Origin of the sequence: Achromobacter sp. PD1 (assembly GCF_048541815.1) — a bacterium.
GTDB classification, from domain to species: Bacteria; Pseudomonadota; Gammaproteobacteria; order Burkholderiales; family Burkholderiaceae_B; genus Achromobacter; species Achromobacter bronchisepticus_A.
Genome location: NZ_CP183349.1, coordinates 6,505,762 through 6,560,930 on the forward strand (window position 1 = coordinate 6,505,762; position 55,169 = coordinate 6,560,930).

Consider the following 55,169-nt stretch of genomic DNA (forward strand, 5'->3'; position numbering starts at 1 on the left):
CCAGAAGCCGCGGGTTCGATACGCCTGCCCGCGGAATGCGGCAGCCAGGCGCAACGGTAAGGGAGAGGCCGGATGTCGATCATGAAGAAAGTCCTGTCCGCCCTGTTGCTGCTCGCGATCGTAGCCATGGGCGGCCTCTACTGGTTCGGTACGCGCGACGATGCCAGCACCGGTCCCGCCGCGGCCGCGGCGGATGCCGCGACGCTGGTGGAGCGCGGCCGCTACCTTGCGCTCGCTGGCAATTGCATGGCCTGCCACACCAGCCGGGGCGGCAAGACGCTGGCGGGCGGCACGCCGATCCCTACGCCGTTCGGCACGGTGTACGGCCCGAACCTCACGCCCGACGACAAAACCGGCATAGGCGCCTGGACCGCGGACGATTTCTGGCAGGCGCTGCACAACGGCAAGTCGCGCGACGGCACGCTGCTGTATCCCGCTTTCCCTTATACGGAATACACGCGCGTGACCCGCGCCGATTCCGACGCGTTGTACGCCTATCTGCGCACCGTGGCGCCCGTGGACCAGCCCAACCGGCCGCCCGAGATGGAATTCCCCTACGACCAGCGGGCGCTGCTGGCCGCCTGGCGCGCGCTGTACTTCAAACCGGGCGTGCAGGAGGCGGACGCAGGGCAATCGGTGCAGTGGAATCGCGGCCGATATCTGGTCGAAGGCCTGGGGCATTGCGCCGCCTGCCATACGCCGCGCAACACCCTGGGGGGGCTGCGTTCGGCCGACCCATTGGCCGGCGGCGTGATCCCGGTGCTGGATTGGTACGCGCCGCCGCTCACCAACGATATGGAAACCGGCATGGGCAGATGGTCCGCCGAAGACATTGCAGCCTTGCTCAAGACTGGCATTTCGAAGCATTCCAGCGCCAGCGGGCCCATGGCCGAGGTGGTGCTGGGCAGTACGCAGCATCTGACCGATGCGGACGCACTGGCCATCGGCGTCTATATCAAATCCCTGCCCGCCACGGCGGCTTCGACTGAGCGTACGCGGACCGCTGTCGCGCCAGCCGCCATGGAACTGGGCGGCAAGATCTACCGCCAGCAATGCGTGCAATGCCACCAGTCAGCGGGCGAGGGCAGCGGCACGGCCTGGCCCGCGCTGGCGGGCAATCCGACCGTGACGGCGCCGTCGCCTGTCAACGCGATCCGCATGGTGCTGGACGGCGGCTATGCCCCGGCCACGGCGGCGAACCCGCGGCCTCACGGCATGCCGCCCTTCGGGCAGCTGCTCAACGACGGCGACATCGCGATGCTGGTGACGTATATCCGCAATAGCTGGGGCAACGAGGCGGGCGGCGTGACCCCGCTGGAAGTCAAGCGCGCGCGCGCCGCATCGACGTTGAACTGACGCGGAATCAGCGCGCTCGCGCGGCCTGCGCGCAGGCCGCGCGAGCCAACTCGCCGAGTACGCGGATGGCAGCCTGCGAGGCCGCGTCCCAAGGGTGCCCGTAGTTCAGGCGCAGCGCGCTGCCGAACTGGCCGCTGGCCGAAAAGATCGGCCCCGGCGCCACGCTGATGCCGCGCGCGAGCGCCTGGCGATGCAGCGTCAGCGCATCCACGGCGGCCGGCAGTTCCAGCCACAGGAAGAACCCTCCTTGCGGACGCGTCACGCGCGTGCCGGCCGGGAATTCCTGGGCGATTGCCTCGGCCATGCGCTGCTGCTGTGTCTGCAGCGTTTCGCGCAAGCGGCGCAGGTGGCGGTCGTAGCCGCCTTGCTCCAGATATTCGGCGATGGCGCCCTGGGCGGGGCCGGAAGCCGATAGCGTCGACGACAGTTTCAGGCGCTGCACGCGTTGCGCGTAGCGTCCGGCCGAGGTCCAGCCGATGCGGTAGCCCGGCGCCAGGCACTTGGAAAAAGACGAGCAATGCAGCACCAGCCCCTGGGTGTCATAGGCCTTGGCGGGTACCGGCCGCACCGATCCGAAATACAGCTCGCCGTACACATCGTCTTCGATCAGCGGAATATCGTGGCGCGCAAGCAGCTGGACCAGCTGGCGCTTTTTTTCATCGGGCATCAGGCTGCCCAGCGGGTTCTGGAACTGCGTCATCAGCCAGCAGGCGCGGGGCGCATGGCGCTCGATGGCGGCCTGCATTGCGTCCAGGTCGATGCCGGTGCGCGGATGCGTCGGTATTTCCAGTGCCTTCAGCCCGTGGCGCTCGAGCGCCTGCAAGGCGCCATAGAACGTGGGAGCCTCGACCATGACCGTGTCGCCAGGCTGCGTGACTGCTTGCAGGCAGAGGTTCAGCGCTTCCAGCGCGCCGTTGGTGACGACGATGTCGCCGGCTGGCACGTTGATGCCGCCGATCAGGTAACGCAGCGCGATCTGGCGGCGCAGGCCCGGATTGCCAGGCGCCAGGTCTTCCACCGTGTCCAGCGGATCCTGGCGCTTGAGGTGCACGGCCATGGCCTGGGCCAGCCGCGGCAGCGGGAACAGCAACGGGGAAGGGAAGGCGGAGCCCAGCGGCGTCACCTCGCGGTTGCGCACTGAGCCGAGAATGTCGAAGATGCGCTCGCTGATCGCGAGCTCCGTTGAGTCGCCATCCGGAGTGGACGCGCCGGGTTCCGGTGGCAGGGATGCGGCAGGGGCGTTGACGTAGTAACCGGAGCGCGGCTGCGCCCGGATCAGGCCTTGCGCTTCCAGCAGGTAGTAGGCCTGGAACACCGTCGACGGGCTGAGGCCGCGCGCCGCGCACGCGTCCCGCACGGAGGGCAGCTTGTCGCCCGCGCGCAGCACGCCGTCGCGGATCGACTTGGCGATCTCGGCGGCCAGGTTTTCATACAGGTTCAAGCTGCCGCCGGACGACGCGCGCCTACTTGCTGCTTTGCAGGATCGCCATGGCCTGGCGTTCCATGAATTCGCCCAGCGTATCGATGCCGCGCAGCTTCAGGATGGTATTGCGCACGGCGGCCTCGACCAGCACCGCCAGATTGCGGCCCGCAGCCACTTGCAGCATGACCTTGCGCACCGGCAGGCCCAGCATGTCCTGCGTGATGTCTTGCAGCGGCAGGCGCTCGAACTTGTCTTGCGCGGTGGCGCGCACCAGGTGCACGATGAGCTTGAGGCGCATCTTGCGGCGTACGGAGGTCTCGCCGAAGATGGTGCGGATATCGAGCAGGCCCAGGCCGCGCACTTCCAGCAGGTTCTGCAGCAGCTGCGGACAGTGGCCTTCGATCATGTTGGGGGCGGTGCGCGAGAACTCCACGGCGTCGTCGGCCACCAGGCCGTGTCCGCGCGAAATCAGTTCCAGCGCCAGTTCGCTCTTGCCCAGGCCGGATTCACCGGTGATCAGCACGCCCAGTCCCAGCACGTCCAGGAACACGCCATGCACGGTGGTGGTGGGCGCCAGTTTCTTGCCCAGGTAGATGCGCAGCAGGTCGATCAGTTGCGCCGCCGCCACCGGCGTGGACAAGAGCGGCACCTGATGCTGGTCGCACTGGTCGATGAGGTCTTGCGGCGGGGTCAGGCCGTCGGCCAGCAGGATCGCGGGTACGCCGCCGATCAGCAGCTCGTCCATGTGGTGCATGCGGCGGCGCAGGTCGAAGCGGGTGTAGTACGCCAACTCTTCCTGTCCGAACACCTGGATGCGGGACGGGTGGATCAGGTTCAAGTGGCCGACGAGGTCCGCGGCCGACATGCCGTCGTCGGGAATCGCGCGGTCCGCGGCGCCCTGGCCGGAAATCCAGTTAAAGGGGATTTTGTCGGCGTTGTCGTCGACGAGTTCCTGCACCGTGAGCATGGCTGCGCTTCCGCGTGGAGTTCAGAGTTGGCCGGTCGTGAGCATCTTATGGACGACAGCGGGATCGGGCTCTGTGGCCAGGGCCTCGCGCAAGGCCTTGTTCGACATGAGCTGCGCCAGTTCGGCCAGGATGTCCAAGTGCTGCTGCGTGGCCGTTTCCGGCACCAGCAGGCAAAGCAGCATCGACACGGGCTGCCCGTCGGGCGCATCGAAAGTGATGGGCTGGGCCAGGCGGATGAAGGCCGCCAGGGCCTGTTCCAGGCCCTTCACACGGCCATGCGGCACCGCCACGCCCTGTCCGAGCGCGGTGGAGCCCAGGCGCTCCCGGGCGAACAGGCTGTCGAAGACGAGCGCGCGCGCCAGGCCATGGTTGTTTTCAAAGAGAAGGCCGGCCTGTTCGAACGCACGTTTCTTGCTCGTTGCGAGCATATCGAGCACGACGTTGCCGGCGGGTAGGATGCGCGACAAATGATTCATCGGATCATTATATGGTTATATGACGCACTGCAATAATCGGCCTCTGAGATGCGTACTCGGCTCGGTCGCATCATGGGGCGGCAAGAGCGACAGCATAGACCGATAGCGGCGGATTGTGGGCATTCTTGCGCCCGGCGGCGAGGGTGACCCTGGGGAAAGCGTCGGAAACGTGGAAAAACGGAATCGCCGGCGAGGCCGGGAATGGGGGACAAGGAAGGGGGATACTGCGGGAGGCACTACAAGGAGGGAAGTTTGCCGATGCCCCAGCCGGACGTTGCGTCTAGCGGGACACCGGGACTCAGGCAGGATTACTAGAATCGCTGTTTAGCTAGTCTCGCAGTGCGAGTGCTCATGAAGCGCGTTACTGCTGGGGTGGCGTTAGATTCGCCGCTTGCCGCTTCACGGACTCCGCCGTGTGACTTCGTACCTTGTCCTTGTGCTTGATGACCTGACGGTCGACTTTGTCAGCAAGAAGGTCTATGGCTGCATAGAGATTTTCATCGGTTGCTTCACAATGAATGTCCTTACCGCTTAGACGCATGGTGATTTCGGCTCTATGCCGCAGGGGCTCTACCGAGAGCATGACCTGGGTATCGATGACGTGATCGAAATGCCGCAGCACTCGCGCCAGTTTGTTCATGACATATTCCCGGATGGCCGGGGTGACGTCGAGGTGACGACCGCAGATGCTCAGGTTCATAGTGTGCTCTCCTTCTAAAAGAGGAAAAAAAGGTGCGCAAAAAGCGCGGCTGATTCGTTAGGCGTTCTCCTTGATTGAGCGGGTTCGTTTAGTACTAGTGTATAGACTCGGGCCGATAAAACAAGCTGACCTAGCGCAAGTTCATGGCATTTTTATGGCTGAGGCCCCAGGGTGCATGCGCCTTTGCGCAGGCGGCGCCTAGGGGTCTTCCCCAGGGCCGCATTACATGCGGAAATGCTCTCCCAGATACACCCGGCGCACGGCGGGATCGCCCACGATTTCGTCGGGGTGGCCGTCGGTCAGGACCTTGCCTTCGCTGATGATGTAGGCGCGGTCGCAGATGCCCAGGGTTTCGCGCACGTTGTGGTCGGTGATCAGCACGCCGATGCCGCGGCCCTTCAGGAAACGCACGATGCGCTGGATCTCGATCACCGCGATGGGATCCACGCCGGCGAAGGGTTCGTCCAGCAGGATGAAGCGCGGGCTGGTCGCCAGCGCGCGCGCGATTTCCACGCGGCGGCGTTCGCCGCCCGACAGGGAGATGGCGGCGTTGCTGCGGATGTGGCCGATCTGCAGTTCTTCCAGCAGCGATTCCATCTGCTCGTTGATCTTGGGCGTGGACAGCGGACGTCCATCCAGCCCCAATTGCAGTTCCAGCACGGCGCGGATGTTCTGTTCCACCGTCAGGCGGCGGAACACGGAGGCGTCCTGGGGCAGGTACGACAGACCCATGTGCGCGCGCTTGTGGATCGGCATCGAGGTGATGACGGAGCCGTCGATCTCGATGCGGCCCGCATCCGCGGGCACCAGGCCCACGATCATGTAGAAGCTGGTGGTCTTGCCGGCGCCGTTGGGGCCGAGCAGGCCGACCACTTCGCCGCTGACCACGGACAGGGACACGTCCTGCACCACGGTCCGGCCGTTATAGGTCTTGCGCAAGCCGGTTGCGCGCAGGCTGCCCTGCTTGACGCCCGAAGGCGCGGAGGTTACCGGAGTCGGCACTGAAGGTTGGTTCATCGTGGCTGCGAGTGGTGTTGCATGGGAGGCGTTCAACGCCCCTTCTTGGCTGCCTGCTGCTTGCGGCATTCGGCGATGGCCGCATCCGACTTGGCGCGCGGTTCAGCCACCGAACGGACCCGGCCGCCGGCCGCGGCGGAGTTGGGGCCGCCATGGGCTTCGTAGGTGCCGGTCTTCTCGTTGTAGCGTACCCGCTCGCCGCGAATGGTATCGAACGGTTTCCCACAGACGTAGCGGATCACGACCGCCTGGCCGATCAGGTCGAAGGTGCTCTTGGAGCCGTCGTATTCGGCGCGCAGGCCCGTGCCTTCGATGAGTTCGAAGGTTTCCGGGCGTTCCTGGCGGATGGTCACAATCTTGCCCTTGTTGGCGGTGGCCGTGCCGAACTGGTTGCCTTGCGCGTCTTCGTTCATTTCCAGCAGGTCGGACGTCAGGGTCATGAGGCCGCGCGTCATGTTGACGTTGCCCGTGAAGACGCTCTTCTTCTTCACGTCGTCGTAGTGCAGGGTGTCCGACAGGATCAGCGTGCTGGGCTCTTCAGCCGGCGTCGCTGCCTTGGGCGCCGGATCCGCGGCATGGGCCGGGGCCAGCGCCGAGGCCGTCAGCAGGATGGCGCCGAGCAAGCGGGTCGTCGGGGCAAGGAGAATCCGGAGGTCGGTCATGGTTTTTTCTGGTCAGTGTTGTTGGCGGGAATTTCGGTCCGGCGTTGCTGCCTGCCTTCGGAACCGGCAATTTCCACATCGGTCGATGCCGAAACCTGCAGTTGGCGCGTTTTGTTGTTGTAGTGCATGCCCGTGCCGTTCATGCGCGAACGGCCCTTGATGACTTCCGCCGGCAGGTCGGTGTAGACCACGTCGTCGTCGGGCAAGATGATCAGCTGCTGGCTGCGCACGTCCAGCAGGTCGTTATTGGCGTCCGGCTGGCGGCGCACGTGGGCGTCGCCGTTCATGACGATGCGCTTGCCGCCTTGCTCCATCACCGCGGTCTTGGAGACAGCCACGGTGATGGGGTTGTCCTCGCGCTGGCCCACGGCGCGCGGCGAGGTCACGTGATAGGAATCGTCATCCGGAAAATGTTCAGCGTAGTCGCCTTCCAGCCGGTTGATGGGCTTGCCGTTCGGATCCGTGCGCAGCATGATGAAGTCGCGCGACCAGGCGTCCATTTCGTGGGTGACGCGGCGTGGCGGATCCGTCTGGATGGCCCGCTGCGCGTAATCCGCCGCCCACCACGAGCTGGCGACCAGCACCAGCAGCAGGAACAGCGCGATCAGGGATGGAAAACGTTCTTTCATCGGGTCTGCCGCAAGGGCGTATGAGTTGTCCTGGCGATCATTGGATGGCGCCCGGGCCGAGCAGGCCTGGCGCCGCCAGGAAGGCGCCAAGGCGTCCCTGGGCCGCCAGCAGCAGGTCGCAGCATTCGCGCACGGCGCCGTTGCCGCCGGCGTGCGTGGAGACCCAGTGGGCGGCCTGGCTGACGTAGCCCGGCGCGTTCGGCACGCTGGCGGCGAAGCCGGCGCGCTGCAGGGCCGGCAGGTCGATGACATCATCGCCCATGTAGCCGGTCTGGTTCAGTTGGACACCGGAGCGCTGCGCAAGTTCGGCCAGGGCGCCACCCTTGTCCCGCACGCCCTGGATGACCTCGGCGATACCCAGCTCGGCCGCGCGGCGCGCCACGATGGGGCCGGAGCGTCCGGTCATCAGCGCAACCTTCAGGCCGCCTTCCATCAGCAGGCGCAGTCCGTGGCCGTCCAGCACGTTGAAGCGCTTTTGCAGTTCGCCGTTGTCGCCGTAATAGAGGCTGCCGTCGGTCAGCACGCCGTCCACGTCGAACACCATCAGGCGCACCGCGGCGGCGCGTTCGCGCACGCCGGCGGGGATGCGGGCCAGGACCAGCGCTTCGGCCGGATGCGTCACGGGTACAGAAAGAGTCATAGTCATACCACTTTGGCGGCCATCAGATCATGCATGTGCAGGGCGCCGAGCAGAACGCCGTCGCTGTCCAGCACGAGCATGTGGTTGAGCCGTTGTTTGTCCATTTGCTGGGCCGCCTCGACGGCCAGCGCGTCGGGAGTGATGCTGCGCGGCGAGCGCGTCATGCCGGATTCGACGGTCAGGCTGCGGATGTCGCCCTGGCGGGCAATCAGTCGGCGCAGGTCGCCGTCGGTGAAGATGCCTAGGGGGCGGCGCTGCGCGTCGGTCACGACGGTCATGCCCATGCCTTTGGCGGACATGACCTCGAGCGCCTGCGATACCGGGGTGCCGGCCATGACGATGGGCAGGGCGTCGCCCTGGCGCATGACGTCGCGCACGTGGGTCAGCAGGCGGCGGCCGAGCGCGCCGCCCGGGTGCGAGCGCGCGAAATCCTGCGGGCCGAAGCCGCGGGCCTCCAGGCAGGCGACGGCCAGGGCATCGCCCAGGGCCAGCGCGGCAGTGGTGCTGGCGGTGGGCGCCAGATTCAGCGGGCAGGCTTCCTGGGCCACGCTGGCGTCCAGGTGGACGTCGGCCAGCCGGGCCAGTTCGGACTGCGGGTTGCCGGTAATGGCGATCAGCTTGGCGCCCATGCGGCGGGCGACGGGCAGGATCGTCAGCAGTTCCTGGCCGGAGCCGGAATAGGAAATCGCGATGAGGACGTCGTCCTGGGTGATCATGCCCAGATCGCCGTGGACGGCCTCGGCGGCGTGCACGAAAAAGGCCGGCGTGCCGGTGGAGGCCAGGGTCGCCGCGATCTTGCGGGCCACGTGGCCGGTCTTGCCGATGCCGCTGACGACCACCCGGCCGCGGCAGGCCAGCAGCATCGCGACGGTCTGCGTGAAGCTGTCGTCCAGCCGGGCCGACAGGTCCATCAGGCCCTGGCATTCGATCTGCAGCGTTCTGCGCGCAGATGCCAGCGCGGTCTCGGACGATGTTGTGGGATGGTCAGTCATACGTGGATTTTAATATCAGTATGCGGGTTTGCCCCCGGAAAGGGCGTATGGCATGCTGGCGGGTCATTTCAACGGCTTTCCAACTTTTTTCCAGGCCCGCTCCATGTCCAGCATTTCCAGCCCCGTTCTTGGCACGCCCCTGTCCCCCTTGGCCACCCGCGTCATGCTGCTCGGGTCCGGCGAATTGGGCAAAGAGGTCATCATTGCCCTGCAGCGGCTGGGCGTGGAAGTCATTGCCGTGGATCGGTACGCCGACGCTCCGGGCCACCAGGTGGCGCACCGGGCGCATGTGGTCTCGATGACGGACCCGCAGGCCCTGCGCAAGGTCATCGAACAGGAACGGCCCCACGTTATTGTCCCCGAAATCGAAGCCATTGCCACCAATTTGCTGGTGGAGCTGGAAGCGGCGGGCGTGGCCCGGGTGACGCCGACCGCCCGCGCGGCCCAGTTGACCATGAACCGCGAGGGCATCCGCCGGCTTGCGGCCGAGACCCTGGGACTGCCGACCTCGCCCTACCGTTTTGTCGACACCGAAGAAGAATTGCGCGCGGCCATCGACGGCGGCATCGGCTATCCCTGCGTCATCAAGCCCGTCATGTCCTCCTCGGGCAAGGGCCAGTCCGTGATCAAGAGCGCCGACGACGTCGAGTCCGCCTGGCGCTATGCCCAGGAGGGCGGCCGGGTGGGCGGCGGGCGCGCCATCGTCGAGGGCTTCATCCGCTTCGACTACGAAATCACCCTGCTGACCGTGCGCGCCCGCGGCGCGGACGGCCAGGTCGAAACCCGCTACTGCGAACCCATTGGCCACAAGCAGGTCGACGGCGACTACGTGGAAAGCTGGCAGCCGCACCCGATGTCTCCCGCCGCGCTGCAGCGTTCGCGCGACATCGCGCTGGCGGTCACTTCCAACCTGGGCGGCCTGGGCATCTTCGGCGTGGAGCTGTTCGTGGCCGGCGACCAGGTCTGGTTCTCGGAAGTCAGCCCGCGTCCGCACGACACCGGCATGGTCACCATGATCACCCAGGTCCAGAACGAATTCGAACTCCACGCCCGGGCGCTGCTGGGGCTGCCGGTGGACACCAGTCTGCGCCAGCCCGGCGCCAGCAGCGTCATCTACGGCGGCGTCGAGGCCGCCGCGGTCTCGTTCCACAACGTGGCCGAAGCGCTGGCCGAACCCGGCACCGACATCCGCCTCTTCGGCAAGCCCGAATCCTTCGTCAAGCGCCGCATGGGCGTGGGCCTGGCCGTGGCCGAGGACGTGGCGGCGGCTCGCGCCAAGGCCAAGCGGGTGTCGGCGGCGGTGTCCGTCAAGGCCGGCTAAAGCCTTTTTCCGTTTTCCCTAGCGGCCACCAGCTCACCGGCTGGTGGCCGCTTGCGTTTGTCGGCGGCTTTAGGCAAAGGCCGGAGAAGGCCGTCTGTCACTGCCGCGACATCATGTCTTGAGATCATCCCCCTGCCGCCAGTGTGGTTTGCGCTTTCGCATGGATTGTTTGATAATTTCGGAAATTCCAGAATTTTCTGAAATCGGTGTAACGGTTCTTATCGGCCAGGACCACGCGTCCTGGCCTTGTCGGCGTAGCGCGATCCATGGCCCTGTCCCCTCAAAACGAACGATTCGTCCTGCATTTCGGCGAAATGGGCAGCCGGTGGGGCGTGAACCGCACGGTCGGCCAGATCTACGCCCTCCTGTTCCTGTCGCCCAAGCCGCTGAACGCCGATGACATCGCCGAAACCCTCGGCTTCTCGCGCTCCAACGTCAGCCTGGGGCTGAAGGAGCTGCAGTCCTGGCGGCTGGTCAAGCTCATGCATCAAGTCGGCGACCGCCGCGACTACTTCGAAACTCCCAAGGACGTCTGGGAGATCTTCCGCATCCTGATGGAAGAAAAGCGCAAGCGCGAAATCGATCCCACGCTGACCCTGCTGCGGGACACCCTGTTGGAACCCCCGTCGGGTCCGGATGAGGCGTACGCGCAACAGCGCATGAACGACATGCTGGAGCTCATCGAACTGTCTACCGGATGGTTCGATGAGGTTCAACGACTGCCGCCAGAAACCCTGCAGAACCTGATGAAGCTCGGTTCGAAAGTGCAGAAGGTGCTGGGTTTCGCCGGCAAATTGCGGGGCAAGGGCTGAGCCTGATCCGCCCCGATTTTTCAGGAAACCTCTATGAAGTTGTATGCAACGCTCGTAACATGGCGCGAGAGACGGCCTGGGAACCATGCCGGTTGCCGCGGCACCTCAACTGCTTGGGAGCGACCCAATGATTGATCTCGACGTCGTAAATCTGTCGCGATTCCAGTTCGCCGCGACCGCGCTCTACCACTTCCTCTTCGTCCCGCTCACGCTAGGCCTGTCGTTCATTCTGGCCATCATGGAAAGCGTGTACGTCATGACTGGCCGCGCCATCTGGAAGCGGATGACGATGTTCTGGGGCACCCTCTTCGGCATCAACTTCGCATTGGGCGTTGCCACAGGCGTCGTGATGGAGTTCCAGTTCGGCATGAACTGGTCCTATTACAGCCATTACGTAGGCGACATCTTCGGCGCGCCGCTGGCGCTCGAAGGGCTGATGGCCTTCTTCCTGGAAGCGACCTTCGTCGGCCTGTTCTTCTTCGGCTGGAACCGCATGTCCAAGGTCAGCCACTTGATCGTGACCTGGCTGGTGGCGTTCGGCACCAACTTCTCGGCGCTGTGGATCCTGATCGCCAACGGCTGGATGCAGAATCCGGTCGGTTCGATCTTCAATCCCGACACCATGCGCATGGAGATGACCGACTTCGCCGCGGTGATCTTCAACCCGGTGGCGCAGGCCAAGTTCGTGCACACGGTCAGCGCAGGCTACGTCGCGGGCGCGATGTTCGTCATGTCGATCAGCGCCTGGTACCTGCTGAAGGGCCGCCACATCGACCTGGCCAAGCGCTCGATGGCGGTCGCCGCCAGCTTCGGCCTGGCCTCGGCGTTGTCGGTCGTGGTGCTGGGGGACGAAAGCGGCTATCTCACCACCGAACACCAGAAGATGAAGATCGCGGCCATCGAGTCCATGTGGCACACCGAGCCGGCCCCTGCGTCCTTCAACCTGATCGCCATCCCCAACCAGGCCGAGCGCAAGAACGACTTCGCCATCGAGATCCCCTACGTCATGGGCATCATCGGCACGCGTTCGCTCACCACGCCGCTGCTGGGCATCGACGACCTGATACGTCGCGCCGAGAATCGCATTCGCGACGGCATGGTGGCGTATGAAGCCTTGCAGAAGATCCGCGCCAATCCCAAGGACGTGGATGCGCGCATGGTCTTTGACAAGACCTGGCCCGACCTGGGCTATGCGCTGCTGGTCAAGCGCTATCAACCCGACATGAGCAAGGTCACCGAAGACGACATCAAGAAGGCCGCCGTCGATACCGTGCCTAACGTGGCGCCGCTGTTCTGGGCGTTCCGCATCATGGTCGCGGTGGGCATGTATCTGATCCTGTTCTTCGGCGTGGCCTTCTGGCTGGCCTCGCGCGGGCGGCTGGACAGCCGGCGCGGCCTGCTCAAGGTGGCGTTGTGGAGCTTGCCGTTGCCCTGGGTGGCCATCGAAAGCGGCTGGTTCGTGGCCGAATACGGCCGCCAGCCCTGGGTGATCGAAGGCGTGCTGCCGACCTACTACGCGGCTTCCGGCCTGACCATCGTCGACCTGGCCATCAGCCTGACGATATTCCTGGTGCTGTACACGGTGTTGCTGATCATCGGCGTGAAGGTGATGCTGCACGCCGTGAGGAAGGGACCGAAATCCGATGGGCCGGCGCCCGGAGCTGCCGCCGCCGATCCTGTGCACGCTGCCGTGCGGGCCTGAAGGAGAGACAGCGATGGATACTCTTATTCCTTTCGACTACGGCACGCTGCGCGTGGTCTGGTGGGTGCTGCTGGGCGCATTGCTCATCGGCTTTGCCGTCATGGACGGCTTTGACCTGGGCGTGGCTGCGCTGCTGCCGGTGGTTGCCAAGACCGACGCCGAGCGCCGGGTGGTGATCAACGTGGTGGGACCGGTCTGGGAAGGCAACCAGGTCTGGCTCATCACCGCGGGCGGCGCCATTTTCGCGGCATGGCCCTTGCTGTACGCCGCGTCGTTCTCCGGGTTCTACCTGGCGATGATGCTGGTGCTGATCGCGCTGATCCTGCGGCCGGTCGGCTTCAAGTACCGCAGCAAGATGGAAGGCACCAGCTGGCGCAACCGCTGGGACGGCGTGCTCTGTTTCTCGGGCGTGGTGGCCTCGCTGGTGTTCGGCGTGGCCATGGGCAACATCATCCTGGGCGTGCCGTTCACGTTCGATCCGGTGACCCTGCGTCCGATCTACGAAGGCCACTTCTACCAGTTGTTCATGCCGTTCGCGCTGTTGGCCGGCGTGCTCAGCGTGGTGATGCTGGCCATGCATGGCGCCGTACTGCTGGCCTGGCGCACCGAAGATCCGATTTCGTCGCGTGCCCGCAACTGGGGCAGGCTGTGCGCCTTGCTGACCGCGGCGTTGTTCGCGGCGGGCGGATTCTGGGTGGCGGGCGGGTTGCCTGGCCATGTGATCACCAGCGCGGTGGACATGGCCGGCCCGTCGGATCCGATGCTCAAGACCGTGGCGGTGCAGAACGGCGCCTGGATGGCCAACTACGCGAAATGGCCGCTGATGTGGATCGCGCCTGCGCTGGGCGTGGGCGGCGCCGTCCTGGTGGCGCTGCTGCTGAGCGTGCGCGCCAACGTGCTGGCGTTTCTGGCCTCGTCGGTGTCGATCGCCGGCGTGATTCTGACGGTGGGCTTTTCGCTCTTCCCGTTCATCATGCCCTCGTCGACCAAGCCGCAGGCCGGCCTGACCATTTGGGACGGCTCGTCCAGCCACTTGACGCTGTGGATCATGGTGATCGCGGTCGCCATCTTCCTGCCCATCGTGACCGTCTACACCGCCTGGGTCTACCGCGTCATGCGCGGCAAGGTCACCCATGAATCGGTCGGCGACACGCCCAACTCATACTGATAAAGGAGCCTCCACCATGTGGTATTTCTCGTGGATACTCGGTCTGGGCCTGGCGTGCGCCTTCGCCATCCTCAATGCAATGTGGTTCGAGCTGCGCGAGGGTCATACCCATGATCCGCGCGCCAGCCGCGACGACGAGTGAGCGGCGGCGCTAGCAGCCTCGAGCACGATCCCTCGGCAACCCTGAACAAACCGCCGCGCGAACAGTCGCGGTGGTTGATGGCGCTCGCCAAGACGGCAAGGCTGCCGCTGATGCTGGCGGGCGCCGCGCCCCTGGTCAGCGGCGCCCTGCTGGTGGTGCAGGCCTGGCTGCTGGCCAGCGTGCTCGATGCGGCCATCGTCAGGCAGGCGCCCCGGCAGGAGCTGCTGGGCGACATCCTGGCCATCGCGGGACTCATGCTGGTGCGCGCCTGCATCACCTGGGCGGGCGAGCGCGCAGGCGCGGACGCGGCCGAGCGTATCAAGCGCCATGTGCGACTGTCGCTTTTCCGGCGTTTGGTGCAGAAGGGGCCGTACTGGAGCCGAGGGCAGGCGTCGGGAGAACTGGCGAGTGCGGTGGTGGATCAGGTCGAGGCCCTGGACGGGTTTTTCGCCAAGTACCTGCCCGCCATGGCGGCGGCCGCCATGCTGCCGGTTGCTTTCTCGGTGGTGCTGCTGCCGATGGACGTGATTGCCGGGCTGGTCCTGCTGATCACGGCGCCGCTGATTCCCTTGTTCATGGCCCTGGTGGGCTGGGGCGCCCAAGGCGCAAGCCGCCGCCACCTGCGCGCCTTTGCGCGCTTGTCGGGCTTCTTTGCCGATCGGCTGCGCGGTCTGTCCACCCTGAAACTCTATGGCCGCGCGGAGGCCGAAGCCGAGTCCGTCGTGGCGGCCAGCGACGCGTTGCGCCAACGCACGATGTCGGTGCTGCGCATCGCCTTTCTTTCATCGGCGGTGCTGGAGTTCTTTGCGGCGCTGGGCGTGGCCGGGGTGGCGGTCTATATCGGATTGACCTACCTGGGATTCCTGGACCTGCGCTGGTCGCCGCTGACCCTGCAGGCAGGGCTGTTCTGTTTGCTGATGGCGCCAGAGGTCTATGCGCCGTTGCGCCAGTTCGCGGCGCACTATCACGACCGTGCGGCGGCGCTCGCGGCAGTTTCGCAGATCTCCCTGCTGTTCGATGGCTTGCCGCAGGCCGGCGATGCTGCAACCGGTGGCGTGCCTGGCGCAGGCAAGGCCGCCGCAGATCCCGGACACGTTCGCGAACGCCGTGCTGCGGGCGCGGCCCTTGTCATTGCGGGCTTGAATCTGGACGCGCCCGGCCGCAGCCAGGCGGTGCTGACGGATGCCAGTCTGGCGCTGGCGCCGGGCGAGCATGCCGCGCTGATGGGCCCCAGCGGCATCGGCAAGTCCTCCCTGATCGAGGCGGTCGCACGCCTGCGTCCGTTCCAGGGCGCCATCAGCGTCGACGGCGTGCCCTTGCCCGATTGGGGCGAGGCGGCGCTGCGCCAGCGCGTGGCGTTGATCGGGCAGAAGCCGCAGTTGCTGACAGGTTCCATCGCCGACAACATCCGCCTGGGCCGTCCCGACGCTTCCGATGCCGAGGTGCAGGCCGCCGCGCGCCGCGCCTGCGTGCTGGAGTTCGCCGAGGCCTTGCCGCAAGGGCTGGCGACGCAACTGGGCGGCCGCGGGCACGGCCTGTCCGGGGGCCAGGCGCAGCGCGTCGCGCTGGCGCGTCTGTTCCTGCGCGATCCGGGCTTGATCCTGCTGGACGAACCCACGGCGCATCTGGACGAAGCCACGCAGGCGCGCGTGCTGGACGAGATCCTGGCTTTCTCCGCCGGCCGCACCTTGCTGCTGGCGACGCACGCGCCCGCGGTGGCGGCCCGGCTGGGTCGGACGTTGCGAGTGGTTGGCGGAAAAGTGGAAGACGCATGAAGAACCTGTTGTTGCTCCTGCCGCTGTATGCGCGCCGTAAAAGCGGGCTTTTGCTCGCATTGTTCTGCGCGCTGGCGACCGTGGCCGCCGGCGTGGGCCTGCTGGGCGTGTCGGGCTGGTTCCTGACCGGCGCGGCGCTGGCGGGGGCGGGCGGCGCGTTCAATCTTTTTGCGCCATCGGCGCTGGTGCGCGGCCTGTCGTTCCTCCGCATCGTGGCGCGTTACGCCGACCGCGTGGTGGGCCATTCCGCCACGCTGCGCCTGCTGGCTGACCTGCGCGCGAAAGTGTTCTCGGCGTTGATCCGCCTAACGCCGCGGCAATTGGCGCGCTATCGCGACGGCGATCTGGTTGCACGCATGACGGGCGACGTAGATGCGCTCGATACGGTTTTCCTGTTTGTGGTGGCGCCCTTGATCACCGCCATCCTGGCGGGTGCGGTGTTGACCGCGGTGTTGGGATCGTGGGTGCCTGCGGCCGCGCTGGCGCTGGCCCTGGCCTTGCTGGTCGCATGCGTGCTGGTGCCCTTGTGGCTGCTGCGCGCCGCGCGCAAGCCCGGCGCGGCGGCCCAGGAGAGCGCGGCGGGACTGCGCGCGGCGACGCTGGACGCGGTGGAAGGGCATGCCGACATGGTGGCCCTGCACGCGCAGGCGCAGACAGCCGCGCATTTCGAGCGTCTATGCGAAGCCAGCGCGCTCGCCCGCCGCGGCCAGGCGCGGGTGGCGGCGCGGGGACAGTTCTTCCTGCAGGCGGCCGCCGGCGCATCGGTGCTGGCTTTGCTCTGGTTCGGCCTGGACACGCTGGAGGGAGGGCGCATCGAAGGCCCCACGCTGGCCGGGTTGTTGCTGGCGGTCATCGGAATTTTCGAAGTGGCTGGCCCGATCATGCGGGGCGCATCGCGCATGGGCTCGGCCATTTCGGCGGCGGGACGCATCCGGGAAGTCACGCAAAGCGAGCCGGACATGCAGGATCCGGCAGCGCCCAGCGTCTTGCCCGACAGCGGCGTGCTGGAGCTGGACGGCGTGCGCTTTGCCTATTCCGCCCGAGGAACGTCCGCGAGTCCGCCCGTGCTCGACGGCGTCAGCCTGCGTGTGGCGCCCGGCGAGCGGATCGCCATCGTGGGGCCCAGCGGCGCGGGCAAGTCGACCCTGCTGCACCTGCTCCTGCGACTGGAGGATCCGCAGGCGGGGCAGGTGCGTTTCGGTGGCTGCGATGCGCGCGCCTGTACACAGGCGGATTGGCACCGGCGCATCGCGCTGCTGTCGCAGGATGCTCCGGTATTCCTGGGAACCCTGCGCACCAACCTGCTGATCGGCGATTCCAAGGCGGACGACGCCGCCCTGTGGCGCGCGCTGGACGCCGCGAGGCTGGGCGACTTCGTGCGCGGCCTGCCGGATGGCCTGGACACCTGGGCGGGGGAGACGGGTTCGCAGCTGTCGGCCGGGCAGGCGCGTCGCTTGTGCCTGGCGCGTGCGCTGTTGTCGCCGGCCGCGGTCATTGTGCTGGACGAGCCGACGGCTGGTCTGGACGCCGAGGCCGAAGCGGCATTCTTCAGCGATCTGGCGGGCGCCGTGCAGGGACGCGCCGTGGTGCTGGCCACCCACGCGGCGTTGCCCGCAGGGGCGGTCGATCGCCGCTACGCGCTGCAGGACGGCCGGCTACTGCAATGTGAATTGTCATCGGGGGCGGCAACCCTGGCTTAAGCGCGGTTGCGAGGTTATAGTTCGCCTTGCTTCAATTCTTCAGGGCCGTCTTCCATGCAGACCGACAACGCCGAGTACATCCGGCGCACCATCCGCAGCGTTCCAGACTGGCCCCAACCCGGTGTCATTTTTCGCGACATCACGCCCGTGCTGCAGGACCCGCGCGCGTTCCGGGTGCTTATTGATCTCTTCGTCTATCGCTACATGCGCCAGCGCCTGGACCTGGTGGCTGGCGTGGATGCGCGCGGCTTCATCGTGGGCAGCGTGCTGGCCTACGAACTCAATCTGGGCTTCGTGCCGGTGCGCAAGAAGGGCAAGCTGCCGTTCCGCACCGTGGCCGAGGAGTACTCGCTGGAGTATGGCAACGCGTCGGTCGAAATGCACACGGACTCCGTGCGCACCGGCCAGCGCGTCCTGCTGGTGGACGACCTGATTGCCACCGGCGGCACCATGCTGGCCGCCATCAAGCTGCTGCAGCGCCTTGGCGCCAATGTGGTCGAGGCGGCCGCCATCATCGACCTGCCCGACCTGGGCGGCTCCGCCAAGGTTGCCGCCACCGGCACGCCGCTCTACACCGTCTGTCAGTACAGCGCCGATACGCCTGCGTAACCCATCAACAATCGCCGCTCAAACGTCCGACAACCTCGGTTGGATGAAGTCCAGGAAGGCCTTGGTCTTTGCCGGCAGCATGCGCGAAGGCAGCAGCGCGAAGAGCGGCAGAGGCGTCAGGCTCCATTCCGGCAGCACCCGCACCAGGCCCGCTTGCTTGATGGCGCGTTCCATCGCGTCAAAGACCAGCAGCGGCGTGATGCCCAGGCCTTGTCCCGCCAGCCGTCCGAGCATGCCGACGTTGTTGGCCGACAGGCGGCCCGACACCTGCACGCGTTCCACCTTGTCGCCCGAATGCAGCATCCAGAAGGATGACTCCTCGCGCATGGTGGGGCGCAGGCATTCGTGATGGCTGAGATCCGCGGGCACCCGCGGCTCGCCGTGGCGGGCCAGGTACTCGGGCGAGGCATATAGCTGATGGGCCATCAGCACGATCTTGCGCGAGATCAGGCTGGAGTCCGGCTGCTGGCCAAAGCGCAGGATCAGGTCGAACGGATTGCTGATGGGATCGATCGGACGCATGCTCAGATCGAAGTCGCATTCGATATCCGGATGCTGCTCACGGAATTCGCTGATGACGGCGGGCAGGAACAGTTGCGCCAGGCTGGTAGGCAGCGAGATGCGCAGGCGTCCCTTGGGCTGCACCGCCATGTCCAGCAACTGATCGTGAGCAATGCGCGCTTCTTCCACGATATGGCGGCAGCGTTCGAAATAGATGGCGCCGGCCTCGGTCAGGTCGATCTTGCGCGTACTGCGGTTGAGCAGCCGCATGCCGATGCTGCGCTCCAGTTCACTGACGCGGCGCGAGAGCGTGGAGGTCGGAATATTCAAGGCTTCGGCCGCGTGGCTGAAGTTCTTGCGCTTGGCGACTTCGACAAACAGAGCGATGTCGTTAAGCTGGATATCCATGGGGGCCCTCGAGATTCAATTCCATTGCTGGTGGATTTGTATGATAAATGGAATCATTGTCCCGCCAGTAGAAATGTCTATTTCCCCACGCTGAACGGCGTATCCACCCGATCAGCTGCACATCTTCCCTTACCTAGCTTGCTTGCGGCTGAATGCCGGCAAGGCCTGCCGGTGCTGGATGGCACTCGGAAGTGTGCAGAAAATGCGCAGATTCTGGCGATGACATCCCGTAATTGTCCCATCTGTGCAAATATGTTCCCCAAAATAAGGGTTTTTACTAGGCCGCAATCGCCAGATACTTCGTCCCAGCAATCAAATTGTCATATCGCACCTGCCAGCCTGGCAGAAGACGATGTGCAAGGTTTAGGATGGAGTCGTCTCAATGAAAGCCCTAGCTACCGCACTCATGGTTACCGCAACGTTGGTGGGTATGTCCGCCGCTCACGCCGATGGCAAGACGCGTGAACAGGTCCAGCAGGAACTGCAAGCCGCCAAGGCCGCCGGCCAGGTCACGTTTGGTGAACTGGACTATCCGCCTGCCGCCGTCGAGCGCACCAGCCTGTCGCGCGAGCAAGTCCAGCAGGAACTGCAAAGCGCCAAGGCTGCTGGCCAGGTGACCTCTGCTGAACTGGACTACCCGCCCAAGGCCGCGGTGTCGCAAACCGCCGGCAAGAGCCGCGAACAAGTGCGTCAGGAATTGGCTGAAGCCAAGGCCCGCGGCGAGTACACGTTCGGTGAACTGGACTACCCGCCCCAAGGCCGGTAAGCCGTCCAGCTGGCAAGAAAAGAGCCCCTTCGAAGTGTCGAGGGGCTTTTTTTATATGTAGCGGATGGTCCGCCATCCGCCGATAGTGTGGCGTTTGCACATCAGAATTGTCCGGGCCAATCAACAACTCTTGTTGGTCTGTCGGGCCCGGCAGGAGAATATCCGAGGCCCGTCTGGTGTTTTGCGAGCCTTAATTCGCATTTGATATCAATGCGTTAACGCAGGTTTCCAAAGAGGGTGGTTAGTAAGAAGGCCGTCATTATCCCAACCATGGAAAGTAGTTCTTCGAAATCCGGGTTACTTCGAATGGGCGCAGGCTGGACACTGGCTTCAGTGCATGCGCCGCTAACTTGTTCGCAGCGGCACGCAGACTCCCAGCTCTGTGCGCGGTGGGTTTGCGGTTTGCCTTTCATCTCGCCATTTTGGGGACTTATATGAAGAAGACGCTATTGGCTGTCGCGCTGCTGGCTGGTTTCGCCAGCGCTGCGCAAGCCGCAGACTCCGTGACGCTGTACGGCTTGATCGATGCCGGTGTCGGCTACGAGAAGGTCAAGTTCGGCGGTAATTCGCAAAGCCGTTTCGGCGGAGTTCAAGGCGTGAGCAGCGGCTCGCGCTTCGGCCTGCGCGGCACCGAAGATCTGGGCGACGGCCTGCGCGCCGTGTTTACCCTGGAAGGCGGCTTCGGCCCCATGAACGGCAAGTCGCTGCAGAACGGCCGCCTGTTCGGCCGTCAGGCCACCGTGGGCCTGGACAGCGATTCCTGGGGCCGCCTCGAATTCGGCCGCCAGACCAACCTGGCTTCCAAGTACTTCGGCTCGATCGACCCGTTCTCGATCAGCTACAACACCGCCAACATGGGTACCACGTTCGGCAGTGCCAACACGATGCGCCTGGACAACATGGTCCTGTACCAGACCCCCAGCATGGGCGGCTTCAAGCTGGGCGTGGGTTACTCGTTCAGCGCCGATGACACGGTCAGCGACACCTCGCAGACCGGTTTCGCAACCGGCAACAACAACCGCGTGCTGACGGCGGGCGTGCAGTACGTCAACGGCCCGCTGAACCTGGCTGCGGCGTACGACCGTTTCAACCCGTCCAACGGCCAGACCGGCGGCAAGTCCGAAGCGCGCATCCAGGAATACATCCTGGGCGGTTCGTATGACTTCGAAGTCGTGAAGGTCGCGGCTGCGTTCGGCCAGACCCGCGACGGTTGGTTCGTCGGCCAGAACATGGGCACCACGCCCGACGGCATGCAGAACCTGGGCTCGTTCAAGCTGGCTGACGGCTTCCGCGCCAATTCGTACATGATCGGCGCCACCGTGCCGCTGGGCCGCCACGCTGTCTTCGGTTCGTGGCAGCGCGCCACCGCCAGCAACGACAAGCTGACGGGCGACGATGCAACGTTCAACGTCTACAGCCTGGGCTACACCTACGACTTCACCAAGCGCACCAACCTGTACGCGTACGCCTCCTACGGCGACAACTACGCGTTCCAGCACGATGCGACCGACACGGCAGTCGCCGTGGGCGTGCGTCACCGTTTCTAAGCGCTAGGACGTCCGGCAAGACCTTGCTGAATGCGCGGCCCATCTCCGTGGGCCGCCGAGTGACAGCGAACCCCCCCTACTGGTTGCCGCCGGACGTTTCTAGAGCAGGGAAGGGAAGGGCCTCCGTATGGAGGCCCTCTCGTTTTTGTGCGCCGGTGTGAAGGTCGCGGCCCTACAGGAATAGCTTGTAGGCCGGATTGTCGGTTTCGTTCCAGTGGGGATAGCCCAGTTCGGCGACGAAGCTGCGGAACTGCTTCTTGTCGGCGGGCGGCACCTGGATGCCGATCAGGATGCGGCCATAATCCGCGCCCTGGTTGCGGTAATGGAACAGGCTGATGTTCCAGTCCGGATTCATGGCGTTCAAAAAGCGCATCAGCGCGCCCGGACGTTCCGGGAATTCAAAGCGGTACAGCAGTTCGTTGCGCGCCAGCGCCGAGCGCCCGCCCACCATGTGGCGCAGGTGGGTCTTGGCCATTTCGTCGTGGGTCAGGTCCAGCGTGTCAAAGCCGTGGCGGCGGAAGTTCGCGGCGATCTTGTCGGGCTCGGATGCCGAGGACACCTGGATGCCGACGAAGACGTGGGCGCGGTCCGCGTCGGAGATGCGGTAGTTGAACTCGGTCACGCTGCGCTCGCCCACCAATTCACAGAAGCGGCGGAAGCTGCCGCGCTGCTCCGGCATGGTGACGGCGAACACGGCTTCGCGCATTTCGCCGACTTCGGCGCGTTCGGACACGAAGCGCAGGCGGTCGAAATTCATGTTGGCGCCGCAGGCGATCGCCACCAGCGTCTTTCCCTTCAGGTTGTGTTCGGCCGCGTATTGCTTGGCGCCGGCCACGGCCATCGCGCCGGCCGGCTCCAGCACGCTGCGGGTGTCCTGGAACACGTCCTTGATGGCTGCGCAGATCGCATCGGTGTTGACCACCACGAAATCATCCACATACTGGCGCGTGAGCTTGAAGGTCTCCGCGCCGACCATCTTGACCGCCGTGCCGTCGGAGAACAGCCCCACGTCGTTCAATTGCACCCGGCGGCCCGCGCGCACGCTGCGCAGCATGGCGTCCGAGTCTTCCGTCTGCACGCCGATGATCTTGATCTCCGGGCGCAGCTGCTTGATGTAGGCGGCCACGCCCGCGATCAGCCCGCCGCCGCCGATGGCCACGAAGATGGCGTCGATCGGGCCGGGATGCTGGCGCAGGATCTCCATGCCCACGGTGCCCTGGCCGGCGATCACGTCGGGATCGTCGAAGGGGTGGACGAAGGTCAGCTTCTCTTTCTTTTCCAGGATCTGCGCGTGCGCGTAGGCGTCGGAAAAGCTCTCGCCTGCCAGCACGACTTCGCCGCCCAGGCGGCGCACCGCGTCGATCTTGACCTGCGGGCTGGTGGTGGGCATGACGATGACGGCGCGGCAGCCCAGCCGGCTGGCCGCCAGCGCCACGCCCTGGGCGTGGTTGCCTGCCGAGGCCGCGATGACGCCGCGGTTGCGCGCGGCCGGGCTCAGGTTGGCCATCTTGTTGTAGGCCCCGCGCAGCTTGAAGCTGAACACCGCTTGGGTATCTTCGCGCTTGAGCAGCACCGTGTTCGAGATCCGCTGCGACAGCAGCGGTGCCGTCTCCAGCGGCGATTCGACCGCAACGTCGTAAACCTTGGAGGTCAGGATGCGTTTCAGATAATCAGTGGACATGGACAGCAGGCGGGGCAAGAAGTAGGGAGGTGGGGCAGATTATGCACCCGCGCGCGGCTACACTCGGCGCACTATGGAAGAAAGTCTGCTATCCGCTGTGCATTGGATGCTGGGGGTGCTGTCGCTGCCCTCGGTCGGCCTGTCCGCCATCTTCACGGTTTCGCTGGTGTCCGCGACCCTGCTGCCCTTGGGTTCGGAACCCGCTGTATTCGGCTACATCAAGCTGGCACCGGACATGTTCTGGCCGGCCATCCTGGTAGCGACCCTGGGCAATACGGTGGGCGGCGCCATCAGCTACGCCATGGGCCTGGGCGCCGAGCGCGCCGTGCAGCGCTGGAAGGAACACCACCCCCATCCGCATCCCGATGCGACCGAAGGCGGACGCATGCGCGGACGCTGGAACGAGCGTGCCCACGACTGGATCCATCGCATGGGACCGCCGGCGCTGCTGCTGTCCTGGCTGCCCGCCGTGGGCGATCCGCTATGCGCCGTGGCGGGGTGGCTGCGGCTGTCGTTCTGGCCCTGCGTGCTCTACATGGCCATCGGCAAATTCCTGCGCTATCTGGTCATGACGGCCGGACTGCTGTGGTTTTTTCCCGGGCAGGTCTAGCGCCAGGATTGCACTTAATTGGGGACGCACCATCCCTATCATTTCCGAGTTTCGAGCGCTTCCCTAGGGGTATTAGGGGCCAGACTCGGCCTATGGCATAAAATAATTTTTTAAGGGCCCCCTTCTTGCAGCCATGAACGCCCCACTCGCTAGCCACATCTTGAACGGGGCGATGCCGCCCACAGCACCCGCGCGCTTGCGCGAAATCCCGTACAACTACACGTCGTTTTCCGACCGCGAGATCGTCGGCCGCTTGCTGGGCGACGACGCCTGGAGCCTGCTGAGCGACCTGCGCGGCGAACGCCGCACCGGCCGTTCCGCGCGCATGCTGTACGAGGTCCTGGGCGACATCTGGGTGGTGCGCCGCAACCCCTATCTGCAGGACGACCTGCTCGACAATCCCAAGCGCCGCAAGCAGCTCATCGAAGCCCTGCATCACCGCCTGGGCGAAATCGACCGCCGCCGCGAACCGGACGTGCCCGCCGAGGCCGGCCACGATCCGCACCGCGACGAGAAGGTCGTCGGACTGCTGGCGCGGGCGCGCTCCGCCATCGCCGCGTTCGAGGGCGAGTTCGATCAGACCGCCATGATGCGCAAACAGGCGCAGAAGGTGCTGGGCCGCATCACCGCGCGCGACAACATCAAGTTCGACGGCCTGTCGCGCGTCTCGCACGTGACCGACGCCACCGACTGGCGCGTGGAATATCCCTTCGTGGTGCTGACGCCGGACACGGAAGACGAGATCGCCGCCCTGGTCACCGCCTGTATTGAACTCGGGCTGACCATCATCCCGCGAGGCGGCGGCACCGGCTATACCGGCGGCGCCATTCCGCTGACCTGGAAGTCGGCGGTGATCAACACCGAGAAATTCGACAAGCTCGGCAAGGTCGAGTCCTGTCTGCTGCCCGGGCTGACCGAGCCCGTGGCGGTCATCCATGCCGGCGCCGGCGTCGTGACCAAGCGCGTTTCCGAGGCCGCCGAGGCGGCGGGCTTCGTGTTCGCCGTCGACCCGACCTCGGCCGAGGCCTCCTGTGTCGGCGGCAACATCGCCATGAACGCGGGCGGCAAGAAGGCCGTGCTGTGGGGCACCGCGCTGGACAACCTGGCCTGGTGGCGCATGGTTGACCCGAACGGCAACTGGCTGGAAGTCAGCCGTCTGGACCACAACATGGGCAAGATCCATGACGTGGACGTGGCGCGCTTCGAACTCAAGTGGTTCGACGGCCGCGGCAAGCCGGGCGAACGCCTGCTGAAGACCGAAACCCTGGAAATCCAGGGCCGCGTGTTCCGCAAGGAAGGCCTGGGCAAGGACGTTACCGACAAGTTCCTGGCCGGCCTGCCCGGCATCCAGAAGGAAGGCTGCGACGGCCTGATCACGTCGGCGCGCTGGGTGCTGCACCGCATGCCGCGCTACACGCGCACAGTCTGTATGGAGTTCTTCGGCCAGGCGCGCGACGCGATCCCGTCGATCGTCGAGGTCAAGGGCTACCTGGACGGCGAAGGCCGCGCCCGCGGCGCCATCCTGGCCGGTCTCGAGCATCTGGACGAACGCTATCTGCGCGCGGTGGGCTACGCCACCAAGAGCAAGCGCGGCGTGCTGCCCAAGATGGTCCTGATCGGCGACATCGTCGGCGACGACGAAGACGCCGTGGCCGCGGCTTCCAGCGAAGTCGTGCGCCTGGCCAACACGCGCCATGGCGAAGGCTTCGTGGCCGTCAGCCCCGAGGCGCGCAAGAAGTTCTGGCTGGACCGTTCGCGCACCGCCGCCATCGCTCGCCACACCAACGCCTTCAAGATCAACGAAGACGTGGTGATCCCGCTGCCCCGCATGGGCGAGTACACGGATCACATCGAGCGCATCAACATCGAACTCTCGACCAGCAACAAGCTCAAGCTGCTGGGCGAGCTGGACGCCTATCTGTGCACGCCGTTGCCGGTCGGCAAGATCGACGACACGGACGTCGAGACCACCCGCGCCGAAATGCTGGCCGAGCGCACCCGACAGGCGCTGGAACTGCTGGCCGCCGTCAGGCAGCGCTGGCAGTGGTTGCTGGACAACCTCGACCTGCCGCTTCTGCAGGCGCTGCCCGAGCTGCATGGCCTGGGCCTGGGCGAGCTGCAGCCCGTGCTGTCGGACCGCCTCGCGGCGCAGCCCGGCGCGCGCGTCTTCGACGTGGTGCAGGATCGCACCATCCGCCTGTCCTGGAAGACGGAAGTGCTGGCGGGCCTGCAGCGCACTTTTTCGGGCGCGGCCTACAAGAAGATCGTCGACGAGATGATCGCCATCCATGGCCGCGTGTTGAAGAGCCGCGTCTTCGTGGCGCTGCACATGCACGCCGGCGACGGCAACGTGCATACCAACATCCCGGTCAACTCGGACGACTACGGCATGCTGCAGGAGGCCCACCAGGCCGTCGAACGCATCATGCAGATCGCCCGCGACCTGGACGGCGTGATTTCCGGCGAGCACGGCATCGGCCTGACCAAGTATGAATTCCTGACCGAGGCCGAACTGGCGCCGTTCCAGGACTACAAGCGCCGCGTCGATCCCAACGGCCACTTCAATGCCGGCAAGCTGATGCCGGGCGCGGACCTGCGCCACGCCTGGACGCCCAGCTTCAACCTGATGGGCCACGAGTCGCTGATCATGCAGCAAAGCGACATCGGCGCCATCTCCGAATCCATCAAGGACTGCCTGCGCTGCGGCAAGTGCAAACCGGTGTGCGCGACCCACGTGCCGCGCGCCAACCTGCTGTATTCGCCGCGCAACAAGATCCTGGCCACCTCGCTGCTGGTGGAAGCCTTCCTGTACGAAGAGCAGACCCGCCGCGGCGTCAGCCTCAAGCACTGGGAAGAGTTCGAGGACGTGGCCGACCATTGCACGGTCTGCCACAAGTGCTACAACCCCTGTCCGGTCGACATCGATTTCGGCGACGTGTCCATGAACATGCGCGCCGTGCTGCGCCGCATGGGCCGCAAGTCGTTCAATCCGGGCACGGCCAGCGCCATGTTCTTCCTGAACGCCAAGGATCCGGCCACCATCAACGCCACCCGCAAGGCAATGGTGGGCGTGGGCTACAAGGTCCAGCGCGCCGCGCACGACCTGCTGTCGGGCCTGGTGAAGAAGCAGACCGCCGCGCCTCCGGCGACGGTGGGCAAGCCGCCGCTGCGCGAGCAGGTGGTGCATTTCGTGAACAAGAAGATGCCTGGCGGGCTGCCCAAGCAGGCGGCGCGCAAGCTGCTGGACATCGAAGACGCGAACTACGTGCCGATCATCCGCGATCCCAAGGCCACCACGGCCGACACGGAAGCGGTGTTCTACTTCCCGGGCTGCGGCTCGGAGCGCCTGTTCTCCCAGGTGGGCCTGGCCACGCAAGCCATGCTGTGGCACGCGGGCGTGCAGACCGTGCTGCCGCCGGGCTACCTGTGTTGCGGCTATCCCCAGCGCGGCAACGGCATGACGGACAAGGCCGAGCAGATCATCACCGACAACCGGGTGCTGTTCCATCGCGTCGCCAACACGCTGAACTACCTGGATATCAAGACGGTGGTGGTCAGCTGCGGCACCTGCTACGACCAGTTGGCGGGCTACGAGTTCGACAAGATCTTCCCGGGTTGCCGCCTGATCGACATCCACGAATACCTGCTGGAAAAGGGCATCAAGCTGGAAGGGGCCAAGGGCGTGCGCTACATGTACCACGACCCCTGCCACACGCCCATGAAGCTGCAGGAACCCATGAAGACCGTGCGCGCCCTGGTCGGCGACGACGCCGTCAAGAGCGACCGCTGCTGCGGCGAATCGGGCACGCTGGCCGTCAGCCGCCCCGACATCTCCACGCAGGTGCGCTTTCGCAAGCAGGAAGAGCTGCTCAAGGGCGATGCCGCCTTGCGCAGCGACGGCTTCACCGGCGACGTGAAGGTGCTGACTTCCTGCCCGTCGTGCCTGCAGGGCCTGTCGCGCTATGAAGGCGACACCGGCATGGACGCGGACTACATCGTGGTCGAGATGGCGCGTCACATCCTGGGCGAAGGCTGGATGGAAGAGTACGTGCGCCGCGCCAATGCGGGCGGCATCGAGCGGGTGCTGGTTTAGGCCGGCAGTCCACGCAAGAAGCGCACAAGAAAAAACCGCGACCATTGCTGGTCGCGGTTTTCTTTTCAACTGTGGCAGCGAGCTGTGAGGATTACTCCAGCTTGATGCCGGCCTTCTTGATCACGTCCGCCCAGGCGCTGCGTTCTTGTTCGGCGTAGGCCTTGAAGTCTTGCGAGGACATTGGCATCGGAATGACGCCCATGTCCAGGATCTTCTGCGATACGGCGGGCGACTTCAGCGTGGCTTCCAGGTCGGCGGCCAGCTTCTTGACGACGGGCTCCGGCAGGCCGGCCGGGCCGACCAGGCCTTGCCAGGCATAGGCGGTGAAGTTGGGCACGCCTTGCTCGGCCATGGTGGGCACGTCCGGCAGCGCGGCGACGCGTTCCGGAGTGGCCGCGGCCAACACGCGCAGCTTGCCGGCCTTGACGTTGGGCAGGCCCGAGGCCAGATCGATGAACATCAGGTCCACCTGTCCGCCCAGCAGATCCTGGACGGCGGGCGCCGCGCCCTTGTAGGGCACGTGCAGCACGTTGGCGTTGGTGCGCTGCTTGAAGAGTTCCAGCGCCAGGTGATGCGGCGAGCCCGCGCCGGCGGATGCCGCCGACAGCTTGCCCGGCTCTTTCTTGGCGGCCTGGATCACGTCGTCCACGGTCTTGAACGGCGAATTGACATTCACGGCCAGCAGCAGCGGGAACTTGGCGATGCCGCCGATGTAGGTGAACTTGGACGGATCGTAGGACAGCTTGGCGTACAGCGACGGGTTGAACGCCAGCGTGCCCGAGTCGGCCGTGCCGACCATGTAGCCGTTGGCCTCGGCCTGGGCGATGGCGGTAGCGCCGATGATGGTGGCGGCGCCGGGGCGGTTCTCGACCACGATGGTCTGGCCCAACGGCTTTTCCAGGCCGCTTGCCACCGTGCGCGCCACGACGTCGGTGCCGCCGCCGGCCGGGTAGGGCACGATCCAGCGGACCGGCTGGGTGGGCCAGGATTGGGCGGAGGCCGCGCCGGCGGCCAGGGACAGGGCGGCCAGCGCCAACAGGCGCTTCGCGTGCTTATGCATGGGGTGTCTCCAAGTGCGGAATTAAGTATGGGCCGCCGCCGCAGGGTGTGCGGGGGGCCTGTTATGCGCCGTTATTATGCCTTGCGTCCCCGGCAATCGGCAGATGTTTTGTGCCCTGTTTTCAGCGGCTTATTGCGGATCGGGGTAGCTGCGGGCGCCGAAGATCGCCGAGCCGATACGCACCTCGGTCGAGCCTTCCTCGATCGCCAGTTCGAAGTCTCCGCTCATGCCCATCGAGAGCCGGTCCAGCGATACGCCGGGCAGGTTTTCCTGGCGCAGGCGGTCGCGCAATTCGCGCAGGGTACGGAAGCAGGCGCGCACTTCGGCGGGATCCGGCGAATTCACGGCCAGCGTCATCAGGCCTTGCACGCGCAGCGTCGGAAAGTCAGCGGCGATGCGGCGCAGGAAGGCCGCCACGTCGGCGGGATCCATGCCGTACTTGGTGGGCTCGGACGACGTCTTGACCTGCACCAGCACGTCCAGGGTCCGGCCTTCGTTGGCCAGGCGGCGGTGCAGGGCTTCGGCCAGCTCCACCCGGTCCAGCGACTGGACTTCGGCCGCGTCGCGCGCGGCGTCGCGGGCCTTGTTGGTCTGCAGGTGGCCGATCAGCACCCATTGCAGGCCCAGGCCGTCCAGGGCCGCGGCTTTCTGGCGGATTTCCTGCGTCTTGTTTTCGCCGTAGCGGGTCAGCCCCAGCGCCATGCCCTCGCGGATGGCGTCCACGCCGAAGGTCTTGCTGACGGGCAGCAGCGTCACGCTGTCCGGGCTACGGCCGGCGCGCGTGCAGGCGTCGGCGATGCGTTGCTGGATCTGGGCAAGGCGCCCGGCCATGGTGTCTACGGCGGTCATTCAGCTCTCTGGTAGGAACGGGATGTCCCATAGTGTAGGACTGCGCCGGATCGTTTCGCCACAACGCCCGCCGGCGTCGTTGACCCTGTCTGATTGGCAGGCTTAGAATTTGAAGATATTTGTTTATATTTCAATGTTCTATGCCATCCGGCGCCGCCCCAGCGGGCGACACGGTATCCAACCTACACAGTCTCCCGCCATGTCCACCGCAGCGCCTGAATACGCTTTCGCCACGCCTTTCCTGAATCCTCCCGCTTCCCCCATCCGATCGCTCATGCCGTATGCCATGCGGCCGGGCACCATTTCGCTGGCGGGCGGCTATCCCGCGCAGGAACTGTTCGACGTGGAAGGCCTGTCGATCGCCTCGACCCAGGTCCTGGCCCGCCTGGGCGCCTGCCTGCAGTATTCCAACATCGACGGCCAGGCCAGCCTGCGCCACGAATTGGCGCGCCTGTCGGCCGAACGCGGCCTCCATTGCAACGCCGATACCGAGCTGGTCGTGACCGGCGGCTCGCAACAGGCACTGGCGCTGCTGACCCGCGTCATGCTGCAGCCCGGCGACCACGCCATCATCGAATCGCCCGCGTTTCCCAATTCCGTACAGGCGCTGCGCTACACCGGCGCAACGGTGCATACGGTGCAGTCGGGTCCCGAAGGCATCGACGTGGACGCGCTGGACGAACTGGCCGGCCGCATCAAGCCCAAGATGGTCTGCGTGGTCGCCTCCTTCTCCAACCCTTGCGGCGCGACCCTGACGCGCGAGCGCCGCCTGCGGCTGCTGGAACTGGCGGTCAAGCACCGCTTCCTGATCGTCGAGGATGATCCTTACAGCGAACTGCGCTTTGCCGGCGAGGCGGTGCCGCCCATCGCCGCGCTGGCCGAGGGCGAAGCGCGCCACTGGGCCGTGTACCTGGCCAGCATGTCCAAGACCATGGCGCCGGCGCTGCGCATCGGTTGGCTGGTGGCGCCGCCGGAAGTCCGCCGCCGCTGCGTCAGCGCCAAGGCGGCCGACGATATGGCCTCGTCCGCCTGGATCCAGGAAGTCGTGGCCCAGTACCTGGCCAACGGCCGCTACGGCGAGCACGTGCCGCGCATCCGCGCGGCCTACGGCCAGCGCTGCGACGCGATGGCGGAATCCCTGGCCCGCGAACTCAACGGCCGCGTCACCTTCAGCAAGCCCGAGGGCGGCATGTTCTTCTGGGCCCGGCTGACCGGTGAGATCGACGCCACGCGGCTGTTGCCCTACGCCATCGAGCACGAGGTCGTCTACGTGCCGGGCAAGGCGTTCTACGCGGACGCGGCGCAGGCCGACCTGCACGCCATGCGCATGTCCTTCGCCACCATGAATGAAAGCCAGATCGCCCAGGGCATGGTGCGGCTGGGCCGCGCGCTGGACGCGTGCGAGGCCAACCAACCGGTGTCGATCTCGCTGGCCGCCTGATGCTCTGATGCCGGCTTGACGGCGCGCATGCGCCTCTGGCTGGCCTGTTGCTAAGCTCTTCAGACTGTCCGCCCCGGCGCTTGCGTGCGGGGTGCGCATACCTAAATAAGCGCTCGTTATTTGGTTTGGGCGCTTCATGTCTATAAGCTTCTTGCCTCGGCGCGTTCCCGCGCCCGCAAAGCAGAACAGGAAACGAGGTCATGAACATTGCAAAAGGGTTGATCGGCGCGGCGTTGCTGGCGGCAGCGGCACAGGGCGCGCAAGCGGCCACGCTGGACGTGGTGCGCCAGCGCGGCGCCGTGGCTTGCGGCACGACCACGGGCTTCGCGGGCTTCTCCGCGCCCGACGCGCAAGGCAAGTGGCAAGGCCTGGACGTGGACCTGTGCCGCGCAATTGCCGCGGCGGTCTTCGGCGACGCCAACAAGATCAAGGTGGTGCCGTTGAATTCGCAGCAGCGCTTCACCGCCCTGCAATCTGGCGAGGTGGACGTGCTGACGCGCAATACCACCGTGACGCAGCAGCGCGACACCGCACTGGGCATCATCCACGCCGGCATCAACTTCTATGACGGCCAGGGCTTCCTGGTGCCGAAGTCCTTGGGCGTGAAGAGCGCCAAGGAGATCAACGGCGCCACCATTTGCCTGCAGACCGGCACGTCCAACGAAAACACGCTGGCCGATTGGGCGCGCGCCAACAACGTGAGCTACAAGCCGGTCGTGATCGAGACCTTCAACGAAGTGGTCAACGCGTTCGCCGCCGGCCGCTGCGACGTCTTCAGCACCGATGCCTCGGGCCTGGCCTCGATCCGCATTTCCAAGCTGCAGAACCCCGACGACTACGTGGTGCTGCCCGAGATCATCTCCAAGGAACCGCTGGGGCCCTTCGTGCGCCAGGGCGATGATGCCTGGCTGAACATCGTGCGCTGGTCGCTGTCGGCCATGATCGAAGCCGAGGAGTACGGCGTGTCGTCCGCGAACGTGGACGAGCAGGCCAAGAGCGCCAACCCCAACATCAAGCGCATCCTGGGCGTCACGCCCGGCAGCGGCGCCAACCTGGGGCTGGACGAGAAATGGGCCTACAACATCGTCAAGCAGGTGGGCAACTACGGCGAGAGCTTCGAGCGCAACGTGGGCCAGGGCAGCCCCCTGAAGATCAAGCGCGGGCTGAATGCGCAGTGGACGCAGGGCGGCTTGATGTACGCGTTGCCGATACGGTGACGACGACGGGTTTCGCGCGTTGGGCAATCGATTGCCTCGTGCGCGAAGCCCAATGGCTTTATCCGCGCCGGTACAACTCCGCGATCTTCACGAACGCCGCCCGCAGTTCCCGCGTGCCGCCCTGGAAGATCATCGGCCGGCCGCGGTGCGTGAACACCACCAGCCGCTTGGAAAACAGCATCGGCACGAAGCGCGCGTAGCGCACGTCTTCCCAGGCGACTTCGCGGCGTGTGAACCAGGTCTGGCGCAGGCCGCGTTCGTCGATGGTGGTGATGGACGTCTGCATGTGCCAGGAAACGAACAGCAGCCCCAGAAAGCACAGCCCCACCACGACGGCCAGCAAGGTGTCGAAGGGCTGCGAGGGCGCACGGATGGCGGTGGTGACCACCTGCACGCCCAGCACCGCCAGGATGACCCAGGTCAGGATGCGGACCCAGTCGGGCCAGGCTTGGCCGGACAAGGGCAGGGGACCGATGGTACGCAGCAGCGCCGCGTGTTCCTCGGCGGAGGGCGTGCTGGCCGAAGCGTTCATGCGGTCCGTCATGCCGCCCGTTTGGCGGCAATGGCGTTGCCCGCGCGGCTTGCGCCCTTGCGGTTCAGGTGGGCCGACATCCATTGGCCGATGTCGACCACGGCGTCGAAGTCCACGCCGGTGTCGATGTCCAGGCCGCGCAGCATGTACAGCACGTCTTCGGTGGCGACGTTGCCGGTGGCGCCCTTGGCGTAGGGGCAGCCGCCCAGGCCGGCCACTGAAGTGTGGAAAATCGAGATGCCGGTTTCCAGCGCCGCCAGGATGTTGGCCAAGGCCTGCCCGTAGGTGTCATGGAAGTGGCCGGAGATGCGGGCCGGGTCGGCCACGCGCGTCACTGCGCTCATCACTTCGCGCACGCGCTTGGGCGTGCCCACGCCGATGGTGTCTGCCACGTCGATCTCGTCGACCTGCATCGCCAGATAGCGCTGCGCCACATCCACGACCGCTTCCACCGGCACTTCGCCCTGGTAGGGACAGCCCAGCGCGCAGCTGATGCTGCCGCGCACGCGGATACCGGCGGCGCGTGCGGCCTGCACCACGGGTTCGAAGCGCGCGATCGATTCGGCGATGGAACAGTTGATGTTCTTTTGCGAGAAGGCTTCGCTGGCCGCGCCAAAGATCACGATTTCATCGGCGCCGGCGGCCAGCGCGCCCTCGAAGCCCTTCATGTTGGGCGTCAGCACGGAATAGATGGTGCCGGGACGGCGCTCGATGCGGGCCATCACTTCGGCGCCGTCGGCCATTTGCGGCACCCATTTGGGCGACACGAACGAGGCGGCTTCCACATTGGGGAAACCGGCGGCGGATAAGCGGTTGACCAATTCCACCTTGATGTCGGTGGGGACGAATTCCTTTTCGTTCTGCAGGCCATCGCGGGGCGACACCTCGACGATCTTCACGCGGGAGGGCAAAGCCATGTTTGTTCCTGTCTCGGGATGGGGTAAGCGGCGCGGCAGGGCGGCGCTATCTGCCCAATATTAGCGCCATAGCGCCGACCCTGTTTTGCAGGGAGGTCCAGGGGGAACAACCCTATTTCATGCGCTGGTAACGGCCATCGTCGAGCCGGACGATGCGGCCTTGCAGCTCCAGTTCGACCAACTGCGTCTGCAGGTCGGCGGTGTCCATTCCAATGCGGGCCTGGATCGCATCCAGGTGCAGCGGATCGTAGCCCAGCGCGTCCAGCACCGGGTGGTCAGGCAAGGCCTCCGCGGCGGCGGGCTGGGCGCGCGCGGCCGGCGTGGGGGCGCCGCCCAATTCGTCGGTGATGTCGCGGGCGGTTTCCACGAGCTTGGCGCCCTGGCGGATCAGCGCATGGCAGCCGCGCGAAAGCGGCGAATGGATGGATCCGGGAATGGCGAAGACCTCGCGCCCGCCTTCTGCGGCAAGCCTGGCCGTGATCAGCGATCCGCTCTGGCGGGCGGCTTCCACCACCAGCACGCCGCGCGCCAACCCGGCCACGATGCGGTTGCGCTTGGGGAAGTGCTGCGGCAGCGCGCCCGTGCCCAACGGCAGTTCCGACACCAGCGCGCCGTGCGCCGCGATGCGGTGCGCCAGGTCGCGATGCTTGGCGGGGTAGATGCGGTCTATGCCGGTGCCCATGACGGCCACCGTGCCGGCGCCATCGGGGCCGGCGTCCAGCGCGCCTTCATGGGCGGCGCCGTCGATACCTAGCGCCAGCCCGCTGACGACGCGCCAGCCATGCCCGGCCAGATGCCGCGCAAAGGCGCGGGCGTTTTCCTGGCCGCCGGGCGTGGCGTTGCGCGCGCCCACCACGGCCAGCGACGGCCCCTGCAGGAAAGCGGGGTCGCCCGCCACATAGAGCAGGATGGGCGGGTCGGCGATGGTCAGCAGGCTTTGCGGATAGGTGGGATCGGCCAGCGTCAGGATGTGCCGGCCGGGCGCGGCCACCCATTCCAGCGCGCTTTCGACCTGCGCCGCCATCTCTGGCGGCATCGGGGCGGCCAGCTGCCGCGCCAGCGCTTCGGGCAGATGGCGCGACAGAGCCGCGGCGCGCTGGGCGTAGATTTGTTCCGGCAGGCCGAGCGCGCCGAGCAGGGTGCAGGCGGTGGCGGAGCCGATGTTCGGTTCCAGGGACAGGCGCAGCCAGGCGGCCAGTTCGGAAGGGGATTGCGTAAGCGGCATCGTGCGGGGCGCGTAAGGGCGTCGGTGGTGCGAGAGTGTCGCATGCGGGGCGTTGGGCCGCGGGCCGGGGCGGATTGATTTGCGGCGTGGCGCGGCCAGGAAACTCCCGGGCTCATGGCAATCCTGCCAATCCCGGGATTAGCCGAAAACTATTAGAAATCAAGAGTCTAATGAATTAAACTCTTATGTAAACCTGACTACTGGCATTTCCCCCGCAATGGCTTTACTTCCTATTCTTCGCTACCCGGACCCGCGCCTGCACAAAAAGGCCAAGCCGGTCGCCGAGGTCGACGACCGCATCCGCCAACTGGTGCGCGACATGGCCGAAACCATGTACGACGCGCCGGGCGTAGGCTTGGCCGCGACCCAGGTCGACGTGCATGAGCGCGTCGTCGTGATCGATGTGTCCGAGGAAAGCAACCAGCTGCTGGTCCTGATCAATCCCGAGATCACGTGGCGCAGCGACGACTACAAGATCTACGAAGAGGGGTGCCTGTCCGTGCCTGGCGTCTATGACGACGTCGAGCGCGCCTCCCGTATCCGCTGCAAGGCGCTGGACGTGGATGGCAAGCCCTTCGAGTTCGAGGCCGACGGTCTGCTGGCCGTGTGCGTGCAGCACGAGCTCGATCATCTGGAAGGCAAGGTGTTCGTGGAATACCTGTCCAGCCTGAAGCAGAACCGCATCAAGACCAGGCTGAAAAAGGCCGAGCGCGAAGCGTTGCGAGCGTAGAGGGGCCCACCTCCTACCCGCTGCACGGGCCCCCTAGGCGGGCCCCTCTCCAGGGGGCGGCGCAGGGGGACCGGCAAAGCCGGATCCGCGGCGCCCCGGATCGGTCAGGCCTCCTGGCTGCGGGCAACGCGATTCTTTGAACGTCCGTTCCATTCTTCTTTTCACGTCCCATGCGCCTAGTCTTTGCCGGCACGCCGGAATTCGCCCGTATCGCTTTTGACGCCCTGCGCGCCGCAGGCCATGAGATCCCGCTGGTCATGACCCAGCCCGACCGGCCTGCCGGGCGCGGGCTGAAGCTGACGCCCAGCCCCGTGAAGCAGGCGGCGCTGGACGCCGGCATCGAGGTCGCCCAGCCGCGCAGCCTGCGCCTGGACGGCCGCTATCCCGAAGAGGCCGGCGAGGCCCGGGCGCTGCTTGAGCGTGTGGCCCCCGATGTGATGGTGGTGGCCGCCTATGGCCTGATCCTGCCGCAATGGGTGCTGGACCTGCCGCGCCTGGGCTGCCTGAACATCCATGCCAGCCTGCTGCCGCGCTGGCGCGGCGCCGCGCCCATCCAGCGCGCCATCGAGGCCGGCGACGCGCAGACTGGCGTGACCATCATGCAAATGGATCAGGGCCTGGATACGGGTGACATGCTGCTTGAACGCGTCGTGCCCATTGGCGGCGACACCACGGCGGCCGAACTGCACGATGCGTTGGCGCTGGCGGGCGGCGAGGCGATCGTCGCGGCGCTGGATGCGCTGGCTCAAGGTGGACTGACGCCGCGCAAGCAGCCCGAGGCCGGCGTGACCTACGCCGCCAAGCTCGACAAGGCTGAGGGCGCGCTGGATTGCACGCAGCCGGCGGAACTGCTGGCGCGCCGCGTGCGCGCCTTCAATCCCGTGCCGGGCGCCAGCATCCGCCTGCCCGGCCTGGCAGACCCGGTGAAGGTGTGGCGCGCGCAGGCGCTGGATCAGGCCACGACGGCTGCGCCCGGCAGCGTGCTGCGGGCCGATGTCTCAGGGATCGACATCGCCACCGGCAACGGCGTGCTGCGCCTGCTGGAATTGCAGAAGGCGGGCGGCAAGCGCCAGCCCGTGGACGTGTTCGCGCGCGGCTGGCAGCCGGCCTGACAACACCGGGGCCGAGCCGCCCCGGAACTCGCTTTCAATACAAGGTGCTGGCCACGCGGGCGGGTAGATCGCGGTCGTAGGTGACGCCGTCGAACGTGCCTGCCGTCAGGTCCGACAGGATGCGGCCGGCGCTGGGCAAGGCGCTGCGCGGCACCTGGGTAGCGGGATCCCACAGCTTGGAGCGCAGCAGGGCACGCGAACACTGGAAATACACGGTGTGCACGTCGACGACGAGCACCGAGCGCGGCAGCTTGCCGTCCATCTCGAAGCGGGCGAGCAGGGCGGGGTCCACGCTGATGCGCGCCGCGCCGTTGACGCGCAGGGTTTCGCCCACGCCAGGCACGAGGAACAGCAACGCGACCCGCGGGTCGGCCAGGATGTTGCGCAAGCTGTCGATGCGATTGTTGCCGCGGCGGTCCGGCAGCAGCAGCGTCTTTTCGTCCTCCACCACTACAAAGCCCGCGGGGTCGCCGCGCGGCGAGGCGTCCAGGCCATCGGGACCCGCGGTCGCCAGCATCGCGAACGGCGCGGCTTCGATGAAGGCGCGGTAGTGCGGATGCACATGGTCCACTTCCTTTTTGATCGAGGCTTCGCCAGGCGAGCCGTACAGCGCTTGCAGGGCGTCCGCGTCAGTAACCAGGTGGGCAGGGTCGATATGCATGGCAGTGAGGTCCCAGGTTCAGGCCAGCGCGGCTGGCAGGTCGGCAACAGTCAAGAACAGCTCGTCGGGGCCGCGTTCGCGCAGCGCCTCGACATGGTTATAGCCCCAGGCGACGGAGCCCACGCGCACACCCGCCTTGCGGGCGGCGTCGATGTCGCGCATTTCGTCGCCCACCAGCAGAAAGCGCTCGGGGGCGGTGCCGTGCTGCTTGAGCAGGCGGTCGATCTTGGCGGACTTGCCGAACAGGTCGGTGCCGCATTCGTAGTTGTCGAACAGGGCGGCGGTTTCCGCGCCCAGCACGCGCTGCACGTTCTCGATGGAGTTCGAGCTGACCACCGCCAGCCGCAGCCCGCCCGCCTTCAGGCGCGCCAGCGCGTCGGGAATGCCGTCGAACAGGTGCACGCTGGGGTCGATTTCCTGCATCAGCGTGCGCACATGGGCCATGATGGCGGGCAGCTTCCACAGCGGGATGCCGAGAAACTTGAGGATCTCGGCGGCATCGCGATGGCGCAGCTGGTCGCGTTCGGAGGCGTCGATCTTGCGGAAGCCATATTTGTCGGCCACCGTATTCAGGATGGAGTTGAACCATGGCATGGTGTCCGCCAGGGTTCCATCAAAATCAAAAGCAGCGATGTCGTATTTCAAGTCGCGGATCTCTAGAGCCTGTTGATGCTGAAATGGCCGTGTACCGACCCTAGGCGCCGTTCGGATGCAGCAGATAGTGCACGACGGGAGCCAGGCCTTCGAGCGGCGGCGCGCCGGCCACGACGCGGGCGGCGCTGGCCCAGGGATAGTCCAGGCCCAGCAGCCATCCGAACACCGCTTCGGTGTCGTGCGCGGGCAGCGTCACCATGGTTTCGATGGTGATGACGAGGTTGCTGGCGCGATAGGGCTCGGGCTGGAATTCCCAGTCATAGCGGCCACAGCCCACGCGGACGTTGCCCGTGGCCTTTTCCGTCATGCCCACGATCCAGTCGCACTGGTAGTCGGGCAGGCGCGCGCCAGCCTCGGGCCGCGCCAGGTAGAACGTGTAGACGTTGTCGTAGGTCTGGCCGAACTTGCGCACCAGCGTATCGGTGATGGCGGCCAGGCCGTGCGACTCGGGCGGAAAGGCAATGGCCTGCGTGCGCAAGGCCATCTTCAGCACGGCGTCCGGCGCGAACGCGCGCGCCATGTAGTGCGGGCGGTTCTCGTCCTTGGCGTGAAAGTAGTCGCGCAGGACGGATTCGGTACTGGCGGGAGTCAACGCATGGGTGGGCATTGCGGGGCTTCCGTTGTGGTCTGGTGAATGGATGGCCTCAGGCCTTGATCTGTTCGAACCACTTCGAGACATTGGGTGGTTCGTACATGGCGTAGCGGTCCAGCAGCAAAGCAGGGTCCTCTTCCACCACCAGCATGTCGCGATGCTGGGGGCGGATGAATTCTTCCTCGACCGCATGGTCCACGAACTGGACCAGCGCGTCGTAGTAGCCGGCAATGTTCAACAGGCCGCAGGGCTTCTGGTGCATGTTCAGCTGGGCCCAGGTCCAGACTTCAAAGAACTCTTCCAGCGTGCCCGCGCCGCCTGGCAGCGCGATGAAGCCGTCGGCCTTTTCCATCATCATGGCCTTGCGCTCGTGCATGCTCTGCACCAGGTGCAGTTCGGTCAGGCCGCGGTGCGCCTGTTCCTTCTTCATCAGCAGTTCCGGGATCACGCCGATCACGCGGCCGCCGGCGGCCAACACCTCATTGGCCACCACGCCCATGATGCCCACGACCGAGCCGCCGTACACCAGTCCCAGATCGCGCCGCACCAGTTCGCGGGCCAGCACGCGGGCCTGCTCGATGTAATCCGGCCGGGCGCCCGGGTTCGAGCCGCAATACACGCAAATGTTCTTCAGAGTCATAGATCTTCGGGTGATGCCTATCCCGTTACAGATTGCGTCACGGGTTTTCGGGAAGCCCATAGTTTACGCAAGGTTCGAAAACCGGTTTCGCCGGGCAATTTGGAGGGGCGCAGGCAATGTTTGGACACAGCATGTTCCGCCACGATCGGTAGACTGGGTTGTACGGAGAGACTGGAAGCCCAGTGTCGCAGTGCTTTCACTTAACCAAGAGGAGCCACGATATGGAACAAGCAACCCGTACCCACGCGCAGGCGAGCCGCCCGTTCGACATGGACGTGAAGGCCATACGCGCCAAGGCGCGCAAGGACATCGAGTCCGGCGCCGTGACCGACACTTATCGCGCCGACCGCCAGACCGTGTTGAAGCTGCTGAATGAAGCGTTGGCTACCGAGATCGTCTGTGTGCTGCGCTACAAGCGCCATTACTTCATGGCCCGGGGACTGAACGCCGAGCCCGTGGCCGCGGAATTCGCCGAGCACGCCACGCAGGAACAGGACCATGCCGACCGGCTCTCGGAGCGCATCGTGCAGCTGGGCGGCGAGCCCGACCTGTCGCCCAAGGGTCTGTTGGAGCGCAGCCATTCTGAGTACGTCGAAGGCACCTCGCTGGAGGACATGATCAAGGAGAACCTGATCGCCGAGCGCATCGCCATCGACAGCTACCGCCAGATGATCGAGTACATCGGCGAACAGGACACCACCACGCGCCGCCTGCTGGAGGAAATCCTGGCGGTGGAGGAAGAGCACGCCGACGACATGTCGGACTTCCTGGCCAAGCGCTAGCGGGCGCGGCGCGCCGCCCGGGCATCGTGGCGGCGCGCGGCCGCGTCCAGCGCCGCATGATGGGTCTCGGCCCACCGGTCCAGCGCGATCAGGGCCACGTTCAGGGACTGGCCCAGTTCGCTCAGCCGGTAGTTCACGTGAGGCGGCACGGTGCCCAGGTCCTCGCGCAGCACCAGGCCGTGGCGCTCCAGTTCCTTGAGCGTCTGCGTCATGACCTTTTGCGAAATCCCGTCCAGCCTGCGCAGCAGCTCGTTGTTGCGCATGGGGCCATGCTCCAGCGCAGGCAGGATCAGCGGCACCCATTTGCCGGCGATCAGTTCCAGGGCGCGGCGCGACGGACAGGCGGCGTCGAACACGTCGCCCGCGGGCGTGGAGGCGGATGGCTTTTTCATAGTTACCAAAAGGTGCGTACTTGTCGTGCGGTAACTATAGTCTCTAAGCTAGCCGTTCCCTAGTCCTGGCAGGAGGCCGCAATGGCCTGGTTGATTCTGGTCGCCGCGAGCGCGGTGGAAATCGTGATGGCCCTGGCCTTGAAGTATGCCGATGGCTGGACGCGTTTGTGGCCCAGCGTGATCGGTATCGCGGCCGCGCTGGGCAGCGTGTTCTTGCTGACCTTGGCCATGAAGCAGCTGCCCGCAGGCACTGCCTATGCCATCTGGACCGGCATCGGGTCCGTGGGCATCACCGTGCTGGGGATCATGCTGTTCGGGGATTCGCCGTCCGCCGCCCGCCTGCTGTGCATTGCGATGATCGTGGGCGGGGTGGCTGGGCTCAAGCTGCTGGAAGCTTGAGCCCAGCACGCGGCGGGCGCCGCGCGCGGGGCCGGGCTCAGATCGCGTCGGCCCAGAGGTCGTATTCGTCGGAATCGGTGACGCGCACGCGCACCAGGTCGCCCGCCTTCAGGGGCTTGTCCGAGCTGACGTAGACGCAGCCGTCGATCTCCGGCGCGTCGGCGCTGCTGCGGCCCACGGCGCCGTCTTCGTCCACTTCGTCGATCAGCACGTCGATCTCGCGGCCCACCTTCCTGGCCAGGCGGGCGCTGGAGATCGATTGCTGCAGTTCCATGAAGCGTTCCCAACGTTCCTGCTTGACCTCGTCCGGCACCGGATTGTCCAGCAGGTTCGCGGGTGCGCCTTCCACCGGCGAATACTGGAAACAGCCCACGCGGTCCAGCTGCGCTTCCTGCATCCAGTCCAGCAGGTACTGGAAGTCTTCCTCGGTTTCCCCGGGGAAGCCGACAATGAAGGTCGAGCGTATCGTCAGATCCGGGCAGATCTCGCGCCAGCGCTTGATGCGGGCCAGGGTCTTGTCCTCGAAGGCCGGGCGCTTCATGGCCTTCAGGATGCGCGGGCTGGCGTGCTGGAACGGAATGTCCAGGTAGGGCAGGATCTTGCCCTCGGCCATCAGCGGGATCACTTCGTCCACGTGCGGGTACGGATACACGTAGTGCAGGCGCGTCCACACGCCCATCTCGGACAAGGCCATACAGAGTTCGGTCATGCGGGTCTTTACCGGACGGCCGTTCCAGAAACCGCTGCGGTACTTCATGTCCACGCCATAGGCGCTGGTGTCTTGCGAGATCACCAGCAATTCCTTCACGCCCGCCTTGACCAGGCGCTCGGCTTCGCTCAGCACGTCACCCACCGGCCGGCTGACCAGGTCGCCGCGCATCGACGGGATGATGCAGAAGCTGCAGCGGTGATTACAGCCTTCCGAGATCTTCAGATAGGCGTAGTGGCGCGGCGTGAGCTTGATGCCTTGCGGCGGCACCAGGTCCAGATAGGGGTTGTGGTCCTTCTTGGGCGGCGCGGCCTGGTGCACCGCGCGCACCACCTCTTCGTATTGCTGCGGGCCGGTCACGGCCAGCACGCTGGGGTGCACGTCGCGGATCACCGATTCCTCGACGCCCATGCAGCCGGTCACGATGACCTTGCCGTTCTCGGCCAGGGCTTCGCCGATGGCCTCCAGCGATTCCGCCTTGGCGCTGTCGATGAAGCCGCAGGTATTGACGACGACCACGTCGGCATCGTTGTACTCGGGCGTGACGACGTACCCTTCGGTCCGCAGCTGGGTCAGGATGCGTTCGGAGTCGACCAGGGCTTTGGGACAGCCCAGGGATACGAAGCCCACGCGTGGGGTTCGGCCGTCGGCGTTGGCCGCGGCGATGGTGTCGGCCAGGGCGGAGGTGGCGGACGCGTTCGCGTCAGCGCTGTTGGCCTTGCCGGGGCCCTTGCCAGGCCGGGAGGATTCGAGGATTTCCAATGTCGTTCACCAAAAAAACGCGCGGCAAGCGTGTCGCGCGGCGGATGTGTTGTTCATGTCGGGCGAGGCCGGGGCGGCTGGCCTCAAGATTCAGCGTGTTCGTTGGCGGGCCACGGGGGCAGCTCTCGCAGGGTCTCGGGGTGCAGCATTGCTACCTGTAGCAGGGTCTTTGCCGCACCCGAGGGGGTGCGCCGTCCTTGCTCCCAATCTTGCAGCGTGCGCACGCTCACGCCCAGCAGCTCAGCGAAATCCGTTTGCGGCAGGCCCACGCGATTGCGTGCTTCGCTGATATGCGACGCCTGCCACGGTGCGCTGCGCGCCGTCGGGGCAGCATTCTTCATGGCTCTTCAAAAGTCGGGTGGCGCCTGTGCGGCGTCCCAGGGGGTCATGCCGTCGCACCATGATGGGGGCGAAGGCGAATTTTTAATTATACGGCATTGCCGTAGGCCATGTGCAGCGGGGCCGAGACTGTGTCCGATATTTCATAGGGGAGATTGCGGCTCGCAGGCCAGGTCCTTGATACTTGGGACAGGGTCGCATCGATCCTTGACCGATTTCTTTGCACCCATGCATAATTCTTCCAACGCAACCCGCCACACGTGTTATCCACGGATAACGTGCCTCGCTCAGAGGCCGTGCAAAAGGCGGGTTTTTCACGTCCATGGTCTGTGCAACAACAATGACGAATGAAGCGCAGGCCGCGTATTCCGCGCCGACGCGAACAGACCGCGGTCCCAGGAAGGCGTTCGACAAACCACATCTTGAGCCGGAGGCGTTGATCGTCAAGTTGCGGGGCCAGGGCATGGTTATCGATGCGAAGACGGCGTTGCCCTATTTGCGGCAAATCGGCGGCTACCGGTTGAAAGGCTATTGGTATCAATGGCAGGACGCGGAAACCAGGAGGTTTCGCGGCCACGTCCATTTCGACCAGGTGATCAGGCGCTACGAGTTTGATCGCGAGCTACGCAGAATTACCAGTGACGCACTCGAACGAATAGAGTTGGCAGTGCGCACCGTGATGTCGAATGTGCTCAGCCGGCGGGAGGGGCCGCATTGGTTCATGAAAGAGGATCTTTTCACTTGGCCGCAGGGTTGGCGGCATCAGACTTTTCTCGAGAAAGTCCGGGACGAAATCGACCGCGTTCGTAAAAAGCCATTCATCGCGCACTATCGCGCAACGTACGATTCTCCCGAGTTTCCGCCAAGCTGGGTCGTGAGTGAATGCCTGTCCTTCGGATCCTGGACGCACGCATACAAGGGCCTGGCGAACGGTGAGTATCGCAAGGAGATCAGTCGAAGGTTCGGCGTAGAGGCCTGCGCTGTTTTTGACACATGGCTCCATGCTTTTGCAGTGCTGCGCAACACGGTCGCGCATCATGGCCGTCTATTGGGTGCACAGACCAGTGTGACGCCGGGTGACTATCGGAAGCGCGGACTCAGCTTCAATAGGCGTCGCACCTTCTTTGTGACGGCATCCGTCATTAGCTACATCGGAGCGCGTCTGGGGTATGGCCGGAGCTGGGAGGGCGATCTGCAATCGCTGATGGAGCGCTTTCCCGACATTCCAGTCGAGCTGGGGTTGGGTTTCCCGCCCAATTGGCGGGAGCAGCCCGGTTGGGCGTCCCAGTCTTCCATCCCGCGACTAGCGCAGTGATCCGTCGGTCATGCTGCTACGTACATCAATGACATATGCAGCGCCGCGCGCAACTTCCGGCGCCGGATCCGCCGCCAGCCGCGCAAGCAGCGCTGTCGCCATCGCGCCTGGAATCTCAGCTAGCGCCTGCGAGATGCGGACACGGGCCTGGACCGGGGTGTCGTCGTCGGCCGTTGCAGCTTCAAACCGCGACACGATTTGCAGGGCGACTGCGGGATCCTCCGCGAGTCCGGCCAGGGCGTCGGCTGCTTCGACATCGTGATCGCCGACCAAGATCTGTTCGATCAGCAGGGGGATGGCATCATGCACGCCCTGTGCGCCAAGCGTCCGGGCGGCCCGGTACCGGATATCGGCACTGGAGTCCGCCAGCGCCGTTCGCAACAGGTTGAACGCCTCGTCGCTGCCCACATAGGCAAGCGCCACTACCGCGCGTTCGCGCACCTCGGCATCGGGCAGGCGTAGGGCGGCCGCAAGCACGCCAATGCCGTCGCCTTCGGTTCTGGCCAGGGCCCAGCGCAGGGCGCCCGCAACGTTCTGGTCGGGCTCCTGCAGCAAAGCCTGGGCCACCCGTTCGCTCAGCGGCGCGCCGCAGATCGCCGCATCCAGCGCTGCGCGCTGTCGCAGCGGCGCATCCGCCGAGTCCAGCTGGTTCAGCAATTGGACGATGTCCAGCACCTTCGGCCAATCGGCAGGGGCCGCCGCGCGCACCGCGCTCAGCCGCGCCAGCAGCTCCTGCTCCGCGGTCAGACGCTGTTGGCTGCGCGTGATGAGTTCGTCGATGAGGGCATCGGGCAGGGGGCCTTGGCGGTTTAGCGCTTGGCCAACCTCCGAAAGCGCCAGGCCCAGCGTGCGCAGGCTCTCCACCTGGAAAAGACGCCAGACATCGGCTTCCGAATACTCGCGATAGCCCGCCATGGTGCGGCCTGAAGGTTTGAGGAGTCCGAGCGAGTCGTAGTGCCGCAACATGCGCGCGCTGATCCCCGAACGCCTGGCCAGTTCGCTGATGCGCATGAATGCTCTCTCCTGTGTGGTCTGCGCCCCAACCTGCGTATCCGCGCCTGGGGGACGGTTTTGCGGCCGTTGCTCAGACAATTATCGCTGCCCGGAAGGGCGCGCGGAATCGGTGGCGCGCGGCAATGACGGCGCCATAGTCCGGGCGTCCGCGGGGTCCAGCACGAAGGGGCCTTCCGGATCCGCGATCAGCCTGAGGGTGGCGCGTGCGTGGACGCGCACCGACGGGCGCTTGTGCTTTGCGGCGGCGGCTTGGAGGAAGGCGATTGCGGCGTCTCCGAGCATCGCCAAGGCGCGGCTGAGACTGCGTTTGAGATCCGTATCGCCGCGCCCGAGTTCTAGCACCAGCTCCCGCGCCAGACCGTCGCGTTGCGAGACCGGCGCCAGCCCGGCGGCGGTGCGCCATGCGGTTCGCGCGACCTCCGGATCCGCGTCATGTAAGTGCGCGCGCGTGATGGCGGACCAAGTGCCAGGATCGCCGATCTTCGACAGCGTGTGCAGCGCCTGGCTGCGCGCTTGGGCCCGGGGCGAGTTCAGTTCTGCCAACAGCAAGGGCAGGGTGTCGGCCTGCGGGTGCCGCGTCAGCGCCCAGGTGAGCATATCGCGCACGAAAAAATCCGCGTCCGTGCCGCAGCACGCCACCAATAGCGGGACGCTGACAGGATCGGGGAGCGTCCCGGCGCGCAGCGCGGCCGCCAGGCGGACCGATGCGTCCGGGTTGTCGAGCGCCGTCTTCAAGGCGGCATGGGAACTGCCGGGGGGGTGATGGGCCATGGGGTGCCTCCTTGCCCGGCAGTGGACACCTTCACACTGTGAGAAGGTCAAGGAGGCGGCAAACGGATCCGCAAGTGATTTGAAATCGAGGTCCTATCAAGGCGCGCTGCGCCGGTACAAGGCCAGGGTCCCCGCCAGCCCAATCAGCAGCCCCCCGCAGACGCGGTTCAGCCAGCGCAGGCCGGCGCCCTGGAAGGCGCGCACCATCTGCGCGCCCAGCGCGGCGTAGGCCAGCATCACGGCAATGTTCATCAGCGCCATGACCCCGGCCAGCACGGCGTATTGCGCCAGCAGAGGGGCGGCCGGATTGATGAACTGGGGCAGGAAGGCGGACATGAACAGCAGCGCCTTGGGGTTGGTCAAGGCCACCGCGAAGCTGCGCAGGCCTAGCGCCAGGCCGGCCGGACGCCGGGCGTCCGCCTGGGCGGCAGGCATGACCAGCGCCGCGTCCGAGCGCAGCATCTTCCAGCCCAGATAGGCCAGATAGGCCGCGCCCACCCATTTGATGAGCTGGAAGGCGATTTCGGACGCCGCCAGCACCACGCCCAGGCCCGACGCCACCGCGCCGATCAGGATCAGGTCGGCCAGTACCGCGCCGGCCATGCCCCAGCAGGCCGCGCGCACGCCGTGGCGCGAACCGTTGCTCATGGCGAGCAGGACGGTGGGGCCTGGCGTGATGATGGTGACGGCCGAGGCCAGGATGAAGAGCAGCAGGGTGGCGAGGGTCATGAGGGGCTCCGTGGCTGGGGCCAGTGTGCCGTGACGGCCGCCATTCGTCCAGGTCCGGCTACCATAGCGGTCTTATCTCCTGAATTTGCATCATGTCCACGCGTTCCGACTCCCCCAATCTGGCCCCTCCGCTGTCCTCCGTCCTGCTTTCCAGCGCGGAGGTGGTCGAGGGCGTGCTGGACGGCCGCTCCCTGACGGACGCGCTGGCCGGCGTGGAATCGTCCTTGCGGCCCGCCACGCAGGCCGTGTCGTTCCATGCGATGCGCTATCTGGGCTGGGCCGACGCCGTGGGCCGCGAGATGGTGCAGCGCTATCCCAGCGTGCTGTTCGAATCGCTGCTGCTGGTGTCGCTGACCCTGCTGAAGGAAGAGGGCGACGCCGCGGCTGCCCTGCCGGGCATGCCGGTCTACGCGGCGCACACGGTGGTGGATCAGGCGGTGACGGCGGCCTCCCGCAGCCGCGCCCTGGCTTCCTATAAGGGCATGCTCAACGCCTGCCTGCGCCGTTTCCTGCGCGAGCGCGCGGCGCTTGAGGCTGCCGTGGCGGATAGCCCCGAGGCCCAATGGAACCACCCCGGCTGGTGGGTCAAGCAGCTGAGCGTGGCTTACCCGCGCGAGTGGCGCGAGATCCTGGCCGCGGCCAACCTGCCAGCGCCGCTGACGCTGCGCGTCAACCGCCGCCGCGCCAGCCGCGAACAGGTGTTGGCCGCCTTCCAGGCCGTGGGCCTGGCGGCCGAGCCCGTGGGCCAGTCCGGCCTGGTGCTGGCCACGCCCAAGCCGGTGGCGCAATTGCCCGGTTTTGCCGAGGGCTGGTGGTCGGTGCAGGACGCCGGCGCGCAGTTGGCGGCCGAGCTGCTGGCGCCCGCCGATGGCATGCGGGTGCTGGACGCCTGCTCGGCCCCCGGCGGCAAGACCGCCCACCTGCTGGAGCTGGCCGATATCGACCTGTTGGCGCTGGATGCCGATGCCGACCGGTTGGCCCGCGTCGGGCAGAACCTGGACCGGCTGGGCCTGGCAAGCGACCGTGTCCAATTGAAAGCGGCGGATGCGGCGGACCTGGACGCCTGGTGGGACGGCAAGCCGTTCGACGCGGTGCTGGCCGACGTGCCCTGCACGGCCTCGGGCATCGTGCGCCGCCATCCTGATATCCGCTGGCTGCGGCGCGAGAACGACGTGCGCCGCACGGCCACCCTGCAGGCCAGCATCCTGGACGCGCTCTGGCGCACGGTGGCGCCCGGCGGGCGGCTGCTCTACGTGACCTGCTCGATCTTCCCGATCGAGGGCACGCGCCAGGCGCTGGAGTTCATGCAGCGCCATCCGGAGGCGCAGCGGCTGGACGCGCCCGGCCAATTGCTGCCAGTTGCGGTCGATGCAACACCTGCGGCGCAGCGCGACGGGTTTTTCTACGCCTTGTTTGCCAAGCAGTCCTGAATCGCCAAGAATAGGGGGCATGACGTAGTTCCGGTGCCGTATGTCCATTATTCCGCGCTTAATTCTCGGGTTGTTGCTCGCATCTGCCTTGCTTTCTCTTGTGCCGGGCGGGCAGGCGCATGGGGCCGAACCCAAAGTCACCGAAGTTCGCCCGGCGGTGCGCGACGGCAAATTGGAAATCGACGCGGACATCGAGTTCGAACTGAACCAGCAACTGCGGGACGCGGCCCAGCGTGGTGTTCCGCTCTACTTAACCGCTGATCTCAACATCAACCGCGAGCGCTGGTGGTGGTTCGACAAGTCCCTGGTCGACACGTCCCGCACCTGGCGCATCATCTACAACGCCCTGACCCGGCAATGGCGGGTGGGCGTGGGCGAACTGACCTTCCCCGTCGCCTCGCTGGATGACGCCATGGGGGTCATCCGGCACATCCGCAACTGGCCGGTGGCGGACGCCGCCGACTTCGATGCGGGTGTGCTGTACGGCGGCCAGTTGCGCCTGCGTCTGGATACGTCGCTGTTGCCGCGGCCCTTCCAGGTCAACGCCCTGAACAGCAGCTCCTGGGTACAGTCGACGCCGTGGATGGACTTCACGTTCGTGCTCAGCGACAAGGAGAAAGACCCGTCATGAGGCTTGTGCTTCGGCTGGCCCTGATGGTTGGCGCCGCAAGCGGCCTGGCATTGCTGGGGCTGCTGGCGTGGTCCACCGGCAATGCCTCGCGCTTTGCGCGCTACTACGACACGCTGCTGGTGCTGAACGGCATTTTCGCGCTGGCGCTCTTCATCTGGGTGGTGGCGCTGACCGTGAGGCTGGCGCGGCAGATCCGCCGGCGTCAGTTCGGCGCGCGGCTGACGGCCCGCTTTTCCCTGGCGTTCGCGCTGATCGGCGTGGTGCCCGGCGCCCTGATCTACACCGTGTCGGTGCAGTTCATGTCGCGCTCGATCGAGTCCTGGTTCAACGTGCGCGTGGACACGGCGCTGGAGGCGGGCCTGAACCTGGGCCGGGCCGCGCTGGACTCGCTGCTGGCCGACCTGGACGCGCGCGCGCGCTCCATGGCCATGGAACTGAACCGCAGCTCCGACAGCGGCGTGACGCTTGCCTTGACGCGGCTGCGCGAGGCCAACGGCGTGCAGGAAGCCATGGTCTTCACCGGCAGCGGGCGCATGATCGCGTTCTCCACCAGCCAGTACGGGCAACTGCTGCCGGCGACGCCGCCGTCCACCGTCATGAACCAATTGCGGCTGGCGCGCGGCTATTCCGCCGCCGAGGCCGATGACCCCGTGACTCCCGGCGCCGAAGGCGGGCTGCATCTGCGGGTGGTGATCCCGCTGACGGGCCCCGACCGCTACGACAACCTGTTGGGGGCGGCGTCCGAACCGCGCTGGCTGCAGTTGCTGCAGCCGGTGCCCGAGCAGATCGCCCATAACGCCAATCTGGTGCAGCAGGGTTTTCGCGACTACCAGGAGCTGGCGCTGTCGCGGCTGGGCCTGCGCAAGCTGTATGGCATCACCCTGACCCTGGCCTTGCTGCTGGCGGCCTTCGGCGCCATCGCGGTGGCGCTATCGCTGTCCAAACGGCTGGTGCGCCCGCTGCTCAGCCTGGCGGGCGGCACGCAGGCCGTGGGCGTGGGCGACTACCGGCCTTTGCCCGAGCCGCCCGAGCGCGACGAAGTCGGCCAGCTCACGCGTTCCTTCAATGCCATGACGCGCCAGCTCGACGAGGCCCGCCGCATGGTCGAGAGCAACCGGCAACAGCTGGAACGCTCCAATGTCTATCTGGAAAGCGTGCTGTCGAACCTGTCCTCCGGGGTGCTGGTGTTCGACGAATCGTTCCGCGTCACCACCGTCAACCAGGGCGCCCAGACCATCCTGGGCGCGGACCTGCGTTCGGTGATCGGCCGGCCGCTGGAGACGGTGGCCGGCATGCTGGAGTTCGCCAACATCGTACGGCAGGCCTTTTCCGCCCATGCCGCGGTGGGTTCCGAGCGCCAGCACTGGCAGCAGCAATTCGAGATCGCTCCGGGCCAGGATGACGCGCCCGCCGGGGCGCAGCCCCTGACCCTGCTGGCGCGCGGCACGCATCTGCGCGTGGATGGGCGCGGCAACGGCTATCTGGTGGTGTTTGACGACATCACCGAAGTGATCTCGGCCAACCGGACCGTTGCCTGGGGCGAGGTCGCCCGCCGGCTGGCGCACGAGATCAAGAACCCGCTGACGCCGATCCAGCTGTCGGCCGAGCGCCTGGCGATGAAGCTGGAGGGCAAGCTGCCGCCCGCCGAGGCCCAGATCGTGGAAAGGTCCACCAATACCATCGTCAACCAGGTGGCATCGCTCAAGCAGATGGTGGACGATTTCCGCGAATATGCCCGCACGCCGCCGGCCGTGATGCAGCGCATCGACTTCAACGCCCTGGTGGCGGACGTGCTGTCGCTGTACGGCTGGGAGCCCGAAGGCGGTGCGTCGCGCCTGGCCGAAAAGGCCCTGAATCTGGACGTGACGCTGGCGCCGGACCTGCCGCTCATCGAGGGCGATCCCACCCAGTTGCGCCAGGTGATCCACAACCTGATGTCCAATGCCCGCGACGCGATCGCCGAGCAGGGCGGGCAAGGGCGGGTCAGCGTGACCACGCAGCTCATGCGCAGCGAGCAGCCCGACCGGGCGGCCCATCAGGCGCTCAGATTCACGGTCGCCGATACGGGCCCGGGCTTTCCTCCCCAGGTCATGCAGCGCGCGTTCGAGCCCTACGTCACCACCAAGTCCCACGGGACTGGGTTAGGATTGGCAATCGTACGCAAGATCGTGGAAGAACACGGCGGGCGTATCGACCTTGCGAACCGCAAGGAAGGGGGCGCGCGGATCTCCATATTGTTGACCCGGCTGGCTTCCGAGGCCGATACTATGGACGCGACCGCGCAAGAAAAGGATAATGCGGCTACGCAATAGGTGGATGCTTTATGGCCAGAATTCTGGTGGTTGACGACGAAGTCGGTATACGCGAGCTTTTGTCGGAAATCCTATACGACGAAGGACACACGGTCGAGCTGGCTGAAAACGCGGCGCAAGCGCGCGCCGCACGCTTGCGCATGCGTCCTGACCTGGTGTTGCTGGACATCTGGATGCCGGACACGGACGGCGTCAGCCTGCTCAAGGAATGGGGCTCGCAAGGTCTGTTGGACATGCCCGTGATCATGATGAGCGGCCATGCCACCATCGACACGGCAGTCGAGGCCACGCGCATCGGCGCCATGGACTTCCTTGAAAAACCGATCACGCTGCAGCGTCTGCTGAAGACCGTCGCCGCCGGCCTGGCGCGCGGGCGCGCGCCGCATCCGGCGCCTGCCGCCGCGCATCCGGCCGTCGCCAGCGCCGCGGTGGCGCTGGAAGACGAGCTCGATCCCCCGGTCGCCGCCGCCGCGCCGGCCAACGAAGTTCCGGTCACGTCCAACGGCCAACTCGGCAGCATTTCGCTGGACCAGCCGCTGCGCGAGGCGCGCGACGAATTCGAGCGCATCTATTTTGAATACCACCTGGTCCGCGAAAGCCACAGCATGACCCGCGTGTCGGAACGCACGGGGTTGGAACGCACCCACCTGTACCGCAAGCTCAAGCAATTGGGCATCGAGTCCGCCCGCAAGCGGAGCTCATGAAGATCCTGATCATGGGCGCTGGTCGCGTAGGCACCAGCGTGGCCGAGAACCTGGTGTCCGAAGAGAACGACATCACGGTGATCGACTCGGATCCTGTCCAGCTCCAATACCTGCAAGAACACTTCGACCTGCGCGTCGTCCATGGCGACGGCTCGCAGGTATCGGTGCTGGAGGCCGCCGGCGCCGCCGACACCGACCTGCTGATCGCCTGTGCGGCCTCGGATTCGGCCAATATGGTGGCCTGCAAGATCGCGCGCCAGCTGTTCAACATTCCCCGCCGCATCGCCCGCATCCGCTCGGTCGAGTTCGCCGAGCACCCGGAACTCATGAGCGAAGAGGGCTTCTGCATCGACGCCCTGATCAGCCCCGAGCGCAGCGTCACCACCTATCTGCACAGCCTGATCGAGTTCCCCGAGGCTTTGCAGGTGGTGGAGTTCGCCGAAGGCCGGGTCAGCGTCGTGACCGTGCGGGTCGGGGCGGGCAGCCCGATGGCCCATTCGCCGGTCGACAAGCTGCGCGACGTCTGGCCCGACGTGAAAGCGCGCGTGATCGACGTGCTGCGCGGCGGCCGGCCGCTGCGGGCTGGCAGCGGCACCGTCATCGCCCCGGGCGACGAGGTGGTGCTGGTGGTCGACTCGCGCGATGCGCGCCGCGCCGTGCGGCAGCTGCGCGAGGCCGAGCGCGCCGTGCGCCGCGTGATGATCGCGGGCGGCGGCAATATCGGCCTGCGCCTGGCGCGCCAGCTGGCCGAGGAAAAATACAGCGTCCGCATCATCGAGCGCGACCAGAAGCGCTGCGAATACCTGGCGACCCAGCTGCCCGACAGCGTGCTGGTGCTGCACGGCAGCGGCACCGACGAAGCGCTGCTGGAACGCGAGAACATCGAGGACATGGACACCTGGCTGGCGCTGACCAGCGACGACGAGGACAACATCATGTCCTCGCTGCTGGCCAAGCGCCTGGGCGCGCGCAAGGTGATTGCGCTGATCAACCGCCAGGCCTACGGCGAACTGATGCAGGGCAGCCATATCGACATCGCGGTGTCGCCGTCCCAGGCCACCATGAGCGAACTCCTGCGGCACGTGCGCCGCGGCGACGTGGCCGCCGTGCACCGGCTGCGCCAGGGCGTGGCGGAAGCGCTGGAGGCCATCGCCCACGGCGACCGCTCCACCTCCAAGGTGGTGGGGCGCGCGGTCGGGCAGATCAGCCTGCCCAAGGGCGCCAGCATCGGCGCCCTGGTGCGGGAAGACGAAATCATCCTGCCGGACGCCGACACCGTGATCGAATCCGACGACCACGTCATCGTTTTCGTGCCCTCGCGCCGGCAGATGCCGCGCGTGGAAAAGCTGTTCCAAGTCTCGGCGTCGTTCTTCTGATGCGCGCCGCCTCCTTCCTACTGCGCGGGCCGCGCGCGGCCGGATAGCTCCATGAAGCGCGTTCTGGGCACCCTCTACATCCTGGGTCTGACGATGGTGATGTTCGCGCTCACCATGCTGATCCCGCTGACCGTCGCCTACGTGGGCGGCGACGGCGCGCGCGAGGCCTTCCTGGACGGGTTCCTGATCTCGGTGGGCATAGGCGGGGGCCTGGCCGCGATAACGCGCCGCGCCCGCTGCGAACTGCGGGCGCGCGATGGCTTCGTGCTGGTGTCGGCCGTGTGGGCGGGCCTGCCCCTGCTGGCGGCCATTCCGCTGCTGCTCTACTTCCACGGCGCCGGCTTGCCGCTGTCGTTTACCGGCGCCTATTTCGAGGCCATGTCGGGCCTGACCACCACCGGCGCCACCGTCCTGACCAATCTGGACACCTTGCCCCCGTCGATCAACCTGTGGCGGGCCACGCTGATCTGGATCGGCGGCATGGGCATCCTGGTGCTGGCCGTGGCCATTCTGCCCCTGCTCGGGGTGGGCGGACACCAGGTGGTGCGGGCGGAAACGCCCGGGCCGATGAAGGACGAACGGCTCACGCCCCGCATCGCCAGCACCGCCAAGGCGCTGTACGCGGTCTATTTCGTGTTCTCCATCCTGTGCTTCCTGGCCTATCGGGCGGTCGGGCTGTCGTGGTTCGAGGCCTGGTGCCATATGGCCACCACCATGGGCCTGGGCGGCTTTTCGACCTGGGACGATGGCTTCGCCCATTTCGATTCGGTGGCGGTGGAAATGGTGGCGATGGTGTTCATGTTGATCGCGGGCATCAACTTCGCTACCCACTTCAACGCCTTCCGCCAGCGCAGCGCGCGCGCCTACGTGCGCTGTCCGGAGGCGATTCCCTACCTGGTGGTGGTCTTGGGAGTGGGGCTGGTCATCTCGGTGTTCCTGTTCCTGAAAGGGGTCTATGAAGACCCGCTGCAGGCGCTGCGCTACGGCATGTTCAACACGATTTCCATGGCGACCACCACGGGCTACGCCAATACCGACTTCGCGCAGTGGCCGCTGTTCGCGCCGTTGACCATGCTGCTGCTGTCGGGCTTTGCCACGTCGGCCGGGTCGACCGGGGGCGGCATCAAGATGATCCGGGCGATCCTGCTGGTCAAGCAGGCGCGCAACGAGCTGGTAACAATGTTGCACCCGCACGCGGTCAGCCCGGTGCGCATCAATGGCCGCGCGGTCGAGACCCGCACCATGTCGTCGGTGCTGGCCTTCATGCTGTTCTACGGCCTTTCTATCGCCGTTTTCACCAGTCTGCTGCTCCTGTCCGGCCTGGATCCGATCACCGCCTTCTCGGCCGTTTTCGCCAGCGTCAACAACACCGGCCCCGGCCTGGGCCCGGTCGGCCCCATGGGCAACTTCGCCGTCCTGTCCGATTTCCAGATCTGGGTCTGCACCTTCGCGATGCTGATCGGGCGCCTGGAACTGCTGACGGTGCTAGTGCTGTTCACCCCTATTTTCTGGCGGAAATAGTTCAGGGATAACCCTTATAAGGGTTGTCCCACCCCCTCTCGGAAGCCCCTTGAGCGCTTGCTGTCCGGCTGCCGCAGGCCGGGAGGCCGCGCCGTTTCTATGCCGTGAGCGCTCGCTCACTTTCTTTCACAGGGAAAAACCGATTGCTTCGTGATGTTGCACATAAATGTCACGATTTTCCATCTTCTTGCCACAAAACAGCGGCTATCATGCGTGCACAAGCTGCCGTCTAGTGCCCCCCGGGCTGTTTCCGGGCTTCAAGGTCGAACGGCGCACACCCTCATCAAACATTCAGAAAGGAGTCCGAGATGGAACAGATCCCGTTCATTTCGTCGGCCCCCAACACCCTGGGCATCGAGCTCGAGCTGCAACTGATAGACCCGCGCAGTTTTGACCTGACCGCAGCCTCGGACGAGCTGCTGGCCCAAATGGCCAACCACCCCATCGCCGACCGCGTTAAACCGGAAATCACGCGGTCCATGATTGAACTGAATTCCTCGGTGCACGAGCACCCCATGGGCCTCCTGGCCGAGATGCGCGAAATGCGCGACGCGCTGATCGAAGCGGCGGACGCCGTGGGCGTGTCGGTCGCCGGCGGCGGCGCCCACCCCTTCATGCGTTGGCAGGAACGGTCCATTTCGGACACCCCGCGCTT

54 protein-coding genes (2 of these 54 only partly in view) are annotated in these 55,169 nt (G+C 66.0%); 28 read left to right on the forward strand and 26 right to left on the reverse strand.

Features of this window, described 5'->3' with window-relative positions:
• Positions 1-60, forward strand: the 3' portion of a protein-coding gene (locus ACM1PE_RS30695; RefSeq protein WP_118933594.1) for a c-type cytochrome. 693 nt of this gene lie to the left of the window's left edge; only the last 60 of its 753 coding nucleotides appear in the window; the start codon falls outside the window, past its left edge; it ends in the stop codon at positions 58-60.
• 12 nt (positions 61-72) lie between these two features.
• Positions 73-1,356, forward strand: coding sequence for a c-type cytochrome (locus ACM1PE_RS30700; RefSeq protein WP_419342056.1), 1,284 nt, complete (start codon positions 73-75; stop codon positions 1,354-1,356).
• A gap of 7 nt (positions 1,357-1,363) precedes the next feature.
• Here the strand turns inward: ACM1PE_RS30700 and ACM1PE_RS30705 are convergent, their stop codons facing one another.
• The 9 genes from ACM1PE_RS30705 to ACM1PE_RS30745 all read right to left on the reverse strand — a co-directional run bounded on the left by ACM1PE_RS30705 (position 1,364) and on the right by ACM1PE_RS30745 (position 8,863).
• On the reverse strand, positions 1,364-2,797 hold the full coding sequence (locus tag ACM1PE_RS30705) for a PLP-dependent aminotransferase family protein (protein ID WP_059378296.1): 1,434 nt from the start codon (positions 2,795-2,797) through the stop codon (positions 1,364-1,366).
• A 22-nt stretch (positions 2,798-2,819) separates the two neighbouring features.
• Positions 2,820-3,746 carry an HPr(Ser) kinase/phosphatase gene (gene hprK / locus ACM1PE_RS30710; RefSeq protein WP_013396727.1) on the reverse strand — a complete coding sequence of 309 codons (927 nt, stop codon included), beginning with the start codon at positions 3,744-3,746 and terminating at the stop codon, positions 2,820-2,822.
• 21 nt (positions 3,747-3,767) lie between these two features.
• The gene (locus tag ACM1PE_RS30715; RefSeq protein WP_006389881.1) at positions 3,768-4,223 is read right to left on the reverse strand and encodes a PTS sugar transporter subunit IIA; all 456 of its coding nucleotides are present in this window, start codon (positions 4,221-4,223) and stop codon (positions 3,768-3,770) included.
• A gap of 361 nt (positions 4,224-4,584) precedes the next feature.
• The gene (gene hpf / locus ACM1PE_RS30720; RefSeq protein ID WP_013396726.1) at positions 4,585-4,923 is read right to left on the reverse strand and encodes a ribosome hibernation-promoting factor, HPF/YfiA family; all 339 of its coding nucleotides are present in this window, start codon (positions 4,921-4,923) and stop codon (positions 4,585-4,587) included.
• Between the two features lie 222 nt (positions 4,924-5,145).
• Positions 5,146-5,940: an LPS export ABC transporter ATP-binding protein gene (lptB, locus tag ACM1PE_RS30725; RefSeq protein ID WP_419342058.1), complete on the reverse strand. Its 795-nt coding sequence runs from the start codon at positions 5,938-5,940 to the stop codon at positions 5,146-5,148.
• A gap of 32 nt (positions 5,941-5,972) precedes the next feature.
• Positions 5,973-6,602, reverse strand: a complete 630-nt coding sequence (gene lptA / locus ACM1PE_RS30730; protein WP_419342060.1) for a lipopolysaccharide transport periplasmic protein LptA — start codon at positions 6,600-6,602, stop codon at positions 5,973-5,975.
• A complete protein-coding gene (gene lptC / locus ACM1PE_RS30735) occupies positions 6,599-7,231 on the reverse strand; it encodes an LPS export ABC transporter periplasmic protein LptC (protein WP_059378289.1) in 633 nt (210 codons plus the stop codon). The genes lptA and lptC overlap by 4 nt, the downstream gene beginning before the upstream one ends.
• A 37-nt stretch (positions 7,232-7,268) precedes the next feature.
• A complete protein-coding gene (locus ACM1PE_RS30740; RefSeq protein WP_118933591.1) occupies positions 7,269-7,877 on the reverse strand; it encodes a KdsC family phosphatase in 609 nt (202 codons plus the stop codon).
• Positions 7,874-8,863 (reverse strand): KpsF/GutQ family sugar-phosphate isomerase, encoded by a 990-nt coding sequence (locus ACM1PE_RS30745; protein ID WP_059378285.1) that lies wholly within the window; start codon positions 8,861-8,863, stop codon positions 7,874-7,876. Before ACM1PE_RS30745 ends, ACM1PE_RS30740 begins: the two co-directional genes overlap by 4 nt.
• Before the next feature lie 103 nt (positions 8,864-8,966).
• Here ACM1PE_RS30745 and purT point away from each other — a divergent pair, with 103 nt between their 5' ends.
• The 8 genes from purT to ACM1PE_RS30785 all read left to right on the forward strand — a co-directional run bounded on the left by purT (position 8,967) and on the right by ACM1PE_RS30785 (position 18,092).
• Positions 8,967-10,184: a formate-dependent phosphoribosylglycinamide formyltransferase gene (purT, locus tag ACM1PE_RS30750; protein ID WP_059378356.1), complete on the forward strand. Its 1,218-nt coding sequence runs from the start codon at positions 8,967-8,969 to the stop codon at positions 10,182-10,184.
• Between the two features lie 266 nt (positions 10,185-10,450).
• Complete coding sequence (locus ACM1PE_RS30755) at positions 10,451-10,996, forward strand: GbsR/MarR family transcriptional regulator (protein ID WP_059378283.1); 546 nt, start codon at positions 10,451-10,453, stop codon at positions 10,994-10,996.
• 127 nt (positions 10,997-11,123) lie between these two features.
• Positions 11,124-12,698 carry a cytochrome ubiquinol oxidase subunit I gene (locus ACM1PE_RS30760; protein ID WP_059378281.1) on the forward strand — a complete coding sequence of 525 codons (1,575 nt, stop codon included), beginning with the start codon at positions 11,124-11,126 and terminating at the stop codon, positions 12,696-12,698.
• 13 nt (positions 12,699-12,711) lie between these two features.
• Positions 12,712-13,866 (forward strand): cytochrome d ubiquinol oxidase subunit II, encoded by a 1,155-nt coding sequence (cydB, locus tag ACM1PE_RS30765; RefSeq protein WP_059378278.1) that lies wholly within the window; start codon positions 12,712-12,714, stop codon positions 13,864-13,866.
• 16 nt (positions 13,867-13,882) lie between these two features.
• Complete coding sequence (cydX, locus tag ACM1PE_RS30770) at positions 13,883-14,008, forward strand: cytochrome bd-I oxidase subunit CydX (protein WP_043546919.1); 126 nt, start codon at positions 13,883-13,885, stop codon at positions 14,006-14,008.
• Positions 14,005-15,783 (forward strand): thiol reductant ABC exporter subunit CydD, encoded by a 1,779-nt coding sequence (gene cydD / locus ACM1PE_RS30775; RefSeq protein WP_419342062.1) that lies wholly within the window; start codon positions 14,005-14,007, stop codon positions 15,781-15,783. The genes cydX and cydD overlap by 4 nt, the downstream gene beginning before the upstream one ends.
• On the forward strand, positions 15,780-17,483 hold the full coding sequence (gene cydC / locus ACM1PE_RS30780; protein ID WP_419342064.1) for a thiol reductant ABC exporter subunit CydC: 1,704 nt from the start codon (positions 15,780-15,782) through the stop codon (positions 17,481-17,483). The genes cydD and cydC overlap by 4 nt, the downstream gene beginning before the upstream one ends.
• 54 nt (positions 17,484-17,537) lie before the next feature.
• On the forward strand, positions 17,538-18,092 hold the full coding sequence (locus ACM1PE_RS30785) for an adenine phosphoribosyltransferase (RefSeq protein ID WP_054457754.1): 555 nt from the start codon (positions 17,538-17,540) through the stop codon (positions 18,090-18,092).
• Between the two features lie 18 nt (positions 18,093-18,110).
• Here the strand turns inward: ACM1PE_RS30785 and ACM1PE_RS30790 are convergent, their stop codons facing one another.
• A complete protein-coding gene (locus tag ACM1PE_RS30790; protein WP_059378273.1) occupies positions 18,111-19,001 on the reverse strand; it encodes a LysR family transcriptional regulator in 891 nt (296 codons plus the stop codon).
• A 382-nt stretch (positions 19,002-19,383) separates the two neighbouring features.
• Here ACM1PE_RS30790 and ACM1PE_RS30795 point away from each other — a divergent pair, with 382 nt between their 5' ends.
• Positions 19,384-19,767 (forward strand): DUF4148 domain-containing protein, encoded by a 384-nt coding sequence (locus tag ACM1PE_RS30795; protein ID WP_059378272.1) that lies wholly within the window; start codon positions 19,384-19,386, stop codon positions 19,765-19,767.
• 434 nt (positions 19,768-20,201) lie between these two features.
• Positions 20,202-21,314: a porin gene (locus tag ACM1PE_RS30800; RefSeq protein WP_419342066.1), complete on the forward strand. Its 1,113-nt coding sequence runs from the start codon at positions 20,202-20,204 to the stop codon at positions 21,312-21,314.
• Positions 21,315-21,486: 172 nt separating this feature from the next.
• Here the strand turns inward: ACM1PE_RS30800 and ilvA are convergent, their stop codons facing one another.
• A complete protein-coding gene (gene ilvA / locus ACM1PE_RS30805; RefSeq protein ID WP_054457791.1) occupies positions 21,487-22,995 on the reverse strand; it encodes a threonine ammonia-lyase, biosynthetic in 1,509 nt (502 codons plus the stop codon).
• A 73-nt stretch (positions 22,996-23,068) separates the two neighbouring features.
• On the opposite strand from ilvA, the gene ACM1PE_RS30810 reads away from it, so the two are divergent.
• Both ACM1PE_RS30810 and ACM1PE_RS30815 read left to right on the forward strand, forming a co-directional pair.
• Entirely contained in the window at positions 23,069-23,605 is a 537-nt protein-coding gene (locus tag ACM1PE_RS30810; RefSeq protein WP_118933587.1) for a YqaA family protein, read from the forward strand.
• A gap of 133 nt (positions 23,606-23,738) precedes the next feature.
• The gene (locus ACM1PE_RS30815; RefSeq protein ID WP_419342068.1) at positions 23,739-27,698 is read left to right on the forward strand and encodes a DUF3683 domain-containing protein; all 3,960 of its coding nucleotides are present in this window, start codon (positions 23,739-23,741) and stop codon (positions 27,696-27,698) included.
• Positions 27,699-27,789: 91 nt separating this feature from the next.
• Here the strand turns inward: ACM1PE_RS30815 and ACM1PE_RS30820 are convergent, their stop codons facing one another.
• Together ACM1PE_RS30820 and ACM1PE_RS30825 are read right to left on the reverse strand one after the other, a co-directional pair.
• The gene (locus tag ACM1PE_RS30820; RefSeq protein ID WP_118933586.1) at positions 27,790-28,758 is read right to left on the reverse strand and encodes a Bug family tripartite tricarboxylate transporter substrate binding protein; all 969 of its coding nucleotides are present in this window, start codon (positions 28,756-28,758) and stop codon (positions 27,790-27,792) included.
• Between the two features lie 129 nt (positions 28,759-28,887).
• The gene (locus ACM1PE_RS30825; protein ID WP_059378261.1) at positions 28,888-29,607 is read right to left on the reverse strand and encodes a YggS family pyridoxal phosphate-dependent enzyme; all 720 of its coding nucleotides are present in this window, start codon (positions 29,605-29,607) and stop codon (positions 28,888-28,890) included.
• Between the two features lie 199 nt (positions 29,608-29,806).
• On the opposite strand from ACM1PE_RS30825, the gene ACM1PE_RS30830 reads away from it, so the two are divergent.
• Positions 29,807-31,048, forward strand: coding sequence for a PLP-dependent aminotransferase family protein (locus ACM1PE_RS30830; protein WP_059378259.1), 1,242 nt, complete (start codon positions 29,807-29,809; stop codon positions 31,046-31,048).
• A 200-nt stretch (positions 31,049-31,248) separates the two neighbouring features.
• Positions 31,249-32,265, forward strand: coding sequence for an amino acid ABC transporter substrate-binding protein (locus ACM1PE_RS30835; protein ID WP_059378256.1), 1,017 nt, complete (start codon positions 31,249-31,251; stop codon positions 32,263-32,265).
• Between the two features lie 58 nt (positions 32,266-32,323).
• On the opposite strand, the gene ACM1PE_RS30840 is transcribed toward ACM1PE_RS30835, so the two are convergent.
• The 3 genes from ACM1PE_RS30840 to dprA form a co-directional block, all read right to left on the reverse strand.
• Positions 32,324-32,797: a hypothetical protein gene (locus ACM1PE_RS30840; protein ID WP_059378355.1), complete on the reverse strand. Its 474-nt coding sequence runs from the start codon at positions 32,795-32,797 to the stop codon at positions 32,324-32,326.
• Between the two features lie 8 nt (positions 32,798-32,805).
• On the reverse strand, positions 32,806-33,714 hold the full coding sequence (locus ACM1PE_RS30845) for a hydroxymethylglutaryl-CoA lyase (RefSeq protein ID WP_059378254.1): 909 nt from the start codon (positions 33,712-33,714) through the stop codon (positions 32,806-32,808).
• Positions 33,715-33,826: 112 nt separating this feature from the next.
• A complete protein-coding gene (dprA, locus tag ACM1PE_RS30850) occupies positions 33,827-34,939 on the reverse strand; it encodes a DNA-processing protein DprA (protein ID WP_419342069.1) in 1,113 nt (370 codons plus the stop codon).
• A 217-nt stretch (positions 34,940-35,156) separates the two neighbouring features.
• Between dprA and def the strand changes: the two genes are divergently transcribed.
• A complete protein-coding gene (gene def / locus ACM1PE_RS30855) occupies positions 35,157-35,669 on the forward strand; it encodes a peptide deformylase (RefSeq protein ID WP_059378250.1) in 513 nt (170 codons plus the stop codon).
• Positions 35,670-35,839: 170 nt separating this feature from the next.
• Entirely contained in the window at positions 35,840-36,781 is a 942-nt protein-coding gene (gene fmt, locus ACM1PE_RS30860) for a methionyl-tRNA formyltransferase (RefSeq protein WP_059378248.1), read from the forward strand.
• 34 nt (positions 36,782-36,815) lie between these two features.
• Here the strand turns inward: fmt and ACM1PE_RS30865 are convergent, their stop codons facing one another.
• The 4 genes from ACM1PE_RS30865 to ACM1PE_RS30880 are packed head-to-tail and all read right to left on the reverse strand — an operon-like array spanning position 36,816 to position 39,328.
• Positions 36,816-37,442: a pyridoxamine 5'-phosphate oxidase family protein gene (locus tag ACM1PE_RS30865; RefSeq protein WP_419342070.1), complete on the reverse strand. Its 627-nt coding sequence runs from the start codon at positions 37,440-37,442 to the stop codon at positions 36,816-36,818.
• 18 nt (positions 37,443-37,460) lie between these two features.
• Positions 37,461-38,087, reverse strand: a complete 627-nt coding sequence (locus tag ACM1PE_RS30870) for an HAD hydrolase-like protein (RefSeq protein ID WP_059378241.1) — start codon at positions 38,085-38,087, stop codon at positions 37,461-37,463.
• A gap of 49 nt (positions 38,088-38,136) precedes the next feature.
• Positions 38,137-38,703: a hypothetical protein gene (locus tag ACM1PE_RS30875; RefSeq protein WP_118933583.1), complete on the reverse strand. Its 567-nt coding sequence runs from the start codon at positions 38,701-38,703 to the stop codon at positions 38,137-38,139.
• A gap of 37 nt (positions 38,704-38,740) precedes the next feature.
• Positions 38,741-39,328 (reverse strand): TIGR00730 family Rossman fold protein, encoded by a 588-nt coding sequence (locus tag ACM1PE_RS30880; RefSeq protein WP_059378237.1) that lies wholly within the window; start codon positions 39,326-39,328, stop codon positions 38,741-38,743.
• A 221-nt stretch (positions 39,329-39,549) separates the two neighbouring features.
• On the opposite strand from ACM1PE_RS30880, the gene ACM1PE_RS30885 reads away from it, so the two are divergent.
• Positions 39,550-40,110: a ferritin-like domain-containing protein gene (locus ACM1PE_RS30885; RefSeq protein WP_059378234.1), complete on the forward strand. Its 561-nt coding sequence runs from the start codon at positions 39,550-39,552 to the stop codon at positions 40,108-40,110.
• On the opposite strand, the gene ACM1PE_RS30890 is transcribed toward ACM1PE_RS30885, so the two are convergent.
• A complete protein-coding gene (locus ACM1PE_RS30890; RefSeq protein ID WP_059378232.1) occupies positions 40,107-40,502 on the reverse strand; it encodes a winged helix-turn-helix transcriptional regulator in 396 nt (131 codons plus the stop codon). The two genes, ACM1PE_RS30885 and ACM1PE_RS30890, sit on opposite strands and share 4 nt — an antisense overlap.
• An 81-nt stretch (positions 40,503-40,583) precedes the next feature.
• Between ACM1PE_RS30890 and ACM1PE_RS30895 the strand changes: the two genes are divergently transcribed.
• A complete protein-coding gene (locus ACM1PE_RS30895; protein WP_059378230.1) occupies positions 40,584-40,901 on the forward strand; it encodes a DMT family transporter in 318 nt (105 codons plus the stop codon).
• A 37-nt stretch (positions 40,902-40,938) separates the two neighbouring features.
• On the opposite strand, the gene rimO is transcribed toward ACM1PE_RS30895, so the two are convergent.
• Positions 40,939-42,276, reverse strand: coding sequence for a 30S ribosomal protein S12 methylthiotransferase RimO (gene rimO, locus ACM1PE_RS30900; RefSeq protein WP_059378353.1), 1,338 nt, complete (start codon positions 42,274-42,276; stop codon positions 40,939-40,941).
• A gap of 179 nt (positions 42,277-42,455) precedes the next feature.
• Entirely contained in the window at positions 42,456-42,713 is a 258-nt protein-coding gene (locus tag ACM1PE_RS30905; RefSeq protein WP_059378228.1) for a helix-turn-helix domain-containing protein, read from the reverse strand.
• A gap of 338 nt (positions 42,714-43,051) precedes the next feature.
• Here ACM1PE_RS30905 and ACM1PE_RS30910 point away from each other — a divergent pair, with 338 nt between their 5' ends.
• On the forward strand, positions 43,052-44,026 hold the full coding sequence (locus ACM1PE_RS30910) for an Abi family protein (RefSeq protein ID WP_419342071.1): 975 nt from the start codon (positions 43,052-43,054) through the stop codon (positions 44,024-44,026).
• On the opposite strand, the gene ACM1PE_RS30915 is transcribed toward ACM1PE_RS30910, so the two are convergent.
• The 3 genes from ACM1PE_RS30915 to ACM1PE_RS30925 all read right to left on the reverse strand — a co-directional run bounded on the left by ACM1PE_RS30915 (position 44,015) and on the right by ACM1PE_RS30925 (position 46,540).
• Positions 44,015-45,037 carry a HEAT repeat domain-containing protein gene (locus tag ACM1PE_RS30915; RefSeq protein ID WP_280016315.1) on the reverse strand — a complete coding sequence of 341 codons (1,023 nt, stop codon included), beginning with the start codon at positions 45,035-45,037 and terminating at the stop codon, positions 44,015-44,017. The genes ACM1PE_RS30910 and ACM1PE_RS30915 overlap by 12 nt on opposite strands.
• An 81-nt stretch (positions 45,038-45,118) precedes the next feature.
• Complete coding sequence (locus tag ACM1PE_RS30920; RefSeq protein ID WP_280016314.1) at positions 45,119-45,811, reverse strand: HEAT repeat domain-containing protein; 693 nt, start codon at positions 45,809-45,811, stop codon at positions 45,119-45,121.
• A 96-nt stretch (positions 45,812-45,907) separates the two neighbouring features.
• Positions 45,908-46,540, reverse strand: a complete 633-nt coding sequence (locus tag ACM1PE_RS30925) for a LysE family translocator (protein WP_059378206.1) — start codon at positions 46,538-46,540, stop codon at positions 45,908-45,910.
• A gap of 92 nt (positions 46,541-46,632) precedes the next feature.
• On the opposite strand from ACM1PE_RS30925, the gene rsmB reads away from it, so the two are divergent.
• From rsmB to ACM1PE_RS30960, 7 genes are all read left to right on the forward strand, one after another.
• Positions 46,633-47,970 (forward strand): 16S rRNA (cytosine(967)-C(5))-methyltransferase RsmB, encoded by a 1,338-nt coding sequence (gene rsmB, locus ACM1PE_RS30930; RefSeq protein WP_118933572.1) that lies wholly within the window; start codon positions 46,633-46,635, stop codon positions 47,968-47,970.
• A gap of 40 nt (positions 47,971-48,010) precedes the next feature.
• On the forward strand, positions 48,011-48,601 hold the full coding sequence (locus ACM1PE_RS30935; protein ID WP_419342073.1) for a DUF4390 domain-containing protein: 591 nt from the start codon (positions 48,011-48,013) through the stop codon (positions 48,599-48,601).
• Entirely contained in the window at positions 48,598-50,913 is a 2,316-nt protein-coding gene (locus ACM1PE_RS30940) for a sensor histidine kinase (protein WP_059378204.1), read from the forward strand. The genes ACM1PE_RS30935 and ACM1PE_RS30940 overlap by 4 nt, the downstream gene beginning before the upstream one ends.
• Before the next feature lie 11 nt (positions 50,914-50,924).
• Entirely contained in the window at positions 50,925-51,617 is a 693-nt protein-coding gene (locus ACM1PE_RS30945) for a response regulator (protein WP_059378202.1), read from the forward strand.
• Positions 51,614-52,993, forward strand: coding sequence for a Trk system potassium transporter TrkA (gene trkA / locus ACM1PE_RS30950; protein ID WP_059378200.1), 1,380 nt, complete (start codon positions 51,614-51,616; stop codon positions 52,991-52,993). The genes ACM1PE_RS30945 and trkA overlap by 4 nt, the downstream gene beginning before the upstream one ends.
• A 51-nt stretch (positions 52,994-53,044) precedes the next feature.
• Entirely contained in the window at positions 53,045-54,514 is a 1,470-nt protein-coding gene (locus tag ACM1PE_RS30955) for a TrkH family potassium uptake protein (RefSeq protein ID WP_118935230.1), read from the forward strand.
• A gap of 308 nt (positions 54,515-54,822) precedes the next feature.
• A protein-coding gene (locus tag ACM1PE_RS30960) for a YbdK family carboxylate-amine ligase (protein WP_059378196.1) crosses the window boundary here: on the forward strand, positions 54,823-55,169 show its beginning. It continues 898 nt past the right edge of the window; only the first 347 of its 1,245 coding nucleotides appear in the window; it begins with the start codon at positions 54,823-54,825; its stop codon lies beyond the right edge, outside the window.

Excerpts from the sequence above, each read along its gene's own strand:
- fmt (WP_059378248.1), top strand. The coding sequence starts at position 35,840 with ATGCGCCTAGTCTTTGCCGGCACGCCGGAATTCGCCCGTATCGCTTTT.
- purT (WP_059378356.1), top strand. The coding sequence starts at position 8,967 with ATGTCCAGCATTTCCAGCCCCGTTCTTGGCACGCCCCTGTCCCCCTTG.
- ACM1PE_RS30945 (WP_059378202.1), top strand. The coding sequence starts at position 50,925 with ATGGCCAGAATTCTGGTGGTTGACGACGAAGTCGGTATACGCGAGCTT.
- ACM1PE_RS30895 (WP_059378230.1), top strand. The coding sequence starts at position 40,584 with ATGGCCTGGTTGATTCTGGTCGCCGCGAGCGCGGTGGAAATCGTGATG.
- ACM1PE_RS30925 (WP_059378206.1), bottom strand. The coding sequence starts at position 46,540 with ATGACCCTCGCCACCCTGCTGCTCTTCATCCTGGCCTCGGCCGTCACC.
- ACM1PE_RS30880 (WP_059378237.1), bottom strand. The coding sequence starts at position 39,328 with ATGACTCTGAAGAACATTTGCGTGTATTGCGGCTCGAACCCGGGCGCC.
- trkA (WP_059378200.1), top strand. The coding sequence starts at position 51,614 with ATGAAGATCCTGATCATGGGCGCTGGTCGCGTAGGCACCAGCGTGGCC.
- ACM1PE_RS30715 (WP_006389881.1), bottom strand. The coding sequence starts at position 4,223 with ATGAATCATTTGTCGCGCATCCTACCCGCCGGCAACGTCGTGCTCGAT.
- ACM1PE_RS30755 (WP_059378283.1), top strand. The coding sequence starts at position 10,451 with ATGGCCCTGTCCCCTCAAAACGAACGATTCGTCCTGCATTTCGGCGAA.
- ACM1PE_RS30890 (WP_059378232.1), bottom strand. The coding sequence starts at position 40,502 with ATGAAAAAGCCATCCGCCTCCACGCCCGCGGGCGACGTGTTCGACGCC.
- lptA (WP_419342060.1), bottom strand. The coding sequence starts at position 6,602 with ATGACCGACCTCCGGATTCTCCTTGCCCCGACGACCCGCTTGCTCGGC.
- ilvA (WP_054457791.1), bottom strand. The coding sequence starts at position 22,995 with ATGTCCACTGATTATCTGAAACGCATCCTGACCTCCAAGGTTTACGAC.
- ACM1PE_RS30835 (WP_059378256.1), top strand. The coding sequence starts at position 31,249 with ATGAACATTGCAAAAGGGTTGATCGGCGCGGCGTTGCTGGCGGCAGCG.
- def (WP_059378250.1), top strand. The coding sequence starts at position 35,157 with ATGGCTTTACTTCCTATTCTTCGCTACCCGGACCCGCGCCTGCACAAA.
- ACM1PE_RS30920 (WP_280016314.1), bottom strand. The coding sequence starts at position 45,811 with ATGGCCCATCACCCCCCCGGCAGTTCCCATGCCGCCTTGAAGACGGCG.
- lptB (WP_419342058.1), bottom strand. The coding sequence starts at position 5,940 with ATGAACCAACCTTCAGTGCCGACTCCGGTAACCTCCGCGCCTTCGGGC.
- ACM1PE_RS30940 (WP_059378204.1), top strand. The coding sequence starts at position 48,598 with ATGAGGCTTGTGCTTCGGCTGGCCCTGATGGTTGGCGCCGCAAGCGGC.
- ACM1PE_RS30915 (WP_280016315.1), bottom strand. The coding sequence starts at position 45,037 with ATGCGCATCAGCGAACTGGCCAGGCGTTCGGGGATCAGCGCGCGCATG.
- ACM1PE_RS30905 (WP_059378228.1), bottom strand. The coding sequence starts at position 42,713 with ATGAAGAATGCTGCCCCGACGGCGCGCAGCGCACCGTGGCAGGCGTCG.
- dprA (WP_419342069.1), bottom strand. The coding sequence starts at position 34,939 with ATGCCGCTTACGCAATCCCCTTCCGAACTGGCCGCCTGGCTGCGCCTG.
- ACM1PE_RS30825 (WP_059378261.1), bottom strand. The coding sequence starts at position 29,607 with ATGACCGCCGTAGACACCATGGCCGGGCGCCTTGCCCAGATCCAGCAA.
- ACM1PE_RS30955 (WP_118935230.1), top strand. The coding sequence starts at position 53,045 with ATGAAGCGCGTTCTGGGCACCCTCTACATCCTGGGTCTGACGATGGTG.
- ACM1PE_RS30800 (WP_419342066.1), top strand. The coding sequence starts at position 20,202 with ATGAAGAAGACGCTATTGGCTGTCGCGCTGCTGGCTGGTTTCGCCAGC.
- ACM1PE_RS30700 (WP_419342056.1), top strand. The coding sequence starts at position 73 with ATGTCGATCATGAAGAAAGTCCTGTCCGCCCTGTTGCTGCTCGCGATC.
- ACM1PE_RS30885 (WP_059378234.1), top strand. The coding sequence starts at position 39,550 with ATGGAACAAGCAACCCGTACCCACGCGCAGGCGAGCCGCCCGTTCGAC.
- ACM1PE_RS30820 (WP_118933586.1), bottom strand. The coding sequence starts at position 28,758 with ATGCATAAGCACGCGAAGCGCCTGTTGGCGCTGGCCGCCCTGTCCCTG.
- lptC (WP_059378289.1), bottom strand. The coding sequence starts at position 7,231 with ATGAAAGAACGTTTTCCATCCCTGATCGCGCTGTTCCTGCTGCTGGTG.
- hprK (WP_013396727.1), bottom strand. The coding sequence starts at position 3,746 with ATGCTCACGGTGCAGGAACTCGTCGACGACAACGCCGACAAAATCCCC.
- cydX (WP_043546919.1), top strand. The coding sequence starts at position 13,883 with ATGTGGTATTTCTCGTGGATACTCGGTCTGGGCCTGGCGTGCGCCTTC.
- cydB (WP_059378278.1), top strand. The coding sequence starts at position 12,712 with ATGGATACTCTTATTCCTTTCGACTACGGCACGCTGCGCGTGGTCTGG.
- ACM1PE_RS30795 (WP_059378272.1), top strand. The coding sequence starts at position 19,384 with ATGAAAGCCCTAGCTACCGCACTCATGGTTACCGCAACGTTGGTGGGT.
- ACM1PE_RS30935 (WP_419342073.1), top strand. The coding sequence starts at position 48,011 with ATGTCCATTATTCCGCGCTTAATTCTCGGGTTGTTGCTCGCATCTGCC.
- hpf (WP_013396726.1), bottom strand. The coding sequence starts at position 4,923 with ATGAACCTGAGCATCTGCGGTCGTCACCTCGACGTCACCCCGGCCATC.
- ACM1PE_RS30875 (WP_118933583.1), bottom strand. The coding sequence starts at position 38,703 with ATGCCCACCCATGCGTTGACTCCCGCCAGTACCGAATCCGTCCTGCGC.
- ACM1PE_RS30910 (WP_419342071.1), top strand. The coding sequence starts at position 43,052 with ATGACGAATGAAGCGCAGGCCGCGTATTCCGCGCCGACGCGAACAGAC.
- ACM1PE_RS30745 (WP_059378285.1), bottom strand. The coding sequence starts at position 8,863 with ATGACTGACCATCCCACAACATCGTCCGAGACCGCGCTGGCATCTGCG.
- ACM1PE_RS30815 (WP_419342068.1), top strand. The coding sequence starts at position 23,739 with ATGAACGCCCCACTCGCTAGCCACATCTTGAACGGGGCGATGCCGCCC.
- ACM1PE_RS30840 (WP_059378355.1), bottom strand. The coding sequence starts at position 32,797 with ATGAACGCTTCGGCCAGCACGCCCTCCGCCGAGGAACACGCGGCGCTG.
- ACM1PE_RS30740 (WP_118933591.1), bottom strand. The coding sequence starts at position 7,877 with ATGACTATGACTCTTTCTGTACCCGTGACGCATCCGGCCGAAGCGCTG.
- cydC (WP_419342064.1), top strand. The coding sequence starts at position 15,780 with ATGAAGAACCTGTTGTTGCTCCTGCCGCTGTATGCGCGCCGTAAAAGC.
- ACM1PE_RS30845 (WP_059378254.1), bottom strand. The coding sequence starts at position 33,714 with ATGGCTTTGCCCTCCCGCGTGAAGATCGTCGAGGTGTCGCCCCGCGAT.
- ACM1PE_RS30810 (WP_118933587.1), top strand. The coding sequence starts at position 23,069 with ATGGAAGAAAGTCTGCTATCCGCTGTGCATTGGATGCTGGGGGTGCTG.
- rsmB (WP_118933572.1), top strand. The coding sequence starts at position 46,633 with ATGTCCACGCGTTCCGACTCCCCCAATCTGGCCCCTCCGCTGTCCTCC.
- ACM1PE_RS30790 (WP_059378273.1), bottom strand. The coding sequence starts at position 19,001 with ATGGATATCCAGCTTAACGACATCGCTCTGTTTGTCGAAGTCGCCAAG.
- ACM1PE_RS30830 (WP_059378259.1), top strand. The coding sequence starts at position 29,807 with ATGTCCACCGCAGCGCCTGAATACGCTTTCGCCACGCCTTTCCTGAAT.
- ACM1PE_RS30785 (WP_054457754.1), top strand. The coding sequence starts at position 17,538 with ATGCAGACCGACAACGCCGAGTACATCCGGCGCACCATCCGCAGCGTT.
- ACM1PE_RS30760 (WP_059378281.1), top strand. The coding sequence starts at position 11,124 with ATGATTGATCTCGACGTCGTAAATCTGTCGCGATTCCAGTTCGCCGCG.
- ACM1PE_RS30865 (WP_419342070.1), bottom strand. The coding sequence starts at position 37,442 with ATGCATATCGACCCTGCCCACCTGGTTACTGACGCGGACGCCCTGCAA.